A 57,671-nucleotide genomic window follows, 5' to 3' on the forward strand; every position below is an offset into this window, starting at 1 on the left:
AAAAATGACGATTCACAATGAACGCCAACTGGTCGGCCAGGTCCTTAAGAGCCTGGGACTGCCGCACATCGCGGAGAGTGACCGGTTCTTTCGCTACTTTCACAGCGTGGCGAATCTCCGCTATGCCAGTCACCGCCAGTGTCGCGCCTACGTTGGCGGCCATTCCCAGCGCCGCAGCCTGTTGACGGCCATCGACCTGGGACGCTGGGTCCAGCAGGCACCGCGGCCCATCTTGGGAGAGGTGACGGCTAGCAGCCAGTTGGGGCAGGCGTTGATGGATGACCTGCGTTATTTGCAGCAGGAACGCGTTGAGGTCTTGGTCCTCGATGCCAAGCACCGCATCATTGACCGGCAAACGGTCTTTCAAGGGACGTTAGATAGTTGTCCTGTCCATCCTCGCGAGATCTTTCAACTGGCCGTGATGAACGGCGCCGCGGCCATCGTGGTCGCCCACAACCATCCCAGCGGAGTCCCACAACCGTCGCCGAACGACCTGGCCTTCATGCAGCGCCTGGCCGACTGTGGACGGCTGATGGGCATTCCCTTGCTGGACGGCTTTGTGATCGGCATTCACAGTTATTTTAGTCTGCGCGAGGCGGGCCAATTACCGGACAACGGTGAAGAAAATGCGGCAGAACCTTTAAAAACTGATTAAAATCCGGTTTTCCTATTTCTTTCTCGTTAAAAGTTCGGTATTCTTGACATTGACGACGTGTTCTCACGTAGATAGGTATGTTATAATACGTCTATCAATGTACAAAAATAAAAATCAATTAAAGTTTTGTTGACAATGAAGGGATGAAACACATTGTTCGGATTAGGAACGAAAAATATTGGGATCGATCTGGGTACCGCCAATACGATTGTCTACGTTGACGGGAAAGGTATCGTTCTTCGCGAACCTTCCGTTGTCGCCAAGAACACAAAGTCTGGGGAAATTGTGTCCGTTGGTGAAGACGCACGCGCAATGATTGGCCGGACCCCGGCTAGCATCGTTGCCATTCGGCCCATGAAAGACGGCGTGATTGCCGATTACGATACGACCGTTGCCATGATGAAGTACTTCATCGAAAAAACTGTGGGCAAGTCAAACGGCAAGCCTTACGTGATGGTCTGTGTCCCAAGCGGCGTAACGGAAGTTGAAAAGCGGGCCGTGATCGACGCGACCCGGGTAGCTGGTGCGCGTGATGCTTATGTCATCGAAGAACCATTTGCAGCGGCCATCGGTGCCGGGTTGCCCGTGATGGACCCTACCGGTAGTATGGTCGTTGACATGGGTGGTGGGACGACCGACGTTGCCACCATCTCCTTGGGTGGGATCGTTTCCAGTCGTTCCATCCGGGTAGCCGGTGACAAGTTAGACGACGCCATTGCGACGTATGTCCGGTCTAACTTCAACCTGTTGATCGGTGAACGGACCGCTGAAAAGCTGAAGATGGACATCGGTTCTGCCTCCGTGGAAGCGGCCGAAAAGATCGATGGCGCCACGATTCGTGGGCGTGATTTGGTCACTGGTTTACCTAAGGCCGTGGAAGTCTCCGCAGTCGACGTTGCCAAAGCCATCCAAGAACCCGTTCAAGACGTCATTACAGCTATCAAAGAAACCCTGGAAGAGACGTCACCAGAAATCGCTGCCGATGTGATTGATCACGGTATCGTCTTGACTGGTGGGGGCGCATTGCTGCAGAACTTATCTGAAGTGATTGCGGACGCAACCAAGGTGCCAGTTTCCATTGCCAACGACCCGTTAGATTGTGTGGCTGCTGGTACTGGGGAATCATTAAAGAGTATCGATGTCATGAAGAAAAAATAGGGACTAGCGGGAAGGCAGCTTCCCGCTTCTTTATTGTGACGGTAGGGGGGTAAACGAAAGCCTTACCCACAAGATGGAGGTCTAACATGCAGAAATTTTCTCTCAATCGCCGGCTGGTCATTATTATTGTCTGCGTGATTGTTAGCTTTGCTTTGATGACGGTGTCCGTGACGCTACGCAACAAGAAGTCCACGCCGCCGTTGGTGCAGCAATTTGGCAATGACATTGTTGGCTTAGTCGACCGGGTCGTGGCGATTCCGACTAACGGGTTGAGCGGCTCCGTCAGTGCCGTTTCGGAATTGTTGAACACGTACCAGGAAAATCAACAGTTGAAGAAGCAAGTGAGTGAGTTGGCGCAGACCAAGGTCCGTGACCAAACGCTTGCCAAGGAAAACAAGCAACTGAAAAAGGAAATGAAGTTGAACGCCTCATTGACGGACTACACCGCCGTTTCTGCCGCCGTGATCACCCGAACGCCATCTTCATGGCAAAGCCAAGTGATCATTAACAAGGGGGCCGCTGCGGGGGTCAAGAAGAACATGCCCGTCATGTCTGGGTCCGGCTTGATTGGTCGGGTCGCTGAGGTCAACAAGACCAATTCCAAGGTGGAACTGATCACCGACAACAATGATTCCGCCAACCGGTTCGCGGTCCAAATCACCACGAAATCTGGTAAGACGGTCAACGGGGTCCTGAGTGGTTACAAGGCCACCACGGGCCAGATTACGATGGACAACATTACGACCAAAGCCAAGCTCGCCAAGGGCGACAAGGTCGTGACGAGTGGTCTGGGTGGTGTGACGCCAAAGGGCCTGTACGTCGGGACGGTAGCTAAGGCGACCGGGTCTGACTACGGGTTGGCAACGAAGCTGTATATCAATCCAGCCACGGATCTCAGTGCGCTGAACATCGTCACCGTTGCCGTCAGCAAGCAGTAGGGGGGACTAGTCGTGTATCGATTATCAAAGTTACGCTTCGGCTTGCCCGTCTTCTTGTTTTTGGCGCTATTTCTAGACGGATCGATTAGCCAAGTCTTTAGTGTCCAAATGTTTCGTTACCCCAACGCCATGGTCAGCCACTTGGTGGTGTTATGGCTCGTGTGCGGGGTGCTCTTTGAAGCCGACGATGGCACGTTTGACCTGCCACTAGGTCGATGGGCGGCGGTCGCGGGGGCCGTGTTTGATTTGTACTATACCGGCATCTTCGGGGTAGCCGTCTTCATCTTCCCGCTCGTCGTGTATGTGACCCGCCGACTAGCGAGTTGGATTCGCCCGAACTTTTTGAGCGGCTTGTTGATTTACTTTATCGACATTACCGTGGTGGAAGGGCTGGGCTACTTGGCTAGCCGCGCGATGCGGTTAAATTCCGGAGCTGGCAGCGCGTTTTTAGTAAACACGTTGGGCCCGACTTTGGCCTTTAACTTAGCAATGTTTGTGATTTTATATTTCCCGATTCGTTGGGTGTATAATTGGTTAAAATAGGTGAAGGGAACGAACGCTATGCAGGCTGCCGTATTACGTGGAACGCAAAACGGCTATGACTTGGTCCTCAAGCAATCAGCGAGTCTGGACCAAATCTTGGTTGATTTAAAAGCATTATTAGAAAATCTCAAGGTGGACCCCCAGGCTTTGGCAGCATCCAAAATTTCGCTGGATGTGTTAACTGAAGACCGGATCTTGACCGCGGAAGAAAAGTCACGCATCGAACAGATGGTGGCACAGTATCCGCGCTTTGAGATCCATAAGATCGCCGCTAACGTCATGACGATTGCCGATGCAATCCAGTTACGCGAGCGGGAAAACGTTCACCTGTTAAGCAAAGTGATTCGTAACGGGCAGGAGGTCGTCATGAAAGGCGACGTCCTGTTCTTGGGGACGATTCACGAAGGTGGTAAGCTCCGGACGACGGGCAACATCTTTTCCATGGGGGATGTCGCTGGAATTCTTCAGGCGGGGTATCCCGATGACGAGTCCAAGCTGATTATGGGAAATCTTCAGACCGCACAACAGGTGCGCATCGCCGAGCAGTTCGATATCATTGAACCGGAAACGGTCACTGATTCGCAGCAAACGGTGGCTTATGTAAATGATCTGCACGTCTTGTCGTACGGCAAGTTGGCGCAATTAAAGAAGATTAATCCGAAGTTGTATAACCAGATTGGAGGAATTTAAAAATGGGAAAAGCAATTGTGATCACCTCCGGTAAAGGTGGGGTCGGTAAGACGACGACCAGTGCCAACATCGGGACCGCGCTGGCCTTGATGGGCAAACGGGTTTGCTTGATGGACCTGGACATTGGGTTGCGGAACTTAGACGTGGTCTTGGGGTTAGACAACCGCATCATCTACGATATCGTGGACGTGGCGGAAGGCCGGGCCAAGTTGCCCCAAGCGCTGGTCAAGGACAAGCGCTTTGACGACAAGCTCTACTTGTTGCCAGCCGCCCAAAACACGGACAAGACGGCCTTAATGCCGGAACAGGTCAAGGAAATCGTCGATGAGCTCAAGCCCGAATACGATTATGTCCTGATCGACTGTCCGGCCGGGATCGAACAAGGCTTTATCAACGCGGTTTCCGGGGCCGACGCCGCCATCGTGGTTACGACGCCAGAGATCTCTGCCGTGCGGGATGCCGACCGGGTCGTGGGCTTGTTGGAACAACACCCGTTGACCGAGGCACCGCGGTTGTTGATCAACCGGATTCGCCGCAATATGATGCAAGACGGATCCATGATGGATATCGACGAGATCACCCATCACCTGGGCATCGAATTGCTGGGCATTATCTTTGACGATGATGCCGTGATCACGACCTCCAACCAAGGGGAACCCGTGGTCATGCAAACGGACAACCCCGCTGGGCAAGGCTACCGTAACGTGGCCCGCCGTTTGGAGGGCGAGACCGTGCCATTGATGAAAATCGAAGAACAAGAGGATACCGGTTTCTGGCATCGCGTCAGCAGCTGGTTCCATCGCGGATAAATTTTATGAAACCAGGTGTTCGCTGGAGAAATTGGCCGGTGGGACACCTTTTTTCATTTTCATGGGTTGACACGCTCCCTGAAAAAAAGTAATATACTGTCAATGAATGAAAAACGTTGAACGGAAGAGTAGAGTTGTTCAAGTTCTCCAGAAAGCCCCGCGGATGGAAACGGGCGGACTGAACGATTCGAACCACATCTGTGAGTTGGCTGTCTGAAATGAGTAAGACAGCTCGGGAAAAGCCCCGTTATCGCTGGAGTTGCTAGCAACTCGCTGAGGTTTTCGTAGTGATACGGAAACAAATATGAGGTGGAACCACGATGTGATCGTCCTCTTAGGTCTTTGGACCTAGGAGGGCGATTTTTTTGATCCCACCGACTCAGCGAGGCTAGGAACTCACTGAGTCGGCGTGGCGTGAGCGCGTCGAGAATTTGAGGTGGCACAGCGTTGAGACGCCCTCTTGAGAAGTTATTTCTCGAGAGGGCTTTTTTATTTGGCGAAGGAGGAATCATTATGAATTACGTGACGCAGATTTTACCATCATTACTTTCCGGGACGGGGATGACCTTATCCATCTTCTTCTGGACCATTATTATCGCCATTCCACTAGGTATCCTGGTAGGATTGGGCATGACGACGCGGTTTAAACCGTTGACCTGGATCATTAACATCTACGTATGGTTGATGCGGGGGACCCCACTGTTACTGCAATTAATTTTCGTCTTTTATGGGTTGCCCATCATCGGCATCGTCTTCCAGCGGTATGACGCGGCGTTATTCGCCTTTATCTTAAATTACACGGCGTACTTCGCTGAAATCTTCCGGGGCGGCTTACAGGCTATTCCGGCAGGACAATACGAAAGCGCGCGGGTCCTGCGGCTAACCAAGTGGCAGACGTTGCGTAAGATTGTGATTCCCCAAGTGGTCAAGATCGTCTTACCGTCCATCGGGAACGAAGTCATCAACCTGGTGAAGGATTCATCTTTGGTTTATGTGATCGGGTTGGGCGACCTGTTACGAGCCGGCAACGTGGCCATGGCGCGCGACGTGACGCTGGTACCGATGTTACTGGTCGGGGTCATTTACCTGTTACTGACGGCGGTTTGCACGCTGGTCTTGAAGCGACTCGAACGGCACTACAGTTTCTGGCGTTAAGGAAAGGATGGTCAAAACATGTTAGAACTTAAAGGGATTACGAAAAAATTTGGTGGCAAGACCATCCTCGACGACGTGAATTTAACCGTAGAAGATGGCAAGATCTTGACGATTGTCGGGCCGTCTGGGGCCGGTAAGACGACGCTGCTACGATGCATCAGTGGACTGGCTAGCGTTGATAGCGGTCAGTTCTTGTTAGACGGGCAACCCTTTGATCCGGCGACGAACCGCGACAATGATGCCGTGATCGGGGTGGTCTTCCAGGATTATCAACTGTTCCCGAACCTGACCGTGCGCCAAAACGTAACGCTGGCGCCGACTATGGTGCTCAAGCAATCCACCCAAGCCGCCAATGCCGAGGCGGACCGCTTGCTGACACAGTTGGACCTGGGCGACAAGGCGGACCTGTTCCCGTACGAATTATCCGGGGGGCAAAAGCAACGGGTCGCCATCGTGCGGGCGTTAGCGATGCACCCCAAGCTGCTGTGCTACGATGAACCCACGTCGGCACTGGATCCGGACCTACGTAAAGAGGTCGAACAAATTATCTTGAAGTTACGTGACGAGGGCATCACGCAAATCGTCGTGACCCACGACATGCCGTTTGCAAAAGCCATTGCGGATCAAATGTTGCGGGTGGAACCCAAGAACTAGGGAGGTCATTTGATGAGAAAGTACTTACGATTCTGGGCCTTGCTGGTGGTCATCGCGGGCCTCGGCGGTATCTTAGCGGGCTGCAACAACGTCACGCAACGGGCCAATCAAGACGACACCTGGTCTAGCGTCGTCAAAAAGAAAAAGGTCGTGGTCGGGCTGGACGACAGCTTTGTTCCGATGGGCTTTCGCCAAAAGAGTGGCAAGCTGGTCGGCTACGACATCGACCTGGCGCGGGCCGTCTTTAAACTGTACGGTGTCAAGGTCGATTTCCAATCGATCGACTGGAGCATGAACGTGACCGAGCTGCACAACGGCACGATCGATTTGATCTGGAACGGCTTTTCCATCACGCCGCAGCGCCAAAAGCAGGTGGCCTTTTCCGACACCTATTTGAACAACGACCAGGTCTTGGTCACGCTGAAGAAAAATCACATTAGCTCGTATCAAGACATGACCGGCAAAGTCTTGGGCGCACAAACGGGGTCGTCTGGGGCCAACGATATTGAAGCGCACCCTAAGCTGTTGAAGGACCGCATCAAAAATCACGAGGCCGTGACCTATGATTCCTTCACCAACGCCTTCATCGACTTAAATGTCGGCCGGATTCAAGGGCTGCTGATCGATAGCACGTACGCCAATTACTACATCAAGCACCAGGCCCACCCCGAAGATTACCGGGTCACGGTCGGCAGCTTCCCTAAAGAAAAGTTTGCGGTGGGGATGCGCAAGGGCGACGTCACCATGCGCCGCAAGATCAACGCGGGCTTAAAGCGGTTAGCCGCCAACGGGACGCTGGAGAAGATCAACCAGAAATGGTTTGGTAGCAACGTGGACACGCCACTGTTGCCGCAGAAATAGAATTGACTGAAGGTTGGAAGTGAAAATAATGGACTGATTGCCGTAATAACGAAAGACAGTCGTCAATGCAGCTATTATCTGGGTTTAAGACGGCTACTACTGGTAAGCACTACCGTAGCCGAGAGTTCGCATTGCGAGGACGAAACCGACTATCTTCGACGCCATGAGTCGCATGATAACAATAGTTTCAGTTGATTTTCGTCTTTTGACCTTCAGATCACAATCAGTAGCGACAATCCATTCGTTTTTTGAGTGGGGTTGTCGCTTTTTTGTTCAGGCGAAAGTTGAAGCTTTTCTTAAGAAGATGGCACAAGGGGTCATTGCTTGCCGTTGGCTTTCGTTAGTATTAATAGAGGGGGTGGTGTCGGATTGGAATCGGTCGGTTGAAAAGGTGAGACTGGGACAAAACCTCCCAGGATCGTTCTCGTTACCTTTACATAGCTGAAACGTGCGCCAAAGGGCAGCCGGTTTCTCTTAAACTAATAACCAAGCAATCCGAGGCCAGAATTATTTGGTTGTCAGCCTTAATGCTCGCCGGACAAGCGTCTTTTGGCCCGCTTTCTGACGGAACACAGTGTGTAAACGATTGGTGCTGAACCATCGCCACCGTAGCCGAGAGTTCGCTAGAGATGAGTTCAGCTGTGGGAGTTCCTTTAGCGGGGTGGTTTACCACGCTTAGGGAACTGGCAACTTGGAGACGCGATTCATCGGCTCCAAGTTGAGGGTCGAGACCGTCCTTTGGCTCGACCCGGCGCCCTCAGCGTTCCAACTCATCTCTAGCGAACGGTAAGGCGGCCAGCCGACACCTGTTTCGGCAAAATCCCACAATTTCAGCGCGGTTGCTTGTATTTCTGGCGCGCTTCCCTTAAAATTAAACACCGATTAGTATTTTGCTAGAGGAGGCAATTGCGCGTGCATTTTCGCATACGAGACGGGGTAACGCTCGACCTGTTACCCACTAAACAATTTAAAACAATTGGCATTAAGGTGGACTTTGTGGCGCCACTGACGGCCACGGCGATCACCGCGCGGGCACTGTTAGCGCAAGTTCTAGAGACCAGTACGGCGGCTTATCCGACCCAAACGGCCTTGGCCCGGCAACTGTCACGCCTGTATGGGGCCAGTTTTGGCATCAGCGTGGTGAAGCTCGGGACCAAGCACGTGATTCGGTTAACGTGTTCGGTGGTCGATGAGCAGTATTTGGACCACTTCGCGGACACCACCCCGTTGTTTGAACAGGGGATGGCGCTGCTCAAGGCGGTCTTGTTCGATCCCTTGTTGCCAAACGGGCAATTTGACCCGGCAACCTTTACCCAACAGCGCCAGAACCTCTTGACGGCAATCAAATCGTTAGACGATGACAAACAATATTTGGCGAACCGGCGGCTACAGGAATTGTTGTTCATCGGTCAGCCGGCCCAGGCCATGAGTGCCTTGGGCGACACCACGACCTTAGGCGAATTGACGGCGACCGATATCTTAGGGACCTACCATGACATGTTGGCCAACGACGCGATTCACGTGGCCGTGGTCGGTGACGTGACGGCCGACCGGGTGCAAGCTGCGCTTAAGTCTTGGCCGTTGACGGACCGCCAACTCGTCGATGACTCCCCGTATTATCGTTGGGAGAAGCGCGCCGAGGTGCAGGCCGGCGACGATGTGGCCCCTGTGGTCCAGGCCAAGTTGAATTTGGCCTACCAATTGCCAATTTACCGCGACGATGCGGACTTTATGGCCGCCGTGGTCTTTAATGCGGCCTTTGGCGGGACGCCGCTGTCGTTGTTATTTACCAATGTGCGCGAAAAGGCCAGTCTGGCCTACTACGCCAGCAGCAGTTACAACCCGTTCACCGGGACGCTGGGCGTGCAAAGCGGTATCCAAGCGGAGAACCAAGACCGCGTCGTGGCCATCATTGGCGAACAGCTGGCGGCCTTACAGCGCGGTGAGTTATCCGCCAACCTGTTAGCCGAGGTCAAGGCCAGCCTTTTGAATGCACGCTTGGCCGGGCTCGACAGTCCGCAACGCAAACTGGTCAGTCTGCTCAACAGTGAACTGACCCATTTAACGGAACCATTACAAACTTGGCAGGAAAAATTAGCGGCAGTCTCCATCGCCGACGTGCAACGGGTGGCCCAACAGGTCACGTTGCAGGCGACGTACTGCCTACACGGGGGTGATCAGCATGCTGAATAAACAAACTTATTCGCGGTTAGGCGAGACCGTCTTTCAAACGACGCTGGCCAACGGCTTAAAGGTCATCCTGGTCCCTAAGGCCGGGTTTCACAAGACCTTTGCCGTGATGACCACTAATTACGGGTCGACCGATAATGAATTCGTGCCGCGGGGCCAAAGCGAGGCCGTGCGGTTCCCCGATGGGATTGCCCACTTTTTGGAACATAAGTTATTTGAAAAAAAGGACCACGACGCCTTTGACCTGTTTGGCCAGTATGGTGCCAGTGCCAACGCCTTCACCAGTTTTACGCAAACCAGCTACCTGTTTGCGACGACCAGCCACTTGCACGAAAATCTGGACATCTTGTTAGACTTCGTGCAAGATCCGTATTTCACGGCGGCGACCGTCAACAAGGAAAAGGGCATCATTGGCCAAGAAATTGAAATGTACGATGATGACCCGGGTTGGCAAAGCTACTTTGGCATGATTGGCCAACTGTATCCGCGTGAACCGTTACACATCGACATTGCCGGGACCGTGGATTCCATCGATAAGATTACCGCCGATGACCTCTATGCGGCGTACAACACGTTCTATCACCCCAGCAATATGAATTTAATTGTGGTGGGGCAACTCGATCCCGAGGAGACCTTGGCGTGGATCTCGGCGAACCAGGACGGCAAGACGTTCGGGCCGAGTCAACCGATTCAACGTGTGGCTTCCCCGCAAACGCCGGCGGCTGAGATCGTGCCGACCACGACACGCCACCTCACCGTCAACCGGCCCAAGGTCAGCATTGGCCTGCGCGGTTACGATGACGTGCCCGCGGGTCAAGCGGGGTTGACCTACAACGTGGCGGTATCTTTGGCCTTTGACTTATTGTTCAATGATACCAGTGACAACTACCTGCGGCTGTACGACGCCAACGTGATCGACGACAGCTTTGGCTACGACTTCCAGATTCAACGCGGCGCGCATTTTGCCCAACTGGCCGGGGATACGGATCATCCGGAATCTTTTGTCAGTGAACTAACTGCCATCTTAACCGATGCGCCTGCGCAATTGTTGGCGGCTAAAGCCCAATTTGACCTGGTCAAACGCGAAGCCATCGGCCGGACGATTGGGGCCATCAACTCGGTCGAAGCCATCGCCAATCAGTACGACGGCCCGCTATTTGACGGGGCCACCATCTTTGATGAACTGACTGTGCTCGAGGGGATGACCTTTGAAACCGTCCAAGCAGCCTTGGCGCAATTTCAGGCAGCCAGCCGACAAACCGTCTATACGATTTTGCCGTAACGGAGGTTAAGAAACCGTTAAATCCTGAATTCTGGGTGTTGTGGCTGAAAATGCGGCGATGCCTATGCTATACTGCTTATAGAGAAATTTTGAACAGGTGGAGAATTAAATCATGAGTGATAACAGCAAAATTACATTGGGAAAAACGCTGCGTGATGCCCGGATTGCCAAAGGGTACACGCTGGACGACCTGCAACAGACGACGAAGATTCAAAAGCGTTATCTGATTGCCATCGAAGACCAAAACTTCGATGAGTTGCCCGGGGACTTTTACGTGCGCGCATTTATCAAGCAGTACGCCGATATGGTCGACCTGGATGGGGCGGAGCTGTTAAAGCAATTTGACAGTGCTTTGCCCAGCACCCAGACGCAAGAATACGTCGATAAGGTGAATGAAAACAATCCGGAGACCCGCTCGCAACAACGGCAGGTCGACGAACGTTACGTGAAATTACGGCGGACGATTCCGGTGATTGGGATCGTCATCGTCGTCCTGGTCATCTTGGTCGGTATCTGGGTCGCCGCTTCGCATAACGGTGGGGGGACCACGAAGGACAACGTCGACAGTAGTTCGGTCAGCGTTTCTGGCAGCAGCTCGAATAAGACCAAAAGTAGCAGTAGTAGCAGTAAGTCTTCCTCGAAGAAGTCTTCTTCCAAGAAGGCCACCAAGACGCCTAGCTTCAAGCAATTGAGTTCGACGACTTCCGGCTCCACTTGGGAAATGAAGAACGCTTCTGCTAAGCCAAAGATGAGCCTGTCAGCTACTGGCAGTGCTTGGATGTCCGTGACGGTCAGCGGCTCGACCGTTTGGCAAGGGACGTTGTCATCTTCGACCTCACACTCCCTGACGATTCCAAGTTCAGCGACGAGTGTGACCCTGAAGTTTGGGAACGCACCAGCGACGAAGGTGAAGGTTGACGGTAAGAACTTCGACTTCACGTCCGCAACCAGCACGAGCAACGCCACGAGTTCCAGTTCAACCACTGGCACCACGACGAGCTCCAGCAGCACCACGACCTCACAGGTCCAAACTGTGACGTTGGAATTTAAGTAAGACTCAAGGCGGGTCGGTCCGTGGCGACCGGCGCGCCTTTTTATTGAGAAATTTTAAGGAGGAACTTTCCGTGAATCTGCCAAATCGTTTAACAATTGTTCGTATCATCTTGATCCCCATCTTCATCCTCTTGTTGGTCCTGCCACTGGACTGGGGTCAGGTGACCTGGTTAGGGACCGCGATTCCCGTTGCCCAGGTTTGGGGCGCAGTCGTGTTTGCGGCGGCATCCATCACCGACTTCTTGGATGGCCAAATCGCTCGGCGCAACCACTTGGTCACCAACTTCGGTAAATTTGCCGACCCGCTGGCAGATAAGATGATCGTCATGACGGCGTTCATCATCCTGGTATCAATGGGCGCCGTGCCAGCTTGGGCAGTCGCCATCATTGTCTGCCGGGAGCTGGCCGTGACCGGCTTGCGGTTGATCGTCGTAGAAACCGGGGGCAAGGTCTTAGCCGCCGCCTGGCCAGGCAAAATCAAGACGACAACTCAGATGGTCGGGATCATCTTATTACTACTGAACAACATTGGCTTTGGCACCATCAACATCCCAATGGCTCTAATCTTCTTCTACATCTGCCTGTTCTTCACCATCTACTCGGGCATCGACTACTTCGTGCAAAATCGCCAGGTGTTCGCGGAATCTTCTGCAGAGTAATTGGGTGCGTCCGATAAGCAAGTTAAAGGAAATCCGGGGTTGGACGAAATTGAAATGCCGGTTTGCCGGGATTTGTTTAGTGTGTTCCCCACAGGTGTGGGGGTGATCCCGATGAAGGCATGAGTAAAGAATTTTTGGATTAGTGTTCCCCACAGGTGTGGGGGTGATCCTAAGTAGGCCACATGGGTGTGGCGGCATGATTGGTGTTCCCCACAGGCGTGGGGGTGATCCCTATGTCAAGCTGATTGAAGATGCGCTCACGGGGTGTTCCCCGCAGGTGTGGGCAGATTAAAGGTAGCAGTCCCCAGCGGCTGTTGCCTTTTTTGTAAAATTTCTGGTTCCGTGAGGTAAGATTAGCCGAGTCAGTCAGTTTTGTGGTACGATTTCAGTACAAACGCTTTTCACGAACTAGGTGAAAATAAATTTCAAAAAAATAAAAAATTTACACGCGTTTTTACGGAGTTAACTTTAAGTCACCTCAGGAGGGGTCAGCATGCAAGCGGAAATTATTGCGGTCGGAACGGAAATTTTATTGGGGCAAATCGTTGATACCAATTCGGCGTTTATTGCCCAGGAACTCGCCCAAGCGGGGATTGAAGTGTACTACCATTCATTGGTGGGCGACAATGCTGACCGCCTGACTGCGGTGGTGAATCAGGCCCGTTCGCGCAGTGACCTGGTGATTATTAGCGGTGGACTGGGACCGACCAAGGATGACCTGACCAAGCAGACCGTTGCGCATTTGTTAGGTGTTAAATTAGTGGAGAATGCCCCGGCGATGGCCAAGATTCGTCAGCACTTTTCCACGGCAGAACGGCCGATGACGCCGAATAACCGGTTACAGGCCCTTTATCCGGAAGGCAGCCAACCACTCAAGAATCGGACTGGCATGGCTGTGGGGGCCTTTTATCAGGATCCTAACGCGGCTGACATCATGTTATTGCCGGGACCGCCCAGTGAGGCTGAGCCCATGTTTGCTGAACAGGGGGTACCGCTGTTAAAGGCGACCTATCACCGGAGCGAATTTTTGGAGTCACGAGTTCTGCGGTTCTTTGGGATTGGTGAGGGCAAATTGGTGACGGAGCTGGCTGATTTGATCGACCAGCAGACCAACCCGACGATTGCCCCGTACGCCAAGGTCAATGAGGTCACGCTCAGGCTGACGGCCCAGGCGCATGAACGGGCCACGGCGGTCAAGCTGCTGGACAAAATGACGGCCACGATTCAAGACCGGGTCGGTGACTACCTGTACGGCTTCGGGGATGATAACACCTTGGCCGCCGTAGTCGTCAACGAGCTGATTGACCGACACCTGACGATTACCGGGGCCGAAAGCCTGACTGCCGGGAAATTCCAGAGCACGCTGGGGGATGTTCCCGGTGTCTCCGCCATTTTTCCTGGGGGCTTTGTGACCTACGCCAATTCGGCCAAACACGACCTGTTGGGGATTCCTCAAGCCATCATTGACCGCGATGGGGTCGTGAGTGCCGCGACGGCTCAACAAATGGCCGAACGCTCGCGGGCCATCCTGGATACCGACTTCTCCTTGAGCTTCACGGGAGTCGCCGGGCCCGACAGCCTGGAGGGCCATCCGGCCGGCACAGTTTGGCTAGGTTTAGCGCAACGGGGCCATGAACCGCGCGCCCGCCTGGTCCACCTGACGGGTACCCGGGCCGCGATTCGGGAACGGTCGGTCATGACGGGATTGGACTGGTTACGGCGCGTTTTGAACGGGTCAAAATAAAGGGGAACTTTTGTTCTATTTTTACTTGCATTTTGCGAACAAAACCCGTATAGTGTTACTTGAATATTGATGCATCAAAGGAGGATTTGGATGGCTGACGAACGACAAGCGGCGTTGGATAAAGCGCTGAAGAAGATTGAAAAGGATTTTGGTAAAGGGTCGATCATGCGCCTGGGTGATAACAGTAACTTAGACGTGGAAACCGTACCATCTGGCTCGTTGGCTCTCGACGTGGCCTTGGGTGTCGGTGGTTACCCTCGGGGTCGGATCGTGGAAATTTACGGTCCAGAATCATCCGGGAAAACGACTGTGGCCCTTCACGCGGTTGCCGAAGTGCAAAAGCGTGGCGGGACTGCTGCATATATCGATGCCGAAAACGCCTTGGACCCGGCTTACGCGACGGCACTGGGCGTCAACATCGATCAGTTACTACTTTCTCAACCGGACACTGGTGAACAAGGGCTGCAAATTGCGGATGCCTTGATCTCCAGTGGTGCCGTGGACATCGTGGTTGTCGACTCTGTCGCCGCTCTGGTTCCTCGTGCAGAAATCGAAGGTGAAATGGGTGACGCCCACGTTGGGTTGCAAGCCCGGTTGATGTCTCAGGCCTTACGGAAGCTGTCCGGGACCATCAACAAGACCAAGACGATTGCCCTGTTTATTAACCAGATTCGGGAAAAAGTTGGGGTCATGTTTGGGAACCCTGAAACCACGCCTGGTGGTCGTGCGCTGAAGTTCTATTCGACGGTTCGACTAGAAGTACGGCGGGCTGAACAGATCAAGGACGGGACCGATGTTATCGGGAACCGGACGCGAATCAAGGTCGTCAAGAACAAGGTGGCCGCGCCATTCAAGCGGGCCGAAGTCGACATCATGTACGGTAAGGGGATTTCTCAAACCGGCGAATTGCTCGACATGGCGGTTGAAAAAGACATCGTCGATAAGAGTGGGTCCTGGTACTCTTACGGTGATGACCGGATTGGCCAAGGCCGTGAGAATGCCAAGGGTTACTTGGCGGACCATCCAGACGTGATGGCCGAAATCAATCAACGGGTCCGCGCCGCTTATGGTGTGGGCGAAGGTGATGACGCCGCTGACGCTGGCAAGAAAGATGCCACCGATAAGGCCGGTAAGAAGACCGATGCCAAGACTGACGGTAAAGCCAGTGCTCCTAAGGACAAGGCCAAACCACAACAAAGCGAATTGATTCCGGATGGTAAGCCCGGTCATAAATAAGAAAATGCACTGACTGCCACGAGTAGTCGGTGCTTTTTTCATCTCACCATGATAAAAAAACGAATAAATCCGACCAGACCCACCAGTTTCCAGCGAGTTTAGTTGACAGCGTTCATGGCAACCATTAAAATTGAGGTTGTGTCAGTTATCAAATCAACATCTTAAAAAAGTCTGATTTTAAATTAGTCATTTTTGATGATGCGGAGGTGGAATCATGAGTGTTCCAAGTATAATCCTCGCAATCATCGCTATCGTTGTTGGTGTTGTGGGCGGGTATTATTTACGTAAATCTGTCCATGAAAAAAAGCTAGATGCGGCTAAGTACACTGCTGAAGGTGTGCTGGCTGAAGCGAAGAAGCAAGCCGAGACTGCGACCAAGGAATCTTTATTAGAGGCCAAGGAAGACAGCCATAAGTACCGGGCAGAGGTCGAAACCGAGCTGAAAGAACGTCGTGCCGAAGTTCAGAAGCAAGAAGACCGCTTGATTCAACGAGAAGAAACGTTAGACCGCAAAGATAATTCGCTGGAAAAACGGGAAAACTCCTTGAATCGCCGGGACAAGAAGCTGAGTGCTGAAGAGCAGAATTTAGCCAAAAAGCAACAACAAGCAGACTCACTGATTGAAAAACGCCAGTCTGCGGTGGAAGCCGTGGCTGCTTTATCCCAGGAAGATGCACGAGACCTGATTATTTCTGAAGCCAAATCGGCTTTAGCGGGTGAGCGTGCCAAAATGATTAAGGAAAGCGAAGAGACGGCTCGCAAGACGGCCCAGGCAAATGCCAAGGACCTGATTGTTTCCGCCATCCAACGCAGTGCCGCCGATATGGTCACCGAAACCACGATCTCCGTGGTCACGTTGCCTAACGACGACATGAAGGGCCGAATCATCGGTCGCGAAGGGCGGAATATTCGGACGTTAGAGACTTTGACCGGGATCGACCTGATCATTGATGATACGCCAGAAGCCGTCGTCTTGAGTGGCTTTGACCCGTTACGGCGCGAAGTTGCCAAGATTGCCTTAGAGAAATTGATTCAAGACGGTCGGATTCATCCCGCCCGGATTGAAGAAATGGTCGCCAAAGCCAAGAAAGAACTGGACGAACACGTCCGGGAGCTTGGCGAGCAAGCAACCTTTGACCTTGGGATTCATTCCATGCATCCTGAATTGATCAAATTGGTTGGGCGCTTGAACTTCCGTATTTCTCATGGGCAAAATGCGTTGGCCCATTCAATCGAAGTTGCTAAGATCACTGGGGTCTTAGCGGCTGAACTAGGTGAGGATGTTACGTTAGCAAAGCGTGCAGGATTGTTACATGATATTGGCCGCGCCGCTGAGCATGAAGATGATAGTTCTTACATCACAACTGGTATGGAACTGGCAAAGAAATACCGGGAAAGTGCTGTTGTGGTAAACGCTATCGCCGCTCAAGCAGATCAAACGGCTCCGCAATCTGTCATTGCGGAACTGGTCGGGACAGCTGATGTTATTTCAGCTACGCGACCAGGCGCACGCTCTGATTCTCTGGAAAGTTACATCCACCGGTTGGACAAGCTGGAAACCATCGCCAATTCATTTGATGGCGTGGATCACAGCTTTGCCATCCAGGCGGGACGAGAGGTTCGAGTGATTGTGCGGCCTGAGAAGATTTCCGACACGGATGCCGTTGTCTTGGCACGTGACATTAAGAAACAAATTGAAGGCGACCTGGATTATCCAGGTCACGTCAAAGTTTCCGTTATCCGGGAAGTCCGGTCAGTTGAATATGCGAAATAAATAGCTCTTTGTCGACGGCTGTTGATGAATAGTTTTATGAGAAACCAATTCACTTACGAATTGGTTTCTTTTTCGATTTTGATTGTAGATTTAATGCGAAGCCATTAGATACACAGTCAATTGACAATTGTTATTTCTCTAATGATTATTTCGTAAACATGCTATAATGTTTGAAACAGTTTCCGGGGCCCTAAATGACAAAGGAGAAATATCATGAAGAAGTTGTTAATCACTGGAGTTATCGCAATTGCAGCCATCCTCGGCCTTGTCCAATCCGGTTCAGCCCAGACAAAATACACCATTCAAAGGCAATCTTTTTGGCAAAAAACGACCATTAACAAAGCTAAATACCCTAAGAAATCAATTGCGGTTTGGAACGCAAAGCATACTAAAGTGAAATTCTATTTGAAAGATTATCCAAACAATACTTGGTACGGACGTGGTAGCGAAACCCTAAAGCATGGGAAAACTACCGCTAAGTACATTTACATTCAAGGTAATAATAAAAAGCATACTGACCTAGTCAAAGGCTATGTCTGGCATGGCTACTTAGAAGCCGGTTTTGGTGAAGAAACGTATAGCCATAAATATTTATCTTTAGACAGTATGACAAAGAATGCTGATTACCTGAAGTATATAAAGAAATCACCTTCACAAAAAGTAACTCGGGAAATTGTTAAACTATTCCCAAATAACAAAGTCACACTTAAAATGAGCAAATACGCAGCGGCTTCAGGTGCATATTACTTTGAAGACATTGCTCCCAAAACTTATTTTACTAAACCTGATTTAACAGGCTACACAATTGTTAAGTTTCCAAAGGTCATTGATTATCTAAAGAGTAGCAAAAATGTTTCCGCCACGATCCGAGCAAAAAAGGTCAAATCCATTTTAGCATCGTACGGATATACAACCAGCAAGCTCAAAAAATTATCCAGTAAGTATCAAATTGGCATCAACATTGTCGATAGCACGTATATTACATCTGATAGTCCAGAATGTGGGTATGCCTTCATCATCGGTAAAGCCAAATAATCATCAATTTCGATAACAAAAGGACGGCCACATTGAAAATTCAGTCAGAGAAGAGAGTGAGACAGGCTGCCCTTTGGCGCACGTTTCAGTTAGGTGAAGATGACGCGAACGAGCCTGGGAGGTTTTGTCCCAAGCTCGTTTTTACGTCTGTTGGCATAAGCGTAGAATCGGGCTGACTCGGGGACCACGCCGGGGCTACTTCAGGTTGGTGTAGACGACAACTTGAAGAGGACCTTTGCACGATAGGGATAGGCTGTTGATAGCAGATTGGCCGTACAGTCAAGCCAAAATGACAGCATATAAAAATCGTCCGCAAATTCGCCGAGCTAGTAGCAACTTGAAGACGGGCTAAGCCAGTGTCTCGGCAGACCACTGATTTAACCCGACCGAATTTGGGCGACGCAGAATGCGGCGAAGCATGGTAAAATAGAGTTTATTTAATAGAACTGGTCAACAGACCAGACGGGCCGAAAAGCGGTCTAGATAGGGGAACGAAGATGCGAATTCTGTTTGTTGGTGACGTTGTGGGTAACATTGGTGTGGACATGATTCATGAGTATTTGCCCCAACTCAAGCGTGACCTGAAGCCACAGGTCACCATCGTTAACGGGGAGAACTCAACCCCGGTTGGTCGCGGTATCAGCCAGAGTATTTATAAGCAATTATTAAAAGACGGGGCCGACGTGGTCACCATGGGCAACCATACCTGGGATAACGCCGAGCTGTATGATTTTATCGGTAGTGCGAATCGCTTAGTGCGACCGGCCAACTTTCCTGGGGACACCCCCGGGCAAGGCTGGACGAAGGTCAAGGTCAATCAACAGGTCTTAGCCGTGGTTAATTTGCAAGGGCGGGTCTTCATGAATCCCATGGATGACCCCTTTGCCAAGATGCAGGCACTCCTGCCAGAACTCGACACGGACTTTGTCTTTGTCGACTTTCACGCGGAAACAACCAGTGAAAAGCGGGCCTTTGCCATGCGTTTTGCCGGGCAACTTTCCGCGGTCGTGGGCACGCACACCCACGTGCAGACCAGCGACGCGCAAGTCCTAAAGGGCGGCACCGCCTTTATGACGGAGGCCGGCATGACCGGTCCTGCCGACAGTGTGTTAGGCATGCAGGCCGACAGCGTGATCGAGCGCTTTGAAAATCAGCGACCGACCCGTTACACGGTCCAGGCGGCCGGCCCGGGATTACTCTCCGGCGCCGTCATTGACCTCAACGACAAGACTGGGCACGCGTCGAGCATCAAGCCTATCTTGATCAGCCCGCAACACCCGTACCAGAGCTAGGAAAAAACGGAAGGATGAACCATTTTTCATGACGAAAACGAAGACAACGCCCATGATGGAGCAGTATCAAAAAATCAAAGACCAATACCCCGATGCATTTTTATTCTATCGGCTGGGCGACTTCTATGAAATGTTTAATGAAGACGCGGTCAAGGGGTCTCAATTACTCGAGCTGACGCTGACCACGCGGAGTCACAGCGCCAAGAATCCGATTCCGATGTGTGGGGTCCCGCACAAGGCCGTGCAAAATTACATCGACATCTTAGTTGACCAAGGCTATAAGGTCGCCATTTGTGAACAGATGGAAGACCCTAAGCTGGCCAAGGGCATGGTCAAACGTGAGGTCATCCAGTTGGTCACGCCGGGGACGCAAACCGATACCGGTGCCGCGGGGGCTAAGCGCAACAACTATTTAACGGCGCTCACCATGAGCACCAAGTCCCATTACGGGTTGGCCTACACCGACCTGTCGACCGGGGAACTCAAGGCCGCGGAAATCACGGGCGACGACCCGGTGATCAACGAATTGATGAGCTTGCAGACCAAGGAAGTCGTGGTCGATACCACGATTGCGGCCGACCTGCAAGATCGGATGAAACAGCTGGGGATGATGATTTCAAACCAGCCGGACATTCAGGCCAGTGCCGAGGTCAGTTACGTGGAACAAGACCTCACCAGCGACCTCTTACAACAGGTCGTGGGCGTGTTGGTAACCTACGTGACGGTGACCCAAAAGCGCAGCCTGGCGCATCTCCAGCGCGCGGTGGCTTACCAACCACAGGCCTTCTTGAAGCTAGACCATTCCTCACAAAGTAACCTGGAGATCACGCAAAACTTGCGGACCAAGAAGAAGTCTGGGACACTGTTGTGGCTGTTGGACCAAACTAAAACGGCCATGGGCGGTCGGCTGCTCAAGCAGTGGCTAGACCGGCCCTTGATCGACCGGCAACAGATCGAAACGCGTCAGGCCAAAGTTGGCGCCTTACTCGACCACTACTTCGAACGCAACAATTTACAAGAAGAACTGGTCAAGGTCTATGACTTGGAACGGCTGGCCGGCCGGGTGGCGTTCGGTAGCGTCAACGGGCGCGACTTGATTCAGCTCCAGACGTCACTGGAACAAGTGCCGCAGATCCAACATACGATTGAAGAACTGGGCGAGCCTGTCTTTGACGATACGCTGGCAGGCTTAGACCCCGTAGACGACGTGGCCGATGCCATTCGCGAAGCCATTGTGCCCGAGCCGCCCATCTCTGTTTCCGACGGTGGGGTGATTCGCGACGGCTTCAACGCCCAACTGGACGAGTACCGCGACGCCATGCGCAACGGGAAGACCTGGCTGGCCGAGATGGAAGCCCACGAACGTGAAGTCACCGGCATCAACAACTTAAAGATTGGCTACAATCACGTCTTTGGCTACTACATCGAGGTCACCAAGGTCAATTTGGACAAGCTGCCGGCCGACCGGTACGAACGTAAGCAAACGTTGGCCAATGCGGAACGCTTCTCCACGCCAGAACTCAAGGAAAAGGAACGCCTGATCTTAGAAGCGGAAGAAAAATCCGTGGCGTTGGAATACAAATTGTTCGTGGACCTGCGCGAACAGGTCAAGTCCGCCATCACGCGGCTGCAAAAATTAGCGGCCACGATTGCGGCCTTGGACGTATTTCAAAGTTTTGCCGTGGTCAGTGAAGACTACCATTTCGTCAAGCCCACGCTGGTCAGTGGTCATAGCTTGAAGATCGTGCAAGGGCGGCATCCGGTGGTGGAAAAGGTCTTGGGCCGGCAATCCTACGTGCCCAACGACGTCACCATGGACACCGACACCAACATCTTACTGATCACCGGGCCCAACATGTCCGGGAAGAGTACCTACATGCGCCAACTGGCCTTGACCGTCATCATGGCCCAAATGGGGTGCTTCGTGCCGGCCGAATCGGCGTCGATGCCCGTATTTGACCAGATCTTCACGCGAATTGGCGCGGCCGATGATCTGATCTCGGGTCAAAGTACCTTCATGGTCGAGATGCAAGAGGCCAACCGCGCCTTGAGTCAAGCGACCGCCAACAGTCTGATCTTATTTGATGAAATCGGGCGGGGGACGGCCACCTATGATGGGATGGCGTTGGCCCAAGCCATCATTGAGTTCGTCCACAACCGGGTCCACGCCAAGACGCTGTTTTCGACCCACTACCATGAGCTGACGGCCTTGGACCAATCCTTGAAACAACTGCGCAACGTCCACGTCGGCGCCGTCGAACGCGATGGTGACTTAGTCTTCTTGCATCAAATGCAACCGGGTCCCGCCGACAAGTCCTACGGGATTCACGTGGCTAAATTAGCGGGAATGCCCGCCAAGCTGTTAGACCGCGCTGAAGTCATCTTAGAGCAATTGGAACAGACGGCCGAAGACCAACCCGCCGTCGCACCGGAAACGGCCCAGACAGCTGCAGAGGCCCCGACACAGCCGGTTGAAACGCCGACACCGGCCGCCGCAGACTCCGGGTCGTCAGCGGCCACTGCGCCAGTGGAACCAGCGAAGACCGAGACGCCGGCCGCACCGGTCGTCACAGATCAACAGCTGTCCTTGTTTACCGACGAGCCCGAGCTGAATCCGGCCCAGGCCAAGGTGCTGAGTCAGATCAGCGACCTGAACTTGATGGGGATGACCCCCATGGCCGTCATGAATCAGGTCTACCAATGGCAACAAAAGCTGGCGAAGAAATAAGTTCCCAGACTGGCATCGTTGAGGTGGACTGGTCGCCTGCGGCTGTCAGGGGTTCCGCCTGCTATGGGGAACACCTCCAGCCAAAGAGCGGGCTTCCGGTTCGCTTCAAAGCCTCGCAAAACCCGCGAGTCTCTGAAGTCGTCCCACCCAGTAACCTGGCAAAAAACGCCAGCTAACTGGGTCGACACAGCTGGCTCCACCCCTGACTGCCTCCGGCTAGGGTTGGAAGGGGAGTCGGAAACTGGTTTAGCCAGTTTAATTGCCACGGGTGATGGTTTCCTGGTTGGCTCTGTGACGGCTGCGGACTCTGGTAATTTCGCTAACGAGTGCCGTCGTGTTTCAGGGAGTTAGTAATCGCCGCAGCTATGGTAACAGCTAATTTTAAGCTTATTGGGCTTTGCCAGGCTTCCAAGCGAGGCTGGAGCCCGTTTCTCAGGCGGAAGCCGGTCCCCATAGCGAACAGAACCCCTGGCAGCCGCAGGCGGGACACACAAACAAATTTAAAATGAAACATCAAAGCACAAAGCAAAAAAGAGAGGAAGGGGTCGTTGATGACCAAGATTCATGAACTAGCGTCGGTCCTAGCCGACCAAATTGCCGCGGGTGAAGTGGTCGAACGCCCCGCATCCGTGGTCAAGGAACTGGTGGAAAACGCCGTGGACGCCCACAGTACGCAGATCGACATCACGGTCGAAGAGGCTGGCTTGAAGCTGATCACGGTCGTCGATGACGGTGACGGCATTGCCGATGAGGATACCGAGATGGCCTTCAAACGCCATGCCACCAGCAAGATCACCGACCGTCGTGACCTATTTCGCATCAAGTCACTGGGGTTCCGGGGCGAAGCGCTTCCCAGTATTGCCTCCGTGGCGGACGTCACGCTGACGACTTCGACCGGTGGCGTGGGGACCTTGATCCACAACGTTGGCGGCGTGATCCAAGAACACACCGCGGCGGCTGCGCGTAAGGGAACCACGGTGACGGTGCGCGATTTATTCGGCAACGTACCGGCCCGGTTGAAATACCTGAAGTCTCCGGCGACGGAATTGGCGCGGATCACGGACATCGTGAACCGCCTGGCGCTGAGCTATCCCAACGTGGCCTTTTCCCTGGTCCATAACGGTCGGGAGCTGACCCGGACCACCGGCCGTGGCGACCTCCAACAGGTGATTGCCGGTATTTATGGCGTGCAGAGCGCCCGCAAGATGGTGGCCGTCAATGGCAAGAACCCCGACTTTCAGGTCAAGGGCTATGTTAGTTTACCCGAGTTGACCCGGGCCAGTCGCCAGTACATTTCGCTGCTGTTAAACGGGCGTTACATCCACAACTTTCAGCTGAGCAAGGCCTTGATTGCGGGGTACGGCTCTAAGCTAATGGTGGGGCGTTATCCGCTGGCCGTGTTAGACATTACCATGGACCCGTTGCTGGTCGATGTGAATGTGCATCCCACTAAGCAGGAAGTCCGCATCAGTCAGGAACCCGAATTAACGCAGCTGATTCAAGAGACCGTGTTTAAACGTCTTTCGCAGGAAAATTTGATTCCGGACGTGTTCGACGAGATGCCAGCTAAGAAACGCGAGGCCCGGACCACGGACCAACTGACCATGGCGCTAAACGATGTGTCGGCCAAATACGATATGTCGGCCCAGCACACGCAGTCCGTGACCCCACCGGCTGAAAGCGCGGCCTCGACGCCGACCCCGGCGCAACCGACCACACCCAAACCGACGCCCGCAGCGGGACCGCAACCCTTGCAGACGCCGGAAGAGGTGCCGGTCGAGCCCGTGGTCATTCACGACAAACACGACTTCGGCTTGCCCGCGGCGCAGGCGTTTGATGCCAAATACCAAACGGAACAGGTGGCCGCACCGCTCGGCCGGTCAGTGACGCCTGTCGCAACGCCGATCTCCGATGCTGAAAGTGCGGCGGTGACCGCGCCGACGCCACCCGCGCAACGGTTCCCGCAGTTACGCTATCTGGGCCAGGTCCACGGCACGTATCTGCTGGCTGAAGCCGACGACGGGCTGTATTTGATCGACCAACACGCCGCCCAGGAGCGGGTGAATTACGAATTTTACCGCCAGGCCATAGGTGAGGTCAGCGACGACGAGCAGAAATTGTTAGTGCCCATCGTGCTGGACTACCCGACGACCGACGTCTTGGAATTGACCAACCACTTGGAAACGCTGGCCAGTGTTGGCATTCATTTGGAATCCTTTGGCCCCAACAGCTTCATCGTCCACGAACACCCGACCTGGTTCAAGGCCGGCCAAGAGACCGACACCATCAAGGAAATGATCGATTGGGTGCTCAAGGACGGCAAGATCAGCGTGGCGGCCTTTCGCGAGAAGACGGCCATCATGATGAGCTGTAAACGTGCCATCAAGGCCAACCACCATCTGGATGACCAGCAGGCCCGCGCCTTGCTCAAGAAGCTGGCGACGGCGGAAAATCCGTTCAATTGTCCCCACGGTCGGCCGGTGCTGGTCCACTTCACCGATCAGGACCTGGAAAAACTGTTCAAACGTATCCAAGATCCGCACCATTCCGGGGACGATTGGGGCGAGTAGCAACAAACTGCCCACTCACCCGGCAAATGTGGTACAATTTAAAAAGCAAACATATGTTTCTTTAAAGGAGATTAATGGGCATGTATGAATACCTTCACGGCACGATTGCGGCGGTCTATCCGGACCACGTGGTCGTGGACGTTAACGGCGTGGGCTACCTGGTCAACACGGCCAATCCGTACCGCTACGCTGTGGGCACCGAAGCAGTGACGATTTACGTGTATCAAGCCGTGAGCGACACGGCTCAGACGCTGTATGGCTTTGCGGATTTTGCGGAAAAGCAGTTATTTTTGAAACTGATCAACGTGAACGGCATTGGCCCCAAGAGTGCCCTGGCGATTCTGGCCAACCCCGATCATCAAGGGCTGATGCTGGCCATCAAGACCAACGACGTCAGCTTCTTGACGAAGTTCCCGGGCATTGGCAAGAAGACGGCCGGGCAGATCGTGTTGGACCTGCAAAACAAGTTGGATGACCTGGCACCGGTTGACGATGGGGCGCTGTTTACGCCAGAAGTCGCAACCGGCGACGGGGACAATCCCGAGTTAGACGATGCCGTGGCCGCCTTGACCGCATTGGGCTACAAGGCCGCAGCGGTCAAGAAGATCACGCCCAAGTTGCGGCAATTTGCCGGCAAGGATACCAATGATTATTTAAGCGAAGGCTTACGTTTACTGACGGAATAAAACGAAAGGAGGCTGACCTATGGCTGATGATGACCGCATCATTTCCCCGGAACCCGCGGATGACAAGGAAGATTCGATTGAAAAGTCGCTGCGTCCGCAGACCCTGGCCCAGTACATTGGTCAGGATCCCATCAAACACGAATTATCCGTGTACATTCGGGCGGCCAAGCAACGGGAGGAGTCCCTGGATCACGTGCTGTTGTACGGCCCGCCCGGTTTAGGAAAGACCACGCTAGCAATGGTGATTGCCAACGAAATGGGCGTGCACATTCGCACGACCAGCGGCCCCGCGATCGAAAAACCCGGTGACCTGGTGGCGTTATTAAACGAACTCCAACCCGGCGATATTTTGTTCATCGATGAAATTCACCGCCTGCCCAAGATTGTAGAAGAAATGTTGTACTCGGCGATGGAAGACTTTTACATCGACATCGTGGTTGGCCAAGGACCGACTGCGCACCCCGTGCATTTCCCGTTGCCGCCATTCACGCTGATTGGAGCCACGACGCGAGCGGGCCTGTTGTCGTCGCCACTGCGCGATCGCTTCGGCATCGTGGAACACATGGCGTACTACCAGACTCGTGACCTGCAAGAAATCGTGACGCGTTCGGCGGACATCTTTAACACCAAGATTGCCACGGAGGGCGCCCACGAGATTGCTTTGCGTTCCCGCGGGACGCCGCGGATCGCCAACCGGTTGTTGAAACGGATTCGGGATTTCGCCGAGGTGTCGCCCAATCACAGCGCCATCGACCTGGCCATCGTCGACCACGCGTTGACGTTATTGCGGGTGGATTCGGCGGGATTAGACGCCACGGATATCAAGTTACTGGAAACCATGATTGATTTTTACGACGGCGGACCGGTCGGGTTGAACACCTTGGCTGCCAACGTTGGTGAAGAAACGGAAACGGTCGCGGCCATGTACGAACCGTATTTGCTGCAGCGAGGGTATTTGAAACGCACCGCGCGCGGCCGGGTCGTTACGGCTGCCGGTTATGAGCACTTGGGGCGGACCATGCCCCACCAGGACAACGCGTAAAGGAGCTGAACCACCTTGGGATACACCTTAGATGATTTTGATTACGACTTACCACATGAACTGATTGCGCAGACCCCCATCAAACAACGCGACACCTCGCGGCTATTGGTGTTGGACCACACGGCGGGGACCTTAGCGGACAAACATTTCTACGACATTCTCGACGAGTTACACGCGGGGGATGCCTTAGTCATGAACAATTCGCGGGTCATGCCGGCTCGGTTGTACGGCACTAAGCCCGACACCGGCGGCCACGTGGAAGTGCTGTTGTTGCACAACGTGGCAGGCGACGTCTGGGAAACGTTGATGAAGCCGGCCAAGCGCCTGCGTGTCGGCCAACAAGTGGTCTTTGGCGATGGCCAACTGACCGCTACCGTGACCGAGGAACGCGACGACGGCATTCGCTTGATTGAATTTCACTACGACGGCATCTTCATGGAGATCTTGGAACGGTTGGGCGAAACGCCACTGCCGCCATACATCAAGGAAAAACTCGACGACCCGGACCGTTACCAAACGGTCTATGCCAAGGAAAATGGGTCGGCTGCCGCACCCACGGCGGGCTTACACTGGACGGCCGACCTGTTGGCTAAGGTCGCAGCCAAGGGCGTCAAATTGGTCTACGTGACCTTGCACGTCGGGTTGGGGACCTTCCGCCCGGTCGAAGAGGCCAACATTGAAGACCACACCATGCACAGTGAGTTCTACCGGCTAGATGCCGACGCCGCGGCCACGCTCAATGAGGTGCGGGCCAACGGCGGCCGGATCATCGCGACTGGGACCACGTCGATTCGGACCCTGGAGACCATTGGGACTAAATTCAATGGCCAAATCCGGGCCGATTCCGGCTGGACGGACATTTTCATCAAGCCCGGCTATCACTGGCAAGTGGTCGATGCCTTTATCACCAATTTCCACCTGCCCAAGTCGACGCTGGTCATGCTGGTGGCGGCCTTTACCGGGCGTGATCAGATCCTGCACGCATACCACCACGCAATCGAAGAGAAGTACCGCTTCTTCAGTTTCGGCGACGCCATGTTTATCAAGTAGTGCATGTCTGGTCCGTCGCGGTCAGTATTGTGGGTGCTGGCGCCTTGCCGTTCGCCCAATCTGGGCTGGAACGCTGGGGGGAGGACGACACAAGCCAAAGGGCGGTCTTGTGTCTTGCTTTGAGCCGGTAAACCCACCGTCTCAAAGTCACCAATTTACCAGCAAAGAACGCTGATAAATTCCCCGGCTGAGCCCAGATTGGACTTCACTCACGGCTCAGATGGTGGACGCGTGACGACAGTGACGTAGTGATGACTACTTGTTGAAGGCTTCATGGCCTTGATACTGAATGTATCTGCCAAGTAGGCGGCCTGACTCAAGCCAAAGACCCCGTCTTTAACTTGTCCCGTGGTGTAAGACCGACACAGGGTTCCGCACCTGCCTGACCGCGACTCACACGGTGGCACTGACTGGATGTTGGAGAGGATAGTCAATCTATGTTGTTGCTATCCATAAGCTCAGATGGTGGATTCGTGACGATAGTGATGTAGCGATGACTACTCTTAGCACACTTCACGTGGGCACCAGTTTTGTTGGTGCAAATCGCTACCTAATGACGACTCGGCTAAGACACTACCGGATTAACCTCGCTGGCATTACTTGTTGGTTTGGGTTAATCCGTGTTGTGGACCGTAACGCTAATCGGCATAATCTTGCTGGTATGGCGCCGATAAGGATTGGTTCGTGTTGTGAGCACCCGCTAACTTAGCCGAGAGTGGAGCGATTCTAGGCTCAGCCGGGGAATTTAGCAGTGGTTTTTACTGCTAAATTGGTGACTTTAAGACGGTGATTTTCCGGCTTAAAGCAAGGGCCGAGACCGCTTTTTGGCTCGGACCGTCCTCCCCCAGCGTTCCAGCCTAGAAATCGCGTAACGGTAGGCGACCAGCACCGCCGATGTTGCCCAAAACTAAAACCAAAACCGAATACCAAAAAGAATTAACGGAGGATGATCCATGGAACCCGCGATTAAGTATCGCCTGATTAAAACTGAAAAACACACCGGCGCACGGCTGGGGGAATTGATTACCCCGCACGGCACGTTTCAAACACCGATGTTTATGCCGGTCGGCACCCAGGCCGCAATGAAAGGGGCCATTAGTCCCGAAGAACTGGACGAGATGGGCTCTCAGGTCATTTTGGCCAACACCTATCACCTGTGGCTCCAACCCGGGCCAGACCTGGTTCAAGAAGCCGGGGGTCTGCATAAATTTATGAACTGGGACAAGGGCATTTTGACCGATTCCGGGGGCTTTCAGGTCTTCTCGCTGGCCAAGCACCGCAAGCTGACCGAGGAAGGCGTCCATTTCAGAAATGAAATCAACGGTGATCGGTTGTTCTTGTCACCCGAAAAGGCCATCGACATCGAGAATAAATTGGGTCCTGACATTATGATGAGTCTGGACGAATGCCCGCCGTTCTTTGAAAGTTATGACTACGTGAAGCATTCGGTCGAACGGACCAGTCGCTGGGCGGAGCGGGGCTTAAAGGCCCACGCCAATCCCGACACGCAAGGCCTCTTCGGTATCGTGCAAGGGGCCGGCTTCGAAGACCTGCGCCGGCAATCCGCTAAGGACCTGGTCAGTTTAGACTTTCCGGGTTACTCGATCGGTGGGCTGTCTGTCGGCGAATCCAAGGCAGAAATGAACCGCATCTTAGCGTTTACCACGCCACTGTTGCCGGAAAATAAGCCCCGCTATCTCATGGGCGTGGGGACCGCGGATTCCTTGATTGACGGTGTGATGCGCGGCGTTGACATGTTTGACTGCGTGTTGCCGACACGGATTGCCCGTAAAGGAACCTGCATGACCAGTCACGGTCGCGTGGTGGTCAAAAATGCCGTGTACACTCACGACTTTGGCCCCATCGACGACGAGTGTGACTGTTACGTTTGCCGGCACTATACCCGGGCCTATCTGCGGCACTTGTTCAAGGCAGACGAGGACTTCGGTCGCCGGTTGACCAGTTACCACAACCTGTACTTCTTGCATCATTTGATGAAGCGCGTGCGTCAGGCGATTTTGGATGACAATTTATTAGACTTACGCGAAGAAGTGTTTGAAAAGTACGGCTACAATGCCGAACATCCGAAGAATTTCTAGAAATAATTGGACGGATTCCTTGGATTCTGGTAAAGTTGTCCAATAGATAGAACATAAAGGGGTGAACAAATGTGTTAGGAAACTTAACGATTGCTGCCGGCGGTGCTGGTGGTGGTTACTCAACGTTGATCATCTTAGTTGTCTTCTTAGCGTTGATGTACTTCTTGATGTTGCGGCCACAACAAAAGCAACAAAAGAAGCACCGTGACATGATGAGCCAACTTAAAAAAGGCGATCACGTCATCACGATTGGCCGGTTACACGGTGTGATCGACGAAATCAACCAAGCGGACCAAACGGCAACTTTGGACTGTGACGGTATCTACTTAGTCTTTGACCTGCGGGCCATTGCGCAAGTTACGTCACAAGCACCACAAGCTGTGACGGCCCCAGCCGCTGAAGAAGCCACCAGTGAAGCTGCTAGCGACGACAAGCCAGCTGACAGCGCTGCTGATGATGCCGCTAGTGACGCCAAAGCCACTGACGACGCAACTGATTCGACTGATGACTCAGCTAAATAGTGCGAAAAGTACGGTCTCTCGGAGGCCGTTTTTTTGTTTAAGCAAAACTGGCTGCTGGCGCCCGTTTCGGCCAGCTTAAGTTCACGCATAAGGTTCGGGAAGGCTATCCGGACCTTTTTTCGCGTAGAGTTGGCGTTTACCCGTCGCCAGGTGCTAGGAGTGGGAGACCTTTCCCGCAGTCCCTCACTAGTACTAACGAAATTGCGGACGAAAAAGTCACCCCCTTAGTGAGAATAACGGTAAAAAATGATTACGATCCCCGAGGCACAGCGTTTAGCGAAGGAACGTCCTACCACTTTTCGTTGCGTACCCAACCATTTTTGATTGAAGACAAACGTTTGTTTGGGTATAATTTAATTATTAAAAGACCAGCCACGAGTCGCCCTAAGCGCAGACGTCGTGAACACTTAGTAGAGGTCAATCTGACATCACCTTGGCTGGGGTGGTCTATGCTAATTTTATCTGGGTGGACTACCGAAGCCGAGAGTTCGCTAGAGATGAGTTCAGCTGTGGGAGTTTCCTTAGCGGCGTGGGTCATGGCGCTTAGGAAACTGGCGTCTTTGAGACGTGGGTTGCGGCTCAAAGCGAGGTGTCGAGACCGTCCTTTGGCTCGACCCGTCCGCCCTCAGCGTTCCAACTCATCTCTAGCGAACGGCAGGCGGCCAGTTTGAATAATGTTGCCAAGGAAAGACAGATTTAGCAAACACCAAAGAAAGGGGGTGGCCCGCGTGGTGCCGGAGAAGTATACGCAACGCAAAATTATTCACGTCGACATGGATGCCTTTTACGCCTCCATCGAAGAGCGCGACCACCCCGAATTCAAAGGCCACGCGCTGATTATTGCCCGCGACCCGCGCACGACTGGCGGCCGTGGCGTAGTGACCACCGCCAATTACGTGGCCCGGCAACTGGGCGTGCACTCGGCAATGAATGCCAACGAAGCCTTTAAGCTGGCGCCGAAGGCCACGTTTAAGACACCGGACTTTCCGCATTACCGCGAGATTTCCGACCAGATTCACGCCATTTTTCATGAATATACCGATAAGATTGAGACCGTGGCGTTTGATGAAGCCTATTTGGACGTGACCGAGAACAAGAAACACCTGCACTCCGCGGTTCAGGTCGCCCATGAGATTCAAGTGGAGATCTTTGATAAGACCCATTTGACCTGTTCGACCGGCATTTCTTACAGTAAGTTTTTGGCCAAGGAGGCCTCGGATTTTCGCAAACCAGTCGGTGTGAGCGTCATTTTACCCGAGGACGCCCACGATTTCTTGATGGCGCTGCCGATTGAACGGTACCGTGGTGTTGGGAAGAAGACGGTTCCCAAGATGCATGAGCTGGGCATTTTGACCGGGGCCGACCTGTATCAGCGCTCGCAACTGGAATTGATTCATGACTTCGGCAAATTCGGGTACGTGCTTTACCAGCGGGTCCGTGGCATCGATGAGCGACCGGTCGAGTACCAACGCGAACGCAAGTCGATCGGCAAGGAACGGACTTACGGGCCGCCATTGACGTCGGTGGGGGAAGTGGAAAGCCAACTCCGCCGCCTGGCTGAAATGGTCGCGGTGACGGTCAAACAAAAGCAGCGCCACGGCAAGACGCTGGTCTTAAAGCTGCGCGACAGCCAGTTCAACACCATCACCAAGCGCGTGACGCAGACCGATTTCATCGACAACGACCCCGCGGTGTATTACGACCTGGCCTTAGATCTGTATCACAGCGTGGCCAGCACCGATGAACAGGTCCGCCTGCTGGGCATCACACTGACGGGATTGGCCGCTCAAACGTTTGAAAACGTGCGGCTCCCGTTGTTTGACGGCGACCGCCGTGACCGTGATTGAGCGAAAAGCCGCGGCTTTTAACAGACTTTCTTTGAAATTAGGCGCCAAAACTTGTATACTGAAACGCGGTATCGACGCGTCTTGGTCGAAAAAATCGGATAGAAAACGGGTGAAATTATGGCTATTGAAGCTGCCATTTTAGAAGAAATCAAGAAATATCAAACGATTATGATTCACCGTCACCAACGGCCAGATCCTGACTGTATTGGGGCGCAACTGGCCTTACGGGACATTTTACGGGCGAGTTTCCCCGACAAGAAGATCTACGCTGTGGGCAAACACTATCCTGGCTTTGATTGGATGGGGCAGGCCGACCAAGATGTGCCTGACGACGCGTATCACGGGGCGTTAGTGATCGTTGTGGACACGGCTAACCAACCGCGAATTGATGACGAACGTTGGTCAACGGGGGCGGCGGTCATTAAGATCGACCACCATCCCAATGACGATGCCTTTGGCGACATCCAATGGGTCTTGGACCAAGCGTCCAGCACCTCAGAAATCATGTACGATTGGTACGCCGCTAATCAAGCAGACCTGACCTTGCCCGACGACGCCGCGCGGTTACTGTACGCCGGCATTATTGGCGACACTGGGCGCTTCATGTACCCAGCGACCTCGGCCAATACGTTCGCCGTGGCCAGCAAGCTGTTGACGTACAACTTCTCGATGACCGACGTTAACCAGGCGGAAGACGAAATTTCGCCCGCCATGGCACGGTTGTCCGCTTACGTTTACCAGAACTTAGAAATTTTGCCTAGTGGGGCGGCTTACCTGAAGCTGACCGACGAAATCGTGGAATCCTTTGGCTTAGCGGCCAAGGATTCGACGTCCGCGGTCGTGCCATTACCCGGTAAGATCACCACGGTGGTGGCTTGGGCCATCTTCGTGGAGTCCAAGGACAAGACGTTCCGGATTCGGCTCCGTTCCAAGGGCCCATCCATCAATGAACTGGCAAAGAACCACGGTGGGGGCGGCCACGCCCTGGCCAGTGGCGCAACGGCCCACGATCAGGCAGAAATTGACCAGGTTGTCCGCGAGCTCGATGAGTTGGTGGCCAACACTAAAGGAGAAAATGAATGACCGCAGATTTTAAAGAATTCAAGCTACAGCCGTACATCATGACGGCGTTGCACAAGATTGGCTTCACCAAGCCGACCAAGGTCCAAGAAAAGTTAATCCCCGTGATTGCGGCGGGTAAAGACGTTGTGGGCCAATCACAAACCGGGAGTGGGAAGACGCACACCTTCCTGTTGCCCATCTTCAACCAATTAACGTCAGACAACCAGGTTCAGGCCGTCATCACCACGCCGAGCCGGGAGCTAGCTTATCAGATCCACACGGCAGCCGAACAGCTGGCCGCAGAAGCCCCATTTGAAATTCGAATCGGCAATTACGTCGGCGGGACCGACAAGAAGCGCCAAGTTGAAAAGCTGCACCATTTCCAACCGCAATTGGTTATCGGGACGCCCGGTCGGGTCATGGACTTGATTCAATCGGATGCCTTAGACGTGCACACCGCGCGCCAATTTGTCGTCGATGAAGCTGACATGACCTTGGACCTCGGGTTTTTGGATCAGGTGGACCGAATCGCCGGACGGATGCCCAAGGACCTGCAGATGATGGTCTTTTCCGCCACGATTCCCCAACGGTTGAACCCGTTCTTGCAAAAATACATGAACCATCCCGTTAGAGAAGAGATTCCCACCGACACGATCATTTCGGATACCATCGACAACTGGTTGATTTCGACTAAGGGCCAAAACCGCAATCAGTTGATCTACCAGCTGATCACGATGGGCGAGCCTTACTTAGTCTTGATCTTTGCCAACACCAAGACGCGGGTCGAACAGATCCATGATTTCCTACAGGCCCAGGGCATGAAGGTCGCCATGATTCACGGGGGCATCAAGCCACGGGAACGGAAGCGCGTCATGCGTGAAGTCAAGAACCTGCAGTATCAATTCGTCGTGGCCACCGACTTGGCGGCCCGGGGCATCGATATTGAAGGGGTCTCGCACGTCATCAACGACGACATCCCCGAAGACCTGGACTTCTTCGTCCACCGGGTCGGCCGAACGGGGCGTCAGGGAATGCACGGCACGGCCATCACGCTGTATTCACCAGATGAGGAAGCTAAGGTCGCTGAAATTGAAGCGATGGGCATCAAGTTCCAACCCAAGCGCATCAGCAACAATGAGATCGTGGATTCCTACGACCGCAACCGTCGGACCAAGCGAAACAAGAGCACGGAAAAGCTGGATCCAGGCTTGATCGGTTACGTGAAGAAAAAGAAGAAGAAAATCAAACCAGGCTACAAGCACCAAATCAAGCAAGAAATTCACCGCAGAAAAGACCAAGAACGCCGAATCGCCCAACGCCAAAGCGCAAGAAACGAGCGAAAGCGACGGAAGCGCGAGTCGGAGCGGTATCAGTAAAAGAGTGCGGAGCGAACCGCTTAGACTCTGAGCATTAGAGGAATAAGGTGTTCCTATTCGGCAAAGCCGGATAGGGGCACCTTATTTTTCTAAGCGCAGGAGTCTGGTTCGCGGAGCACGTTTCGGAGGCCGCCAGGACCAGGATAGCCTGGCGAAGATGTCATTAACGAACTGAGCCAGTCAAGCCACGGAGGTATACCCCCGGGCAGGAAGTCTTATTTTTACTAAGCGCAGGGACCTGCCCGTTTTGGCACGTGTTGCAGTAATAGCGTCCGTTGGCCATATGGCCGGGGAACCATTGAATCACCATTGTATCTGGCCGTCTCCAATCGTAGCCGAGAGCTCACCAAATATGGGTTCAGCCGTGGGAGTTCCCTTAGCGGCACGGTTTATGGCGCTTAGGGAACTGGCACCTTGGGGACGCGGGCTATCGGCCCCAAGGTGAGGGCCAAGACCGCCCTTTGGCTTGGCCCGACGCCCACCGCGTACCGACCCATATTTGGTGAGCGGTAGGCGGACAGTTGTCGCCATGCTGTCAGCCGCAGGCACTACTGTCGCTGTTTCCAAAAAAAGACAAGATACTGGTAAAAACCGGGAAACCTTAATTGACAAGGAGCCGCACCACCCCTATAATTTCAAGTGGACATTTAAATATTACTACGAGGATATACCCCGAATCGGTGACTTTCAGAAACGTTTTGGTAGCTGTGAAAAACGACTCATGGATTCGGTGGCGCTCCCTCAGTTTCATCGCGACTCAGCGTTATGAGTTTAAGAGGTTAACGATTAAAACATCGTTGCAAGTAGAGTGGTACCGCGCTTCGGCGTCTCTACGGGCAACGGTGTTTTTGACATTTTGGGAGGTTATTTAAGAGATGAAAGAGCTTACAAGTAGTCAAATTCGTCAAATGTACCTCGACTTTTTCAAGTCGAAGGGGCACACGATTGAACCTAGTGCATCCCTGGTTCCTAAGGATGATCCGTCATTGCTGTGGATCAATTCTGGGGTGGCCACGATGAAGAAATATTTCTCCGGCCAAGTGGTTCCGGAGAATCCGCGGTTGACCAGTTCACAAAAGAGTATTCGGACCAACGATATTGAAAACGTGGGGAAGACGGCGCGACACCACACGCTGTTTGAAATGCTTGGGAACTTCTCCGTGGGGGATTACTTCAAGAAAGAAGCCATCACCTGGGCCTGGGAATTATTGACGTCTCCCGACTGGTTCGGCTGGGATCCCGATAAACTGTACATGACGGTCTACCCCAAGGATACTGACGCCAAGGATGACTGGGAAGCTGCCGGTGTGGCGCCTGATCACATTATTCCGGTTGAAGACAACTTCTGGGATATTGGTGAAGGTCCTTCGGGTCCCGATTCCGAAATCTTCTACGACCGCGGTGAGGCCTTTAACAACCTGGCGGCAGACGACCCAGAAAACTATCCTGGTGGCGAAAACGAACGTTACCTGGAAGTGTGGAACATCGTGTTCTCACAATTCAACCATGAGCCGGACGGTAGCTACAAGCCACTGCCACGGAAGAACATTGATACGGGGATGGGGCTCGAACGGGTCGTTTCCATCTTCCAAAATGCGCGGACGAACTTTGAGACCGACCTGTTCTTACCCATCATTGAAAAGACGGCCGAACTCAGCGACGGCAAGAAGTACGGGGCTAACGCCGAAGACGACGTGTCCTTCAAGGTGATTGCCGACCACGCGCGGGCGATTACGTTTGCCATTGGTGACGGGGCGCTGCCAGGTAACGAAGGCCGCGGTTACGTCATTCGGCGGTTGATTCGGCGGGCCATCGTCAACGGCCAAAAGCTGGGCATCCAAGGGGCCTTTTTGGACCAATTGGTACCGGTTGTCGGTAAGATCATGCAATCTTACTACCCAGACGTCTTACAACAGGCCGATTACATCGCCAAGGTCGTTCGGTCCGAAGAAGATCGGTTTGGCGAAACGCTGGACGGCGGATTAACGTTACTGAACAGCCTGATTGCCGATTTGAAGAAGCAAGGCGGTAGCCAAATCGCTGGTCCCGATGCCTTCAAGTTGTATGATACGTATGGCTTCCCGGTTGAGTTGACCGAAGAATATGCTGATGACCAAGACATCACGGTCGACGTTGACGGTTTCAAGGCCGAAATGCAAAAGCAAAAGGACCGGGCCCGCAACGCACGGGGCAAGCAAACGGCCATGGGCTTACAACATGACCTGTTGATCAACGTCAAGACCCCTAGCAAGTACGTGGGGTACACCCAACTGGCCACGACCAGCAAGCTAACGGAACTGGTCGTCGATGACCAATTGGCTGACGAAGCCACGTCCGGCACGGTCGAAGCCATGTTTGATACCACGCCGTTCTACGCGGAAATGGGTGGTCAGGTCGCTGATAAAGGGGACATCTTGGACGAAGACGGTCATGTGGTTGCCCACGTTGCCGACGTCCAACACGCCCCGAACGGCCAAAACCTCCACACGTTGACGGTCGTGGCGCCATTGAAGAAGGGTGCCACCTACCAATTGAAGGTCGACACGGTCTTCCACAGCAAGGTCGAAAAGAACCATACCGCGACCCACTTGTTGGACAAGGCGTTACGAGAAGTCTTTGGCGAACACACCCAACAGGCCGGCTCCCTGGTCGAAGGCGATTACCTGCGTTTTGACTTCACCCACTTTGGGCAAGTCGACCCAGCTGATTTAGCCAAGGCTGAAGCCATCGTCAACGAAAAGATCTTCGCAGAACTGCCAGTCACGACGGTGGAAACGGATATCGAATCCGCCAAGAAGATGGGCGCCATTGCCTTATTTAGCGAAAAGTACGGCAAGGTCGTCCGCGTCGTGAGTGCGGGGGATTTCGTCACCGAATTCTGTGGTGGGAACCACGTTAAGAACACCAACGAGATCGGCTTGTTCAAGATCACCTCTGAATCCGGGGTCGGTGCCGGCGTTCGGCGGATCGAAGCCGTGACGTCTGCGGCGGCTTACAAGTACCTGCATGACCATGACGAAATCTTAAGCGCCGTTGCGGGCGATTTAAAGGTCACTCAGGTCACTGAGGTCGAACAGAAGGTCCAAGCCCTCCAAGCACAGGTCAAGGCCTTAGAACAAAAGCAAGCGGCCTTAGAAGGCAAATTGGCGAGCCAACAAGCCAGCGCTGTCTTTGACAACGTGGCAACGGCCGGTAACTACAAGTTGATCAGCGGGACCGTGCAAGTTTCCAAGATGGATCAGCTGCGGGCATTGGCAGACACTTGGCGTGACCAAGCCCTGTCTGATGTGTTAGTATTAGGAGCCGAGGTCAATGGCAAGGCCAACTTGATCGTCGCTGTGAGCGCGGACAAGCAAAAGCAAGTCAAGGCCGGCGACCTGATTAAGGCCATTTCACCGAAGATCAACGGTGGTGGCGGCGGTCGTCCCAACCTGGCCCAAGCCGGGGGGAAGAATCCTGCAGGCTTGCCAGACGCCATGGCCGCAGCGGCCGACTGGTTGGCTGCGCAAGACTAGCGTGACGAGTTACTTGCAACAGCGAAAAACTCTGTTACACTGGTAATATATTTAACTGGGTTAACCTGGTGAGTAACACTGACCAGCAATTGAAACTAAAGAATGGCTTAGTGGAGGGGAGCAGCTCAATTGGGCGGCTCCCTTCGTACCAGTCGTATTACGAATAGATTACATTGCGTAAGTCCGTTGTAGTTTGACCGGTAATCGAGTAAAATTGAGGCTAAGTGAGGAAGTGCGGGGGTGTTTTATAGTGAGTTCATTAGACAAAACGATGTATTTTGACTTTGGCGCTAACCAACCAAAGGACGTCCACGATACACTGGTAACGGTTTATCAGGCACTAGAGGAAAAGGGTTACAACCCAATTAATCAGATTGTCGGTTACCTCCTATCGGGCGATCCTGCATACATTCCGCGGATCAATGATGCCCGGAACTTGATTCGGAAACACGAGCGTGACGAGATCATCGAAGAACTCGTGCGGGTTTACCTGAATCAGAATGGACCGGTGAAACCTTCATGAAATTAATGGGGTTAGATGTTGGGTCTCGCACCGTGGGTATTGCGATTAGCGACGCCCTCGGGTGGACGGCACAAGGCATCGAGATCATTCCAATCAAAGAAGAGGAACAAATCTTTGGCTTGGACCGGGTCGCGGAGCTGGTGGCCACCCACGAAGTCCAAGGCTTTGTGGTCGGGTTACCCAAGAACATGAACAATTCGTTAGGACCGCGGGCGGCAGCGTCCAAACACTACGGTGAGATGCTAACGGAAAAGTTCGGCCTGCCCGTCGACTTTGAAGACGAGCGGTTGACAACCGTTGAGGCGGAGCGTATGTTAGTGGAACAAGCGGATACGTCCCGTCGTAAACGCAAAAAAGTTATTGACAAATTAGCTGCCGGGTTGATTCTCCAGAACTATCTGGATCGCCACGGCAAGCTGACTAAAGAAAAGTGAGGTTTCCCATGAACGAAGACCAAGAACAAATCACATTAGTTGACGAAAATGGTAATGAAGAACTCTACGATGTCCTGTTTACCTTTGAATCTGACGATTTTGGTAAGTCATACATCTTGATTTACCCATCTGGCAAGAGCGACGACGAGGAAGTTGATATCCAAGCCTACGCCTTACCAGAAGACGATGATCCAGCTAACCCATCTGGTGGCGACTTACAATTAATTGAGTCCGACGAAGAATGGGATATGGTTGAATCCGTACTGAACACCTTCTTAGCTGACGGGACCATTGATCCTAACGCCGGCAAAAAAGACTAGTCAGTTTCAACGCGGGGACGGAAGAAATTCCGTCCTTTTTGCTACGAAAAATGAGAGTGGGCTAAAAGGCGATTAGCCGGCGAGCATTAAGGCTGATAATCGAATAATCCTGGTCTTGGATTGTTTGGTTATCAGTTTTAGGCGGAACCGGCTGCCTTTTGGCGCACGTTTCAGCTATGTAAAGGAAGGCGACGGGGCTGGGAAGTTTTGTCCTAGGCTCGTTTTTGCTACGAAAAATTTCACGGCCGTCTCCCGTTCGCTAACGGTTGCAATGCGGCCACTACCACTGCCTGCGGCTGCCAGGGGTTCCGCCTGCTATGGGGGACGCCTCCAGCCTGAGGAGCGGTCTTCCGGCTCGCTTGAAAGCCTGGCACAAAACCGCCAGTCTCCCAAGTCGCCCCACGCTGTAGGCCGAGAAAATACCTCGGCCAACACCGTCGACACAGCTGGCTCCACCCCTGGCCTCCTCCGGCAGTGGTAGTGACACGCTGCAGCGTTAGACGATGATGGCCGCTGATAGCGACTGAGGCTGCCGGTACCAACTGGGCCAATGTTGGCTGCTGGTACACGTTTCGGCCATGAAGCCATTTTAAGACGTGGGCTGCGGCTACGGCAGGGCATCAAGACCGTCCTGTCGTCCTATGCGGTTTGACCCGCTCACCGCGTTCCAGCTGGCAGCCGCAGGCAACTGGTTTCATCCACGTCACTGACACGGCGAACGGGCGGCGGCCAACTAGCACAAACGTCCTGGCAAAAAAACAGTTTCAGTCGGAACTGACAATCTTACAAGCATTTTAAGCGGCAAAACGTGCGGCCGCCTACCATTTAATGGTAAAATAAGGCGTTGTGCCAAACAGGGGGAATTTTAAAATGACTGAAGAAACACACCGCTTTAAAGCCGTTATTGCGGGTAAAAGTTACACGATCGTCGGCCAAGCAACAGACGAACACATGCGGGCAGTCACCGAGGTGCTGAACCAACAGTTCACGCAGCTCAAGGAACTGTCACCGAACATCAGTAAAGAAGACGCGGCCATCTTGATGGCGTTCAATGCCATCTCGGATCAACTAAAGATGGCGGCGGCAAATGACCACGATGATGACACCCAACCGGATTCGACGGAAACGGAGGAATAGTTTGGTTTTAAGCTTAATCATTCTGGCCGTCTTAATTTTGGGCTTTCGGCGCGGATACCGGCGCGGGCTGGTCTTGCAGATCTTAAACACGATTGGTTACATCGTCGTGTGGATTGCCGCGCGGCTGGGTGCCAAGCCGTTAGCCAGTGGCATTGGCCAATTTGTGGGCAATTTGTCGCTCAACAGTTCGGTCAGTGCCGTGACGGCCGGGCAGAGTAGTTCCTTTTTCTTAAACGGCCTGGCTTTTTCGGCGATTCTGATGGTGGGCTTTTTCATCGTCCACCGGGTCGCCTATAGCCTCAACAAGGTGACCTGGCTGCCGGTGATCCATCAGGTGAACTCGCTGGCCGGGGGCCTTATCAATCTGGCCATCCGTTACGTGGTGATTTTTTTAACGTTAAATTTATTGATTCTGGTCCCGATTTCGGGATTTCAGAGCAGTTATCAAGCGTCACCAGTGGCGCAGTGGATCGTGAAGCAAACGCCGATCTTGTCCAAGCGGGTCTTTAGCTGGTGGCTAACGGAACACACATCGAATTAAACGCAATTCGGGAGGACCCAAATGAATTCAAAAACTTTAAAAATTATGGAGTACGACCGCATCAAGCAAGCCTTACGGGGCTACTTGGTCTCCGCTGCTGGCCAACACGAACTGGCCAAGTTAGCGCCCACGGCCGATGCCAAACAACTCCAGATCTGGTTGGATGAAACCAGGGATGGTGCGGATATTTACCGCTTGGAAAGTGGGATTCCCCTGCCCAAGTTGGATGATATTCGGCCCCATTTACACCGGTTGGCCATGGAAGCCGCGCTGAACGGGCTGGAATTGGCCCAGATCAGCCGGGTGCTGTGGACGACGGGGTCAGTCGCAAAATTTTTCCGCGACCTGGCCGAAAAGGAAGTGGCGTTGCGGCGCCTTGACCGCGAAGTCAAGGAACTGGTGACCTTGCCCGACGTGACGCGCCGGTTGCGCGTTTCTCTAGAAGGCGACGGCCGGTTGACGGATGAGGCCTCACCCGCTTTGAAACAGATTCGCCAACACATTACCCAAACGGAAGCCGCGATTCGCACGGCGATGGACCAATACACGCGCGGCAAGGACGCCAAGTATTTGAGTGAAACTATCGTCACGATTCGAGACGAACGCTACGTGATCCCGGTCCGCGCCGAATACAAGCAACACTTCGGCGGCATCGTCCACGACCAAAGTGCCAGTGGGCAAACGCTGTTTATCGAACCCCAAGCCGTCGTGGGCTTGAACAACCGCTTGCGGCAAAATCAAATCGACGAACGCCATGAAGAACAACGCATCTTGGCGGAACTGACGGCCTTATTGGAACCATACCAGGACGAAATTCTGCGGAATTCAGAAATCCTGGGTCATTTTGACTTTATCAACGCCAAGGCCAAGTACGCTCACGCCCTGAAGGCCACGGAGCCACAATTGTCTGTGGCCAACCAGGTCAGCTTGCGGCAAGCGCGGCACCCGTTGATCGACCAAAAGAAGGTCGTCGCCAACGACATCGCCATCGGCAAGGACTATAAGGCCATCATCGTGACCGGGCCCAACACTGGTGGGAAGACCATCACGTTAAAGACGTTGGCGTTGGTCCAGTTGATGGGCCAATCCGGGCTCTTTATTCCGGCCAATGAAAACAGTGTGATTGGCGTCTTCCACGATATCTTCGCGGATATTGGAGATGAGCAATCCATCGAACAAAGCCTGAGTACCTTCTCTGGGCACATGGAAAACATCGTGGCCATCTTGAAACAGGCCGACGAACACAGTTTGATCGTGGTCGATGAACTGGGTGCCGGGACCGACCCCCAAGAAGGGGCCGCCTTGGCCATCGCCATTTTGGATGAAATCGGGACGCTGGGCAGCTACGTGATGGCGTCGACCCACTATCCGGAGCTGAAGGCTTACGGGTACAATCGGCCGGATACCATCAACGCCAGCATGGAGTTCAACGGCGAGACCCTACAGCCAACATATCACCTGTTGATTGGGATTCCCGGGCGCAGTAATGCCTTAGACATTGCGGCGCGGCTGGGGATGCCGGCACAAGTCGTCGATGCGGCGCGGGGGTTGACTGACCAAGACAGTCAGGACCTGAACGCCATGATCTCTGATCTGACCGAGCAGAAACGCCGGGTAGACCAGGATGCCGAGAGTCTGCGGACCCAACTGGCCGAAGCCAACGAGGTCCACGACCAGTTGCAAAAGCAATTTGACGCTTACCAGCACCAAAAGGATCAACTGATGCTAGATGCCAAACGGGACGCCAACCGGTTGGTCGATGAATCCCGGAAGCGGGCCAACCAAATCATTTCTGACCTGCGCAAGAAGCAGTTGGCCGCCGGCAAGAGCGTCGTCAAGGAAGACGAGTTGATTGCGGCTCAGGGGGCTTTGAACGCCTTACAACAAGACACCAAGTTGAAGAAAAACCGGGTGCTGCGGCGCGAAAAGGCCAAGCTGGACTTCCACAAGGGCGACAGCGTGCTGGTCAAGTCTTATGGGCAAATCGGGGTCTTGATGCAGCAGCTGGATGATAGCCATTGGGAGGTCCAACTGGGCATCTTGAAGATGAAGATCGCCAACAACGACCTGGAAAAGACCAAGGACCCGGCCAAGTCGGCCAAGCAACCGCGGGCCAGTGTCAAACGCAGTGGCTCTAGCGGCATGTCGCCAACCTTGGACTTGCGGGGGCACCGCTACGAAGAGGCCATGGCCGAGGTGGACCGTTACATTGATTCCGCCCTGCTGGCCGGTTACCCGTCCGTGACGATCATTCACGGCAAGGGCACCGGGGCCTTACGTAAAGGGGTCACCGAGTACCTGAAGCGCAACAACCGCATCAAGAGCTTCGGCTTTTCACCCGCCAATGCCGGCGGGGACGGCTCTACGGTTGTCCGGTTTAAGTAATAAGCAGAAACTACTAATAAATTGTAAGCAATTTAGTTGTGATTTTAGAATATTCTGTTAGACTTAGAAATATAGTCGATAATTTGAGAGGGAGGCAATAGGTATGGCAGTAGCAGAAACAACTGATAAGACCTTTGAACAAGACACAGCAAAGGGTGTCACGCTGACTGATTTTTGGGCAACTTGGTGTGGTCCTTGCCGGATGCAATCACCCGTCGTGGAACAACTGGCCGATGAGATGGACAACGTGACCTTCAACAAGATGGACGTTGACGCTAATCCGAACACACCCCAATCTTTTGGCATCATGAGCATCCCAACCTTGTTAGTCAAGAAGGATGGCCAAGTGGTCGACTCCATCGTGGGCTACCACTCCAAGGATCAATTGAAGAAGATCTTAGACCAATACGTTGAGGCCTAACGAGACATTAAAAAACGGTTGTCACATTTTTTTGTGACAACCGCTTTTTTAATGCAATGAAATGACTGGTGACCCGTCTAGTCCGCGTCTGGCGTATCCGGGCGAACGATGGCCAGAGGTTCCGGCGCATCGTAGTCGGGGATGACGTCGTCGGGGTCGGTGTAGACGTCAAAGGTCACGGTGGTGGCTTGCAGCTTGCGAGGGGAGTCGACCAGCTCCGCTTCGGCGGCCACACCCAGCTGTTGGGCCATCATTTCGGCCAAGAAACCGGCCTCTAGGGTGAAGTCGTCTTCACCAGCGACTTGTTTGCGGAGCTTGACGGGCGCGCCGCTGAGCTGCCAGCGCGTCATTTGCGCAGTCTGTTTGACTAAGGTCAGCGTGCCAAAACCGGCCTGGCTAAAGAAAGTCGCGGCGTCCTTGGGGTTGCCCAGAGGAAAGCGCCGGGCCAGTGATTTGCCAGCCCAGTAGCTGATGGCCCCCTGGTCGTCGCCCAACAATTCGGGGAGGAGGGCTTCACGAATCAGCATTTGCGGGAAATTAGCGGCTCCGTCGGCATCGGCCATGACGGTTTGATATAAATTTTTCACGATGGTTGGCTCCTTCATTCCGTTTCAGTTCTGTGACCATTATACCGTAGTTTTTTTACAAATATGACAATCTGCTAAATTTTAGGCATTTTTTAGGACTAACCGGGCAGATTGACTAGTGTGAAACTTGAAACCGGTTCATAAAAAGGCGATAATGGAGATTCAAGAACATCGAGAAGGAGCGTTGATTCATGCAAACAGATCCGATTGGCCTCATGGATTCAGGAGTCGGCGGTTTAACGGTTTTAAAAGAAGTTCAGCGGGTCTTGCCTGCTGAGAACACGGTATTTTTGGGTGACCAGGCACGCCTGCCATACGGTCCCCGGTCGGCAGAAGAAGTGACAACGTTCACCCGGCAGATTGCCACTTACTTACGGCAACAGGCTCATATGAAGTTATTTATCATTGCCTGTAATACGGCCACGGCTGCGGCCTTGAGCCAAATGCAAGCGGAGCTACCAGTCCCGGTCGTCGGCGTGATTGCCCCCGGGGCGGGCATGGCGGTTCAGACCACGAAGAATCATCAGATCGGGGTCATCGCCACGGAAGGCACCGTCAATAGCGGTCAGTACCAGCGCGACATTTTGGCGGCGGATGCCCAAAGCCAAGTCATTAGCGTGGCTTGTCCGCAGATGGTGACCTTGGCGGAGCAAAATGATTTGAATTCAGCCCACGCCCGCGAGATTGTGGCGCAGAACCTGGCACCACTGCAGGGGACTGGCATCGATACGCTGGTCATGGGGTGTACCCATTTTCCACTCTTGCGCGACGCCATTCAAGCGGCGGTCGGCCCGGACGTCACCTTAATCGACCCGGGAGTCGCTGCCGCCCAAAAGGCTGCTGAGATTTTAAAGCAACAACACGCGTTGAACGCCAGTGGGGACCCGGTCACGGCGACCTACTACACGACAGGAGACGTTGCGCAGTTTAATCAATTAGCGAGTGAATGGTTGGACTTAGCTCCAAAGGCTGTCCACCATTTATCCGAGTCCGTTTTAGACACTTCCCAGGAGGCAGAATAACTTATGGCAAACACCTTAGTCATTGCAACCAACAACCCGGGCAAGGCCCGCGAATTTCGTGCGATTTTCGAACCCAAGGGCCTGCAGGTCAAAACGTTGGCAGATTTTCCCGATTTGAAACAGGTCGCAGAAACTGGGCAGACGTTTACGGAAAACGCGACGCTCAAGGCGACGGCGGTGGCGCAACAGACCCAGCTGCCGGTTTTGGCTGATGATTCTGGCCTGATGGTCGACGCCCTGAACGGTGAACCGGGGATCTATTCTGCCCGGTACGCCGGTGACCATGACGACGCCAAGAACAATGCCAAATTACTGGCGAACCTGCAAGGTGTTCCGCAAGCCAAACGGGGCGCGGCCTTTCACACGTCGCTGGTCTTGATCAAGCCCAACGGCAAGAAACTGGTCGCGACGGGTGAGGTTCGTGGTGAGATTTTAACGGCACCGCGCGGCCATGACGGTTTCGGTTACGACCCGTTGTTTTACGTCGCCGAAGACGGGCAGACGTTTGCCGAGATGAGTCTAGCGTTGAAGAATAAGCACAGCCACCGCGCCAAGGCCACGGCGGCAATGTTACCGCAATTCGATGAGTGGTGGGAGGAATAAACATGACACGTTGGCTGGTAATCAGTGATAATCACGGCGACCGCGACATTTTGGTGAGTCTAAAGGCGGCGTTAAAACCGGATACCATTTTTCACTGTGGTGATTCGGAAATGACGGCCGATGACCCGTGGTTCAAGGATGCGTACGTGGTCCAGGGCAACATGGATTTTGATAGTCAACTGCCGTTGGTGCAAACGCCCACGGTGGATGGCTGTAAGGTCTTGTTGACGCACGGCCACTATGATGAGGTCCATTGGGATCTGACCAAGCTCAAGCTCCACGCGGATCAAGAGCAGGCCGACCTGGTCTTCTTTGGCCACACCCATGAGCTGGCGGCACAAGAGGCTGGGGGCCACGTCTTCGTGAACCCCGGTAGCATCAGTCAGCCACGGGGCGAATACCGGCAACTAGGCGGCACCTGCGCGCTGATTACCGTGACACCGACTGCGTGGGTCGTGCAGTATTATACCCGCGATGCCCAGCCCGTGCCAGATTTGAAATTTACGTTTACACGCAACCAGAAAGGATGACGTAACGTATGATTGACGCTGCTGTGGAGCAGTTACTGCTAGACGACCCCAAGAGTTACGTGATTCCAGCGGACGTGGTCGCCAATGTCACGGCGACCAACACGCTAGAGCATGCGCTATTGGTGCTCTCGAAGGTGGGCTACAGCCGGATTCCCGTGCTGGACGCCGATGACCACCTGCAAGGCATGATCTCGCTGGCGGCAATTACGGATAAATTGCTGCACGTTCCGGGCGCTGCGGTTGAACAGCTCAGCCAATATACGGTAGCTGATGCGATGTTACCCGTCGAGCATTGGGTCGATGATCCCAAGAAGCTCGAAACGATTTTGAACTATATGGTCGACGAGCCCTTTATTCCGTTGTTAAACGACCAAAACGTTTTTCAAGGGATTATCACGCGGCGAGAAATTTTAAAACGCGTGAATTACTTAGCGCATAACTTAGATAATCATTACACCGTGACGGCCTTGACTGATGAAGGTCAATTGTCGGAAAGTTAGGCCCTAACGGTGAGATGAGGAGGAATCCCTGGTGAAAGTAGTGCTTGGCATTTTAATCGGTATTTTGTGGCTCTTTACCATTGGGCTGGCCATCATGGCCGCCACTGGTGCGGGGAGCTACTGGTCGTTTTTGATTTTATTTGTGCTGGTCATGTTCAGCACCATCGACTGGTGGCGGCTCGACCGCTAACTGTGGTTACTGCTAGGCAACATGGGCGATACCGCCGCCTTACCGTTCGCTAGCTAGGCGTCGGTACGCGGTGGGCGCCGGTCCAAGCCAAAGGGCGGTCTTGAACCTCAACTTGGAGCCGGTAACCCGCGTCTCCAAGTTGTCAGTTTCCTAAGCGCCATGAACCGTGCCGCTAAGGAAACTCCCACGGCTGAACGCCTAGCTAGCGAACTCTCGGCTACAGAGATGCTGGTCAGCAACGTGGCAGTGAGCCTAAGCCCACGGTAGTGTCCGTTGTACCAGAACCATTGTGTGGGTGCCCGTTTCGGCCATGTGGCGGATATAGACGCGATTTTTGGCTCGGTCCACCAACCCCTATTTGGCGAACGGTAGGCGGGCAATTTCCAGTATGACGCGGTCAAAAACTAATCCTAGCGCCATGAATCGCATGGTAACCATGATTCTAGCCAATTTGTGGTTTTCAACCATCAGTTAAACATGAAGCAAAAAGTGATCACCACCCGGATTGGGCAGTGATCACTTTTTTACTGGTTTATTTGTTAGTGAGCGGCGCGTGAGTCGGCAGGGTGATGCCGGCCTCGCGGATGGCCTTGAGGTAGGCCGTCAGGAAGGTGGCCTGGAGCTTGAACTGACTGCCGTTTTTGGCGACGAGATTGACCTGATAGACCAATTCACCCGTTGGCAGGGTCACGACACCGGTAATGATCGGTTCGCTGATGACGCTCGGGTGCTCTGGCAACAGGCGGGCGTTGGTCGCGTGAATGATCGCCGGTAGCTGTTCCACGGGTGTGGTGGAGGCGATGGGGATGTTGATGGTCGCGTGCATATCGTTGCGCGACCGGTTGGCCACGATGGTGATATTGCGGTTGGGGATGAAGTTGACCGTGCCATCGGCCGACGTGACTTGTGTGGTGCGCAGGCCCATGGCGGACACTGTGCCCTCAATTAGCCCAATTTTGACCGTATCGCCGACGTCAAATTGTTGTTCTAGCAAAATGGAAATCCCGGTGACCAGGTCGCTGACGAAGCCTTGGGCACCCAGCCCTAAAGCCAGACTGAAGATTCCGGCCCCAGCGACCAGCGTGCCAATGGGTACTCCCAAAGTCGACAGCATGGCGTAGGCCCAAAAGAAGATGACGGTGTAATGAAAGAGGTTCATCGTCAACATGCTGATGGTTTGGAGCCGATTGTTGGCGCCATCCTTGGGCGTCAGGTAGCGTTTGAAACTGCGATTCAAGATCCAGCGACCAACCACGTTGATGACCAGAAATAGAATCGTTAAAAATAGCAGACTGAGAAACCGACTGGTAATCAGGTGAAGTACCTTTTCCCAATCAAATGATTTTAAGTAGTGTTGCAGCCATTTGGAAGAGGTGGCTGAAGTGGTGATTAGGTCCGTCACGAGACGAGCCTCCTTTGCAAAATAGGGTCGCCGCCAATTGGGAATCCGCGGCGCCGTAACCCTTATTTTACTAGTCTTGTCAAAGAAAACCAATTAGAATCGGGGTATTAATTGCGTGTAAGCGCTGAGAATGCTATTCTATTGGTAAGTAACGAGCACAAGGAGGGGTTGTCATGACCGGTGGACAAGTAGCGGGCCTGATTGCAGCGATTGCGTTTCTAATCTTGGTTCTCTTCATTGGCATGTTCTTAGTAAAAATGAATAAAACGTTGAGTGAGGTCAATCGCTCAATGAAGACGATGACGTCGGATGTGGATGTCATCAGTCACCAGGCCGAAGATATTATGGCCAATGCCAACGAGCTGTTGGAGGACGTGAATAAGAAGGTGGCGACGATTGATCCGGTATTTCAAGCCGCCGCTGATCTGGGCGAGAGTGTTTCTGATTTGAACACCGCGACCCGCAAACTGACCGACCGCGTGGGAGAGACCGCTAAGACCACAGCCAAGACATCGCTGGCTGCTCGCGTGGGCAAGACCGCGTTTGATTTGTACAAGAACCGGAAGACGAAAGACTAAGTGATTCACGGAAAGGAAGTCATGAAGATGGCAAAACACAAATTATTAGCAGGACTGGTACTGGGTGGCGTGGCCTACGCGGCTTATCACACGCTAGATTTGGAACAACGTGAAGCGTTGAAGGATGCCGCTCGTGACCGGTACAATGCGTTCAAGGATCGTGCAGTGGATTACGCGTTTTACGCGGCAGATGCCGCCGACGACTTCAAGGCCGCTTTAGACGACCGCTTGGCGGGCAAGAGTGATGCCCCGGCTTGGCAAGATGCCAGCCAGGATGACACGGCTGACGACGCTGATGATGACATCGTGTTAAGCAGCAATGACGTTAGTGACCTGCCTAACGAAGACGCCGACACGGACACAACGGATGCGGCTGCCGACGCCACTGATGAAGCAGCGAACGACGAAAAGCCCGCTACCGACGAACCATCAGCGGACAAACCAGTTTAAACAAGTTCTCACAAGTCACGGCCCCGGCTGTGGCTTTTTTTCTGCCCTTGGACTGGGGTGCTTGTGTCTGGTGCGGCGGTAGGGCCGAGACCGCCCTTGGGCTCGACCCGGCGCCCTCAGCAATTCAACTCAGATCTAGTGAACGGTAAGGCGGTCAGTAAAAAGATAAAGACAATAAAAAGGCCTGAGACCAATATCTCAGACCCTTATGCGTTCAACTTTAAATGATTGACTGAAGATTGAAAGTAAAATTAACGCGCTGATTGCCGTAACGACGGTGTTCTGACGAAACTAGTCGCCTACGTCAGGCTAGGGTGGGACCTGTTCTAAAGAACGGTTCCACCCTGGCTGCCTCCGGCAAGGTTGACGTTTATCAGCAACATTGCGTTAATGAAAGGCTAGGCGTCAATGCAACTACTATCTAGGGTTAAGACGACTGTTGCTGGTAAGCTCTGCCTTAGCCGAGAGTTCGCCAAATATGGGTTCAGCCGTGGGAGTTGTCTTAGCGGCGCGGTTCATGCCGCTTAGACAACTGGCGTCTTTGAGACGTGTTTTCCGGCTCAAAGCGAGGCGTCGAGACCGTTCTTTGGCTCGACCCGTCCGCCCCAGCGTTCCAACCCATATTTGGCGAACGGTAGGCGACCAGTTCGCATCATGTGGCTGTAAACGACTATTTTTAACGCCATGAGTCGCATGCTAACAGTATTTCCAGCTTTACAACCTTCAGTGACCGAAACATGTGCCAAAAGGCAGTTGGGTGAGCGTTAACCCACGTAAGTCAGTTCCTTAGGTGTATGGGTGAATGGCAGACTGCCGTTTTCCGTGACGTGGACACAGTCTTCAATCCGGACACCGGCCACACCAGGGATGTAGATACCTGGTTCGATAGAGAAGCACATGCCTGGTTCTAAGACCAGGTCGTTGCCCGCCATGATGGATGGGAATTCGTGATCACTCATGCCCATGCCGTGGCCTAAGCGGTGAATGAAGTATTCGCCGTAGCCGGCCTTGGTGATGATATCGCGGGCAATCTTGTCGAGTTCGGCAGCGGTCAAGCCAGGCTTAACGGCGGCTTGGGCCGTTAATTGGGCTTCCAGACAAACGTCGTAGATTTCCTTTTCCTTGGCCGTAGGGGTCCCTAGGGCTACCGTCCGCGATGCGTCAGAAATGTAACCATCGTATACGGTCCCCAGGTCAAACAGGACCAATTCGTTGTTTTCGAATTTCGTGGCGTTGGTGGCACCGTGAGGTTCAGCGGCGTGCGCCCCGGCTTGGACCAAACTGCCGAAGGACATTTCCATAATGCCTTCCTTCATTAAAGCGTATTGCAGTTCGGCGACGGCAGATTGTTCCGTCTTGCCGGCTTTAACCGCCGCAAAGCCGTGTTCAAAGGCGAAATCGTCCCATTTGCCGGCGATTTCTAGCTTCTTGATTTCTTCGGGCGACTTGATTAGGCGCATGTGTTCAATGAAGCTGGTGATGTCCAGGTCGAAATGGGGGTCGCTGAATTGTGCGGCCAACGCTTCCATCCGGGCCACTGGTAGCTGACCCTTTTCCAAAGCGATGTGGGTGGGGTCCACGTGGCGTTGCTTCACTTGATCCGCAATCATCGCCCAAGGGTTTTCGTGGTCTAGGTAGCCAATGACTGGGAATTGCCAGCCGGTTTCTTTAATGACTTCGACTTCCAAGGCGGGTGCAAAGATGAACGGGTCTTGGTCCGGGAAGATGACGAGTGCCAGTACCCGCTCGATCGGGTCGCTCCCAAAGCCAGTTAAGTACTGGATCGTTTTGGGATTGCTGAGATAAGTCATGCTGGCGTGGTGCTGTGCTGTCCATTGCTGAATCTGTTCGAGTTTAGTCATTCAATCACCCCTTTAAAAGATGTGTTAATTATAGCATAGCGCTACTTAGATTCCGAGGGCGGAAACCATCGGGATTTTCACGAAGACCGCCGAAAATTTTCGAATTAAATTTTATCACCTGACCACTCAGCCCATTTTCTGTAAATGGCTTAACAACGCGCTTAAAGTGACCTATAGTAAACCATGTCCACCACGAAGGTTGCACCATATGGAGAGATGTGCCTTGAAAATTCAATGAAATTAAGGTATTCTTTGATTTGAAAGCGTTTTCAATGTTGCGTCCCTGATTGACTTTCTGTATACTGGTCAAGTTGCTTGAAAACGAATGAAAACAAATCAAAACACGGAAGAAAGGGCTATCGCTATGGAAAAACAAACTGTAACAATTTACGATGTGGCTCGCGAAGCAGCGGTTTCCATGGCCACCGTTTCACGGGTGGTCAATGGGAATCCTAATGTTAAGCCAGCGACACGCAAGAAAGTTTTAGAGGTCATTGACCGGCTGGACTATCGGCCAAACGCTGTTGCTCGGGGACTGGCAAGTAAGAAGACGACGACTGTGGGAGTTATTATCCCCGACGTTACCAATATCTACTTCTCATCGCTCGCTCGGGGGATCGATGATATTGCGATGATGTACAAGTACAACATCATTTTAACCAACTCCGATGAAAACGGCGGCAAGGAAGTTCAAGTCTTGAACACCTTGATGGCCAAGCAAGTCGACGGTATCATTTTCATGGGCAACCAAGTTACCGACGAATTGCGCGAAGAATTCAAGCGCTCTAAGGCACCAGTCGTCTTGGCCGGCTCCGTGGATTCGGAAAAGGCGCAACCTAGCGTCAACATCGATTACGTGGCGGCGGTTGCGGAAGCCGTGAAGAACCTGATCGACCATGGCAACCAAAAGATTGCCTTCGTCTCCGGGCCCATGGATGAAGCCATCAACCACGATTATCGGTTGAAAGGGTACAAGAAGGCCTTGAAAGACGCCGGGATCCCTTACGACGACAAGCTGGTCTTTGAAACAGATTACACTTACAAGGCTGGTCAATCCTTGGAACCTGCCTTGAGTGCGGTGGGCGCTACCGCGGCCTTTGTCGGCGACGATGAATTGGCCGCTGGGGTCATGAACGGCTTGACCGACGCTGGGGTGGACGTTCCGGGTGAATTTGAAGTCATCACCAGCAACGACACCAAGCTGACCGAACTGGTTCGGCCTAAGATGAGTTCCATCACGCAACCCCTCTATGATATTGGGGCCGTGGCCATGCGCTTGTTGACCAAGCTCATGAATAACGAAACAGTTGAAGAGAACACCGTCATCTTGCCTTACGGGTTAATGAAGCGGAGTTCGACGAAATAGGGTCTTTGACAAAGGTTTTGGACGTGGTGCCAAAACCTTTTTGTTTGTCGTTAAGCTGGGGTTGACCGCCTGTTGGCCCACGCTTTGCTGCAAAACATAAATTTTTCTCTGTTTAACGTAGACTTAATCTAAGTGAAACTCAGATGTGCTACAATAATAAGCAAATTATATTGGGTAACGGGAGGTGGTTCTTATGAGTGAAAATAGTCGGATGGCGCGCTATCACGCCAATGAAGAACCGGCACCGCAACAACAATCGGCCCCACCAGCGACGGGCTATCAACGGCGGCCAGCATTGGCGCGGTGGGTCGCGTTTCTCATCTTACTGCTGACGGTCACGGTCGGTCTGCGCGTGACGGTCTTCAACGCGACCTACACGGCGGGAGTCGTTTCCCGGTCGAGCTTTGGTGAGAAGATCATCAATCGGTTGAACGATGACCTGCAAAACCTCGGTGTCGCGGGTGCGCCCATCACATCGAGCATTGCCCAGCCGTATTTAGCGGTCGGGGTGGCGCAACTGTACGGGGACACGACGAGTGCGAGCGTGGATACGTCGGAGCTGACCACAGCGGTGAGCAGCCAGGCGCAGGCGATGGGGGTCACGGCTTCTAGCAAGTTGATTGCTAGCATGGCGACAACGGCCCAAAAACGGGCGAAGGCGGCGTTTAACACGTCGGCTATGTCCCAAGCTGCTGTGCAGGTTCAACGGGCTAGAAAGCTGAATTTTTGGGTCATGCTGGCGGCACTCATGCTGATGGTCGTCACCTTCTTCTACGCGCTGAGCGTGCGCCACGTTTTTGCCAGCCTCGGGCCGGGATTGGCGCTCGGCGGTCTCTTGACCGGGCTGGTCGGCTTGGCCGGTTACTTTGGCTTACCACTGGTGTTGAGCGGCAATAGTCAAGCCGTCAATCAGTTGCTCACGACGATTGGTCGCAGCGGTCTGGGCGTGGTCATGTTCGCCGGCGTTGCCGAAGTGGTCGTCGGCCTGCTGGTGTTACTAGGGCACCACACGTTTCGCCAGGAAAATTAAGGATGAATGAGTTCGGGACAGATGTCTCGGGCTTTTTTGTTTAAAGAGAAATGCTATTTTTTTCTTAAGGATGCTCACCTGGGGTTATCAAATTCTCTTGAATTTCGTTAGTAGAGATATAGGGGCAGTCAAATAACCGGCTATTAAAACAGTCAACTTTTGAAATGTTTTTGTCATATTATCTTGCAATTAGTTTAAGGGAGGCGCAATATAAGAAATGTAATAATTCGATTTTATTGGGATACTGATGATTAGAAAGAATTGGCGATCAGGCTGATGCGTGCGGGGATAGTCGTGAATCAAGGGATGTCACGGATGAATTCATGTGAATAAAAGAGCAATATCAATTGACCCCATCTAGGCAAATTCGTGAGGGTGGTCGTATCAGTAAATTCAGTGAACTATCAGTCAATTGTCGGTTACCAGGGGATCAGTGTCTATATTCGGTAGGGGTGGGGAAATGAAGAATACAAGTAAATTAGTTCTTGCATTGACGCTGGGGTTATTCGTTGCTGGCTGTTCGAGCGAAAGTAAGCCAGCCGTAGCAAGCAGCTCCAGTGATAAGCCGGTTCAGTCAGCTAAGACTAGTAGCGTGAAGAAAGCGTTGCCGGTTGGAGAGATTATTTCTACCAAAACCAATAATCCCAACATCGCTTATAAGATGGCAAATAAACGGGTGAAGTTTTATCGTAGTTTAAGGGAGTTTGGGACTAAAGGCGGTGTATATGCCGATTACATTAGTGAGAAGGGTGATACTATTGGAATTGACAAGATTATCACAACGACTAAGGGCGTTTATTATCATGTCGTTAGGTATACAGTAAGTGAAGCTCACGGCTTTGAGGGCAAGAAAAAGCCGGATTCTTTGGGATACGTTGGCGGTCAGGCTCTTCGGCCGTTCAAGACGATTAAGTCCGAATGGACGTACGCGCATAAGCAGCCATACTACGTCGCCGACCCAAATAGTCATCGAATTTGGAACCGGCCGGCGTATACGGAAGCGTATACTTACATCACTCACGTCTTCGATCGGTTGACCACCCAGCAGTTGTATGCGACCAAGGAACTGATTACGCATAAAAATTTGCATTATGTGTACTTAGAAACCGCAAAGGGACGAAAGTTAGGCTGGGTCTATAAGGCTCGGCATACACTTATTGCGGGAAAGTACCGTGATCCAGGGGAACAACTATTGAAGTTGAAGAAACACGAACATCTTGTCACCAAGGTTCAAAGTAAGAAATCAACGAAGAATCGGGTTGGTGTCAATGATAGCTTATCGTTACAACAACGCGCTTATCTGGTTAAGAACCGGAAAAATCAAATTGTTAGAGTGCTGATTATCAGTATGGACAATCGCCCCATCAAGATTTACTTCCGTAACGGAAGAGCGGTTAAGGTAAAGACGTACAAGTATCGGCGAACGTTATGGAGATCGACAACCAACAAGAAAAAATTACGGAGTAAGTATTTGGTACAGCACGTGGGTTCTTACTTAAGCGTTGATGCCACTCGAAGTTTGTTCTACTCAATCAAAAATAAAAAATTGGTTAGAGTCGAAACGTTAGGCTTTGATGGTTATGGGTATGTTGTTGTCTATCGGAATGGCCATGTAAAGTTTGTTACAGGTGGTGAAGGAGACAGTATTACTTACTCAATTAATGATTATAAGTAGATGAATTTATTGTCGATCGACAGTTGATTTCTTAACTGGGACGAGGGGATGGTAGGATGCAGAAGAAGACAATCGTGGCTTTGGTAGCGTTAGGCATCATTGTTGGTGGCTGTGCCAATAGTGCGTCACAGGGGAAAAGGGTGTCTGCTAGTAGTTCAAAAAGTACGCCAAGTAAGCAGCGCTCAGTAACTAAGACTTCGGCTAAGGCATCGCCAGTTGGTAAGGTCATTTCGACAGAGAAAATGGATTGGGCTATAAGTGAATAATTATGAGTCTCGTCGTTCAGCGTAATTGGCTGGATGGCGGGACTTTTTGTCTTACGGTCAAAGTTAGGAGCCCCTAGCCAACGCTTAAGGCCAAAAAGGTAGATTTCCTTGCAAAATGCAATGATTGACCCCCTAGACAATTAGTTAACTTTGAATTCCATTAAAATAGTTAACTTTTTTTGCAATTACGATTGACCCTATCCAAACTAAGTTATAGAATTACTTGTAAATAAATTTATCGTGTGAACAGCCAGGTAGTGTAAATAAAGCAGACTGACAAACGGTTGGCGGTTTAGTAAGGCTTAGCGACTAACATGGTTTCATAAATGGCGGTTAGTTGCACCGATAAATTGGACCGCTAAAATACAAGTTGAGGGATTGTGAAGCCAATCATTTAGTTGACGATAAATGGGCTTGGGGGACAATGGACCCCAATTGTGAGAGGGGCAAGCAATGATGCAAACGAAGCAACATTACAAGATGTACAAGGATGGCAAACACTGGGTTTTCGCGGCCATTACGGTCGTGGCCGTTGGGTTGGGAACCGCAGTCGGACAGGATATGTCGGCTCATGCGGACACGGCACCAAGCAATGACAGTGCCAGCCAAACTACCACCAATTCTAGTGCGACGGCGGGGACCACAACCGTCCTGAAAACTTCACAGACAAGTGGGAACGGTTCCAACACGACAACTGATACTGACAAATCGACTGATACGACTGAAAATACGACGGACAAGACGGATACGACCGATACCACGACCGACGATTCGTCGACGTCCAGTGACAATGTAAACGACGGAACGAATCAGGATGCCGATGCCAGCGCTGGTAACGATACGGATTCGCCTGCTGATACGGATACCGATACGAACACTGATACCGACACCGACACTGACACTGACACCAACCCTGAGACCAATACCGAGACGGCACAACCCACAGCGGATCCAGACGCGGATACCACGCCAGCACCCGCAGCGGACGACACCCCTTCTGACGCAACACCGAACGCTGACCCAACGACACCGGCAGATGCAGCTAACGTGGAACCGGTGAACGAGGAGGCGTTACTGGATGACGTGCCGCTAACCACTGGTGACGGCACTGATGACACTGACACTCCGGTGACAGCCACGGCGCCTCTGGCCGCCCCGATGATGGCCAGTGCTGCGGTAACGCCGGTAACGGATCAGAGCAACTTTGACATTACGTATGACGCGACCACGTTAACGGCGACCATCAATGGGGTATTGAGTCAGGCGACCAGTGACACATTGGTGATCCCGTCGACCGTCACCGGCGCTGATGGCAACACGTATCAGGTCACCGCGATTGCGCCAGGGGCCTTTGCATCTTCTGTAGACCGCAACAAAAACGTTACGACCGTTATCATCGGCGATGGCATTACCACCATCGGGGCCAACGCGTTTGCTTACCTGGGCAACTTACAGGTGGTTGACCTCAGCGAAAACCATACCTTGACGACGATTGGGGACAATGCCTTCGTCAGTGATGGCTTGACCTCACTGACACTGCCGACCACCGTGACGACGATTGGCAATGGCGCCTTTGAATACAATAGTCAGCTCACGCAAGCTAACCTGGGGGAAACGCAACTCCA

51 protein-coding genes and 1 other annotated feature (2 of these 52 cut by a window edge) are annotated in these 57,671 nt (G+C 53.0%); of the genes, 48 read left to right on the forward strand and 3 right to left on the reverse strand.

Annotated elements, in window-relative coordinates; all coding sequences use genetic code 11:
* The 36 genes from EGT51_RS05005 to trxA all read left to right on the forward strand — a co-directional run.
* On the forward strand, window positions 1-655 hold the 3' portion of the coding sequence (locus EGT51_RS05005; protein WP_135367667.1) for a JAB domain-containing protein. The gene continues 11 nt to the left of window position 1, outside the view; 655 of the gene's 666 nt are visible here — the last part of the coding sequence; the start codon falls outside the window, past its left edge; it ends in the stop codon at window positions 653-655.
* A 153-nt stretch (window positions 656-808) separates the two neighbouring features.
* Window positions 809-1,813, forward strand: a complete 1,005-nt coding sequence (locus EGT51_RS05010) for a rod shape-determining protein (protein WP_125575288.1) — start codon at window positions 809-811, stop codon at window positions 1,811-1,813.
* Between the two features lie 86 nt (window positions 1,814-1,899).
* The gene (gene mreC / locus EGT51_RS05015) at window positions 1,900-2,751 is read left to right on the forward strand and encodes a rod shape-determining protein MreC (RefSeq protein ID WP_135367668.1); all 852 of its coding nucleotides are present in this window, start codon (window positions 1,900-1,902) and stop codon (window positions 2,749-2,751) included.
* A gap of 12 nt (window positions 2,752-2,763) precedes the next feature.
* Complete coding sequence (gene mreD, locus EGT51_RS05020; RefSeq protein ID WP_135367669.1) at window positions 2,764-3,294, forward strand: rod shape-determining protein MreD; 531 nt, start codon at window positions 2,764-2,766, stop codon at window positions 3,292-3,294.
* Window positions 3,295-3,312: 18 nt separating this feature from the next.
* A complete protein-coding gene (locus EGT51_RS05025) occupies window positions 3,313-3,984 on the forward strand; it encodes a septum site-determining protein MinC (protein WP_135367670.1) in 672 nt (223 codons plus the stop codon).
* Between the two features lie 2 nt (window positions 3,985-3,986).
* On the forward strand, window positions 3,987-4,793 hold the full coding sequence (gene minD / locus EGT51_RS05030) for a septum site-determining protein MinD (protein WP_135367671.1): 807 nt from the start codon (window positions 3,987-3,989) through the stop codon (window positions 4,791-4,793).
* 107 nt (window positions 4,794-4,900) lie between these two features.
* Window positions 4,901-5,130 (forward strand) — a binding site (T-box leader).
* A 176-nt stretch (window positions 5,131-5,306) separates the two neighbouring features.
* Complete coding sequence (locus EGT51_RS05035) at window positions 5,307-5,948, forward strand: amino acid ABC transporter permease (RefSeq protein WP_135367672.1); 642 nt, start codon at window positions 5,307-5,309, stop codon at window positions 5,946-5,948.
* Window positions 5,949-5,966: 18 nt separating this feature from the next.
* Complete coding sequence (locus EGT51_RS05040; RefSeq protein WP_135367673.1) at window positions 5,967-6,602, forward strand: amino acid ABC transporter ATP-binding protein; 636 nt, start codon at window positions 5,967-5,969, stop codon at window positions 6,600-6,602.
* Between the two features lie 12 nt (window positions 6,603-6,614).
* Window positions 6,615-7,463 carry an amino acid ABC transporter substrate-binding protein gene (locus EGT51_RS05045; protein ID WP_135367674.1) on the forward strand — a complete coding sequence of 283 codons (849 nt, stop codon included), beginning with the start codon at window positions 6,615-6,617 and terminating at the stop codon, window positions 7,461-7,463.
* A 912-nt stretch (window positions 7,464-8,375) separates the two neighbouring features.
* Complete coding sequence (gene yfmF / locus EGT51_RS05050; RefSeq protein WP_135367675.1) at window positions 8,376-9,656, forward strand: EF-P 5-aminopentanol modification-associated protein YfmF; 1,281 nt, start codon at window positions 8,376-8,378, stop codon at window positions 9,654-9,656.
* On the forward strand, window positions 9,649-10,935 hold the full coding sequence (yfmH, locus tag EGT51_RS05055; RefSeq protein WP_404819917.1) for an EF-P 5-aminopentanol modification-associated protein YfmH: 1,287 nt from the start codon (window positions 9,649-9,651) through the stop codon (window positions 10,933-10,935). Before yfmF ends, yfmH begins: the two co-directional genes overlap by 8 nt.
* 112 nt (window positions 10,936-11,047) lie before the next feature.
* Window positions 11,048-11,989: a helix-turn-helix domain-containing protein gene (locus tag EGT51_RS05060; RefSeq protein ID WP_135367677.1), complete on the forward strand. Its 942-nt coding sequence runs from the start codon at window positions 11,048-11,050 to the stop codon at window positions 11,987-11,989.
* Between the two features lie 70 nt (window positions 11,990-12,059).
* Complete coding sequence (pgsA, locus tag EGT51_RS05065) at window positions 12,060-12,647, forward strand: CDP-diacylglycerol--glycerol-3-phosphate 3-phosphatidyltransferase (protein WP_135367678.1); 588 nt, start codon at window positions 12,060-12,062, stop codon at window positions 12,645-12,647.
* 493 nt (window positions 12,648-13,140) lie between these two features.
* The gene (locus EGT51_RS05070) at window positions 13,141-14,391 is read left to right on the forward strand and encodes a competence/damage-inducible protein A (RefSeq protein WP_135367679.1); all 1,251 of its coding nucleotides are present in this window, start codon (window positions 13,141-13,143) and stop codon (window positions 14,389-14,391) included.
* 90 nt (window positions 14,392-14,481) lie between these two features.
* The gene (recA, locus tag EGT51_RS05075) at window positions 14,482-15,627 is read left to right on the forward strand and encodes a recombinase RecA (protein WP_135367680.1); all 1,146 of its coding nucleotides are present in this window, start codon (window positions 14,482-14,484) and stop codon (window positions 15,625-15,627) included.
* A gap of 214 nt (window positions 15,628-15,841) precedes the next feature.
* Window positions 15,842-17,401: a ribonuclease Y gene (gene rny, locus EGT51_RS05080; RefSeq protein WP_135367681.1), complete on the forward strand. Its 1,560-nt coding sequence runs from the start codon at window positions 15,842-15,844 to the stop codon at window positions 17,399-17,401.
* A gap of 213 nt (window positions 17,402-17,614) precedes the next feature.
* Window positions 17,615-18,436: a hypothetical protein gene (locus EGT51_RS05085; protein ID WP_135367682.1), complete on the forward strand. Its 822-nt coding sequence runs from the start codon at window positions 17,615-17,617 to the stop codon at window positions 18,434-18,436.
* A gap of 497 nt (window positions 18,437-18,933) precedes the next feature.
* Entirely contained in the window at window positions 18,934-19,728 is a 795-nt protein-coding gene (locus EGT51_RS05090) for a TIGR00282 family metallophosphoesterase (protein ID WP_135367683.1), read from the forward strand.
* Window positions 19,729-19,756: 28 nt separating this feature from the next.
* Window positions 19,757-22,456 (forward strand): DNA mismatch repair protein MutS, encoded by a 2,700-nt coding sequence (gene mutS, locus EGT51_RS05095; RefSeq protein ID WP_135367684.1) that lies wholly within the window; start codon window positions 19,757-19,759, stop codon window positions 22,454-22,456.
* Between the two features lie 551 nt (window positions 22,457-23,007).
* Window positions 23,008-25,026, forward strand: coding sequence for a DNA mismatch repair endonuclease MutL (gene mutL / locus EGT51_RS05100; protein ID WP_135367685.1), 2,019 nt, complete (start codon window positions 23,008-23,010; stop codon window positions 25,024-25,026).
* 80 nt (window positions 25,027-25,106) lie between these two features.
* Window positions 25,107-25,712, forward strand: a complete 606-nt coding sequence (gene ruvA, locus EGT51_RS05105) for a Holliday junction branch migration protein RuvA (RefSeq protein WP_135367686.1) — start codon at window positions 25,107-25,109, stop codon at window positions 25,710-25,712.
* A gap of 19 nt (window positions 25,713-25,731) precedes the next feature.
* Window positions 25,732-26,754, forward strand: a complete 1,023-nt coding sequence (gene ruvB, locus EGT51_RS05110) for a Holliday junction branch migration DNA helicase RuvB (RefSeq protein WP_135367687.1) — start codon at window positions 25,732-25,734, stop codon at window positions 26,752-26,754.
* Window positions 26,755-26,769: 15 nt separating this feature from the next.
* Window positions 26,770-27,804 carry a tRNA preQ1(34) S-adenosylmethionine ribosyltransferase-isomerase QueA gene (gene queA, locus EGT51_RS05115; protein ID WP_135367688.1) on the forward strand — a complete coding sequence of 345 codons (1,035 nt, stop codon included), beginning with the start codon at window positions 26,770-26,772 and terminating at the stop codon, window positions 27,802-27,804.
* Window positions 27,805-28,757: 953 nt separating this feature from the next.
* Window positions 28,758-29,903 (forward strand): tRNA guanosine(34) transglycosylase Tgt, encoded by a 1,146-nt coding sequence (tgt, locus tag EGT51_RS05120; protein ID WP_135367689.1) that lies wholly within the window; start codon window positions 28,758-28,760, stop codon window positions 29,901-29,903.
* 71 nt (window positions 29,904-29,974) lie between these two features.
* On the forward strand, window positions 29,975-30,424 hold the full coding sequence (gene yajC / locus EGT51_RS05125; protein WP_135367690.1) for a preprotein translocase subunit YajC: 450 nt from the start codon (window positions 29,975-29,977) through the stop codon (window positions 30,422-30,424).
* Between the two features lie 773 nt (window positions 30,425-31,197).
* A complete protein-coding gene (gene dinB, locus EGT51_RS05130) occupies window positions 31,198-32,271 on the forward strand; it encodes a DNA polymerase IV (protein ID WP_404819918.1) in 1,074 nt (357 codons plus the stop codon).
* Window positions 32,272-32,388: 117 nt separating this feature from the next.
* Window positions 32,389-33,354: a DHH family phosphoesterase gene (locus EGT51_RS05135; protein WP_135367692.1), complete on the forward strand. Its 966-nt coding sequence runs from the start codon at window positions 32,389-32,391 to the stop codon at window positions 33,352-33,354.
* Window positions 33,351-34,709, forward strand: coding sequence for a DEAD/DEAH box helicase (locus tag EGT51_RS05140; RefSeq protein ID WP_135367693.1), 1,359 nt, complete (start codon window positions 33,351-33,353; stop codon window positions 34,707-34,709). Before EGT51_RS05135 ends, EGT51_RS05140 begins: the two co-directional genes overlap by 4 nt.
* A gap of 875 nt (window positions 34,710-35,584) precedes the next feature.
* Window positions 35,585-38,224, forward strand: coding sequence for an alanine--tRNA ligase (gene alaS / locus EGT51_RS05145; RefSeq protein ID WP_135367694.1), 2,640 nt, complete (start codon window positions 35,585-35,587; stop codon window positions 38,222-38,224).
* Window positions 38,225-38,474: 250 nt separating this feature from the next.
* Window positions 38,475-38,747, forward strand: a complete 273-nt coding sequence (locus EGT51_RS05150) for an IreB family regulatory phosphoprotein (RefSeq protein ID WP_020088343.1) — start codon at window positions 38,475-38,477, stop codon at window positions 38,745-38,747.
* A complete protein-coding gene (gene ruvX / locus EGT51_RS05155; RefSeq protein ID WP_135367695.1) occupies window positions 38,744-39,181 on the forward strand; it encodes a Holliday junction resolvase RuvX in 438 nt (145 codons plus the stop codon). Before EGT51_RS05150 ends, ruvX begins: the two co-directional genes overlap by 4 nt.
* 8 nt (window positions 39,182-39,189) lie before the next feature.
* Window positions 39,190-39,501: a DUF1292 domain-containing protein gene (locus EGT51_RS05160; protein WP_125576564.1), complete on the forward strand. Its 312-nt coding sequence runs from the start codon at window positions 39,190-39,192 to the stop codon at window positions 39,499-39,501.
* A gap of 870 nt (window positions 39,502-40,371) precedes the next feature.
* Window positions 40,372-40,638: a cell division protein ZapA gene (locus EGT51_RS05165; RefSeq protein WP_135367696.1), complete on the forward strand. Its 267-nt coding sequence runs from the start codon at window positions 40,372-40,374 to the stop codon at window positions 40,636-40,638.
* Window position 40,639: 1 nt separating this feature from the next.
* On the forward strand, window positions 40,640-41,179 hold the full coding sequence (locus tag EGT51_RS05170) for a CvpA family protein (RefSeq protein WP_135367697.1): 540 nt from the start codon (window positions 40,640-40,642) through the stop codon (window positions 41,177-41,179).
* A 21-nt stretch (window positions 41,180-41,200) separates the two neighbouring features.
* Window positions 41,201-43,564, forward strand: coding sequence for an endonuclease MutS2 (locus EGT51_RS05175; RefSeq protein WP_135367698.1), 2,364 nt, complete (start codon window positions 41,201-41,203; stop codon window positions 43,562-43,564).
* 103 nt (window positions 43,565-43,667) lie between these two features.
* Complete coding sequence (gene trxA, locus EGT51_RS05180; RefSeq protein WP_135367699.1) at window positions 43,668-43,985, forward strand: thioredoxin; 318 nt, start codon at window positions 43,668-43,670, stop codon at window positions 43,983-43,985.
* Between the two features lie 77 nt (window positions 43,986-44,062).
* Here trxA and EGT51_RS05185 read toward each other — a convergent pair whose 3' ends face one another.
* Entirely contained in the window at window positions 44,063-44,572 is a 510-nt protein-coding gene (locus tag EGT51_RS05185) for a YslB family protein (protein ID WP_135367700.1), read from the reverse strand.
* 191 nt (window positions 44,573-44,763) lie between these two features.
* On the opposite strand from EGT51_RS05185, the gene murI reads away from it, so the two are divergent.
* From murI to EGT51_RS12915, 5 genes are read left to right on the forward strand one after another with little or no spacing between them, the layout of a single operon-like run.
* Window positions 44,764-45,594: a glutamate racemase gene (gene murI / locus EGT51_RS05190; RefSeq protein WP_135367701.1), complete on the forward strand. Its 831-nt coding sequence runs from the start codon at window positions 44,764-44,766 to the stop codon at window positions 45,592-45,594.
* Between the two features lie 3 nt (window positions 45,595-45,597).
* The gene (locus EGT51_RS05195; protein ID WP_135367702.1) at window positions 45,598-46,197 is read left to right on the forward strand and encodes an XTP/dITP diphosphatase; all 600 of its coding nucleotides are present in this window, start codon (window positions 45,598-45,600) and stop codon (window positions 46,195-46,197) included.
* 2 nt (window positions 46,198-46,199) lie between these two features.
* Window positions 46,200-46,727, forward strand: coding sequence for a YfcE family phosphodiesterase (locus tag EGT51_RS05200; protein ID WP_135367703.1), 528 nt, complete (start codon window positions 46,200-46,202; stop codon window positions 46,725-46,727).
* Window positions 46,728-46,735: 8 nt separating this feature from the next.
* Window positions 46,736-47,227 carry a cyclic-di-AMP-binding protein CbpB gene (gene cbpB, locus EGT51_RS05205; protein ID WP_135367704.1) on the forward strand — a complete coding sequence of 164 codons (492 nt, stop codon included), beginning with the start codon at window positions 46,736-46,738 and terminating at the stop codon, window positions 47,225-47,227.
* 31 nt (window positions 47,228-47,258) lie between these two features.
* Window positions 47,259-47,417 carry a hypothetical protein gene (locus EGT51_RS12915; protein WP_164505636.1) on the forward strand — a complete coding sequence of 53 codons (159 nt, stop codon included), beginning with the start codon at window positions 47,259-47,261 and terminating at the stop codon, window positions 47,415-47,417.
* A gap of 532 nt (window positions 47,418-47,949) precedes the next feature.
* Here EGT51_RS12915 and EGT51_RS05210 read toward each other — a convergent pair.
* Window positions 47,950-48,819: a mechanosensitive ion channel family protein gene (locus EGT51_RS05210; protein ID WP_135367705.1), complete on the reverse strand. Its 870-nt coding sequence runs from the start codon at window positions 48,817-48,819 to the stop codon at window positions 47,950-47,952.
* Window positions 48,820-48,992: 173 nt separating this feature from the next.
* Between EGT51_RS05210 and EGT51_RS05215 the strand changes: the two genes are divergently transcribed.
* Together EGT51_RS05215 and EGT51_RS05220 are read left to right on the forward strand one after the other, a co-directional pair.
* Complete coding sequence (locus EGT51_RS05215; RefSeq protein WP_135367706.1) at window positions 48,993-49,397, forward strand: DUF948 domain-containing protein; 405 nt, start codon at window positions 48,993-48,995, stop codon at window positions 49,395-49,397.
* Between the two features lie 27 nt (window positions 49,398-49,424).
* Complete coding sequence (locus EGT51_RS05220) at window positions 49,425-49,847, forward strand: hypothetical protein (RefSeq protein ID WP_135367707.1); 423 nt, start codon at window positions 49,425-49,427, stop codon at window positions 49,845-49,847.
* Between the two features lie 764 nt (window positions 49,848-50,611).
* Here the strand turns inward: EGT51_RS05220 and EGT51_RS05225 are convergent.
* On the reverse strand, window positions 50,612-51,709 hold the full coding sequence (locus tag EGT51_RS05225; protein WP_135367708.1) for a M24 family metallopeptidase: 1,098 nt from the start codon (window positions 51,707-51,709) through the stop codon (window positions 50,612-50,614).
* Window positions 51,710-52,073: 364 nt separating this feature from the next.
* Between EGT51_RS05225 and ccpA the strand changes: the two genes are divergently transcribed.
* From ccpA to EGT51_RS05250, 5 genes are all read left to right on the forward strand, one after another.
* Window positions 52,074-53,075: a catabolite control protein A gene (gene ccpA / locus EGT51_RS05230; protein ID WP_135367709.1), complete on the forward strand. Its 1,002-nt coding sequence runs from the start codon at window positions 52,074-52,076 to the stop codon at window positions 53,073-53,075.
* Between the two features lie 193 nt (window positions 53,076-53,268).
* Window positions 53,269-54,105 (forward strand): hypothetical protein, encoded by an 837-nt coding sequence (locus EGT51_RS05235; RefSeq protein WP_135367710.1) that lies wholly within the window; start codon window positions 53,269-53,271, stop codon window positions 54,103-54,105.
* A 460-nt stretch (window positions 54,106-54,565) separates the two neighbouring features.
* Window positions 54,566-55,780: a hypothetical protein gene (locus tag EGT51_RS05240; RefSeq protein ID WP_135367711.1), complete on the forward strand. Its 1,215-nt coding sequence runs from the start codon at window positions 54,566-54,568 to the stop codon at window positions 55,778-55,780.
* 56 nt (window positions 55,781-55,836) lie between these two features.
* Window positions 55,837-56,046, forward strand: coding sequence for a hypothetical protein (locus EGT51_RS05245; protein ID WP_135367712.1), 210 nt, complete (start codon window positions 55,837-55,839; stop codon window positions 56,044-56,046).
* Between the two features lie 453 nt (window positions 56,047-56,499).
* Window positions 56,500-57,671, forward strand: the 5' portion of a protein-coding gene (locus tag EGT51_RS05250) for a leucine-rich repeat protein (protein WP_135367713.1). 2,914 nt of this gene lie beyond the right edge of the window; the window shows 1,172 of its 4,086 coding nt (coding positions 1-1,172); it begins with the start codon at window positions 56,500-56,502; the stop codon falls past the right edge of the window.

The sequence above is a fragment of the Levilactobacillus suantsaiihabitans genome (assembly GCF_004745505.1).
GTDB classification, from domain to species: Bacteria; Bacillota; Bacilli; order Lactobacillales; family Lactobacillaceae; genus Levilactobacillus; species Levilactobacillus suantsaiihabitans.

What these genes read in the sequence shown, in the direction of transcription:
- mreC (WP_135367668.1), top strand. Translation starts at nt 1,900, where the DNA reads ATGCAGAAATTTTCTCTCAATCGCCGGCTGGTCATTATTATTGTCTGC.
- EGT51_RS05025 (WP_135367670.1), top strand. Translation starts at nt 3,313, where the DNA reads ATGCAGGCTGCCGTATTACGTGGAACGCAAAACGGCTATGACTTGGTC.
- minD (WP_135367671.1), top strand. Translation starts at nt 3,987, where the DNA reads ATGGGAAAAGCAATTGTGATCACCTCCGGTAAAGGTGGGGTCGGTAAG.
- EGT51_RS05035 (WP_135367672.1), top strand. Translation starts at nt 5,307, where the DNA reads ATGAATTACGTGACGCAGATTTTACCATCATTACTTTCCGGGACGGGG.
- EGT51_RS05040 (WP_135367673.1), top strand. Translation starts at nt 5,967, where the DNA reads ATGTTAGAACTTAAAGGGATTACGAAAAAATTTGGTGGCAAGACCATC.
- EGT51_RS05045 (WP_135367674.1), top strand. Translation starts at nt 6,615, where the DNA reads ATGAGAAAGTACTTACGATTCTGGGCCTTGCTGGTGGTCATCGCGGGC.
- EGT51_RS05060 (WP_135367677.1), top strand. Translation starts at nt 11,048, where the DNA reads ATGAGTGATAACAGCAAAATTACATTGGGAAAAACGCTGCGTGATGCC.
- EGT51_RS05070 (WP_135367679.1), top strand. Translation starts at nt 13,141, where the DNA reads ATGCAAGCGGAAATTATTGCGGTCGGAACGGAAATTTTATTGGGGCAA.
- recA (WP_135367680.1), top strand. Translation starts at nt 14,482, where the DNA reads ATGGCTGACGAACGACAAGCGGCGTTGGATAAAGCGCTGAAGAAGATT.
- rny (WP_135367681.1), top strand. Translation starts at nt 15,842, where the DNA reads ATGAGTGTTCCAAGTATAATCCTCGCAATCATCGCTATCGTTGTTGGT.
- EGT51_RS05085 (WP_135367682.1), top strand. Translation starts at nt 17,615, where the DNA reads ATGAAGAAGTTGTTAATCACTGGAGTTATCGCAATTGCAGCCATCCTC.
- EGT51_RS05090 (WP_135367683.1), top strand. Translation starts at nt 18,934, where the DNA reads ATGCGAATTCTGTTTGTTGGTGACGTTGTGGGTAACATTGGTGTGGAC.
- mutS (WP_135367684.1), top strand. Translation starts at nt 19,757, where the DNA reads ATGACGAAAACGAAGACAACGCCCATGATGGAGCAGTATCAAAAAATC.
- mutL (WP_135367685.1), top strand. Translation starts at nt 23,008, where the DNA reads ATGACCAAGATTCATGAACTAGCGTCGGTCCTAGCCGACCAAATTGCC.
- ruvA (WP_135367686.1), top strand. Translation starts at nt 25,107, where the DNA reads ATGTATGAATACCTTCACGGCACGATTGCGGCGGTCTATCCGGACCAC.
- ruvB (WP_135367687.1), top strand. Translation starts at nt 25,732, where the DNA reads ATGGCTGATGATGACCGCATCATTTCCCCGGAACCCGCGGATGACAAG.
- tgt (WP_135367689.1), top strand. Translation starts at nt 28,758, where the DNA reads ATGGAACCCGCGATTAAGTATCGCCTGATTAAAACTGAAAAACACACC.
- dinB (WP_404819918.1), top strand. Translation starts at nt 31,198, where the DNA reads ATGGATGCCTTTTACGCCTCCATCGAAGAGCGCGACCACCCCGAATTC.
- EGT51_RS05135 (WP_135367692.1), top strand. Translation starts at nt 32,389, where the DNA reads ATGGCTATTGAAGCTGCCATTTTAGAAGAAATCAAGAAATATCAAACG.
- EGT51_RS05140 (WP_135367693.1), top strand. Translation starts at nt 33,351, where the DNA reads ATGACCGCAGATTTTAAAGAATTCAAGCTACAGCCGTACATCATGACG.
- alaS (WP_135367694.1), top strand. Translation starts at nt 35,585, where the DNA reads ATGAAAGAGCTTACAAGTAGTCAAATTCGTCAAATGTACCTCGACTTT.
- ruvX (WP_135367695.1), top strand. Translation starts at nt 38,744, where the DNA reads ATGAAATTAATGGGGTTAGATGTTGGGTCTCGCACCGTGGGTATTGCG.
- EGT51_RS05160 (WP_125576564.1), top strand. Translation starts at nt 39,190, where the DNA reads ATGAACGAAGACCAAGAACAAATCACATTAGTTGACGAAAATGGTAAT.
- EGT51_RS05165 (WP_135367696.1), top strand. Translation starts at nt 40,372, where the DNA reads ATGACTGAAGAAACACACCGCTTTAAAGCCGTTATTGCGGGTAAAAGT.
- EGT51_RS05175 (WP_135367698.1), top strand. Translation starts at nt 41,201, where the DNA reads ATGAATTCAAAAACTTTAAAAATTATGGAGTACGACCGCATCAAGCAA.
- trxA (WP_135367699.1), top strand. Translation starts at nt 43,668, where the DNA reads ATGGCAGTAGCAGAAACAACTGATAAGACCTTTGAACAAGACACAGCA.
- murI (WP_135367701.1), top strand. Translation starts at nt 44,764, where the DNA reads ATGCAAACAGATCCGATTGGCCTCATGGATTCAGGAGTCGGCGGTTTA.
- EGT51_RS05195 (WP_135367702.1), top strand. Translation starts at nt 45,598, where the DNA reads ATGGCAAACACCTTAGTCATTGCAACCAACAACCCGGGCAAGGCCCGC.
- EGT51_RS05200 (WP_135367703.1), top strand. Translation starts at nt 46,200, where the DNA reads ATGACACGTTGGCTGGTAATCAGTGATAATCACGGCGACCGCGACATT.
- cbpB (WP_135367704.1), top strand. Translation starts at nt 46,736, where the DNA reads ATGATTGACGCTGCTGTGGAGCAGTTACTGCTAGACGACCCCAAGAGT.
- EGT51_RS05215 (WP_135367706.1), top strand. Translation starts at nt 48,993, where the DNA reads ATGACCGGTGGACAAGTAGCGGGCCTGATTGCAGCGATTGCGTTTCTA.
- EGT51_RS05220 (WP_135367707.1), top strand. Translation starts at nt 49,425, where the DNA reads ATGGCAAAACACAAATTATTAGCAGGACTGGTACTGGGTGGCGTGGCC.
- EGT51_RS05225 (WP_135367708.1), bottom strand. Translation starts at nt 51,709, where the DNA reads ATGACTAAACTCGAACAGATTCAGCAATGGACAGCACAGCACCACGCC.
- ccpA (WP_135367709.1), top strand. Translation starts at nt 52,074, where the DNA reads ATGGAAAAACAAACTGTAACAATTTACGATGTGGCTCGCGAAGCAGCG.
- EGT51_RS05235 (WP_135367710.1), top strand. Translation starts at nt 53,269, where the DNA reads ATGAGTGAAAATAGTCGGATGGCGCGCTATCACGCCAATGAAGAACCG.
- EGT51_RS05240 (WP_135367711.1), top strand. Translation starts at nt 54,566, where the DNA reads ATGAAGAATACAAGTAAATTAGTTCTTGCATTGACGCTGGGGTTATTC.
- EGT51_RS05245 (WP_135367712.1), top strand. Translation starts at nt 55,837, where the DNA reads ATGCAGAAGAAGACAATCGTGGCTTTGGTAGCGTTAGGCATCATTGTT.